The 55,310-nt window shown below is 72.6% G+C and carries 53 protein-coding genes, 1 tRNA gene and 1 pseudogene; 14 read left to right on the plus strand and 41 right to left on the minus strand.

Annotated features, from left to right (window positions below):
* Positions 1 to 112: 112 nt before the first annotated feature.
* A complete protein-coding gene (locus tag AUV08_RS07035; protein ID WP_061867832.1) occupies positions 113 to 427 on the minus strand; it encodes a hypothetical protein in 315 nt (104 codons plus the stop codon).
* 120 nt (positions 428 to 547) lie between these two features.
* On the opposite strand from AUV08_RS07035, the gene AUV08_RS07040 reads away from it, so the two are divergent.
* Positions 548 to 1,345 carry a YaaA family protein gene (locus AUV08_RS07040; RefSeq protein ID WP_061873166.1) on the plus strand — a complete coding sequence of 266 codons (798 nt, stop codon included), beginning with the start codon at positions 548 to 550 and terminating at the stop codon, positions 1,343 to 1,345.
* 34 nt (positions 1,346 to 1,379) lie between these two features.
* Here the strand turns inward: AUV08_RS07040 and AUV08_RS07045 are convergent, their stop codons facing one another.
* The 3 genes from AUV08_RS07045 to AUV08_RS07055 all read right to left on the minus strand — a co-directional run bounded on the left by AUV08_RS07045 (position 1,380) and on the right by AUV08_RS07055 (position 4,132).
* Positions 1,380 to 2,390 (minus strand): reverse transcriptase-like protein, encoded by a 1,011-nt coding sequence (locus tag AUV08_RS07045; protein ID WP_061867834.1) that lies wholly within the window; start codon positions 2,388 to 2,390, stop codon positions 1,380 to 1,382.
* 81 nt (positions 2,391 to 2,471) lie between these two features.
* The gene (locus tag AUV08_RS07050; protein ID WP_061867835.1) at positions 2,472 to 3,206 is read right to left on the minus strand and encodes a zinc ribbon domain-containing protein; all 735 of its coding nucleotides are present in this window, start codon (positions 3,204 to 3,206) and stop codon (positions 2,472 to 2,474) included.
* A complete protein-coding gene (locus AUV08_RS07055; protein WP_061867836.1) occupies positions 3,203 to 4,132 on the minus strand; it encodes a Nif3-like dinuclear metal center hexameric protein in 930 nt (309 codons plus the stop codon). The genes AUV08_RS07050 and AUV08_RS07055 overlap by 4 nt, the downstream gene beginning before the upstream one ends.
* Positions 4,133 to 4,245: 113 nt before the next feature.
* Between AUV08_RS07055 and msrA the strand changes: the two genes are divergently transcribed.
* The 3 genes from msrA (at position 4,246) to epsC (ending at position 6,483) form a co-directional block, all read left to right on the plus strand.
* Positions 4,246 to 4,827, plus strand: a complete 582-nt coding sequence (gene msrA / locus AUV08_RS07060; RefSeq protein WP_012750832.1) for a peptide-methionine (S)-S-oxide reductase MsrA — start codon at positions 4,246 to 4,248, stop codon at positions 4,825 to 4,827.
* A gap of 89 nt (positions 4,828 to 4,916) precedes the next feature.
* Positions 4,917 to 5,852: a cysteine synthase A gene (cysK, locus tag AUV08_RS07065; RefSeq protein WP_010078892.1), complete on the plus strand. Its 936-nt coding sequence runs from the start codon at positions 4,917 to 4,919 to the stop codon at positions 5,850 to 5,852.
* A 43-nt stretch (positions 5,853 to 5,895) separates the two neighbouring features.
* Positions 5,896 to 6,483: a serine O-acetyltransferase EpsC gene (gene epsC, locus AUV08_RS07070; protein ID WP_036340179.1), complete on the plus strand. Its 588-nt coding sequence runs from the start codon at positions 5,896 to 5,898 to the stop codon at positions 6,481 to 6,483.
* Positions 6,484 to 6,502: 19 nt separating this feature from the next.
* Here epsC and gndA read toward each other — a convergent pair whose 3' ends face one another.
* The 3 genes from gndA to AUV08_RS07085 all read right to left on the minus strand — a co-directional run bounded on the left by gndA (position 6,503) and on the right by AUV08_RS07085 (position 9,764).
* A complete protein-coding gene (gene gndA / locus AUV08_RS07075) occupies positions 6,503 to 8,065 on the minus strand; it encodes an NADP-dependent phosphogluconate dehydrogenase (protein WP_036340176.1) in 1,563 nt (520 codons plus the stop codon).
* A gap of 79 nt (positions 8,066 to 8,144) precedes the next feature.
* The gene (gene ppk2 / locus AUV08_RS07080) at positions 8,145 to 9,059 is read right to left on the minus strand and encodes a polyphosphate kinase 2 (protein WP_036340172.1); all 915 of its coding nucleotides are present in this window, start codon (positions 9,057 to 9,059) and stop codon (positions 8,145 to 8,147) included.
* A 204-nt stretch (positions 9,060 to 9,263) separates the two neighbouring features.
* A complete protein-coding gene (locus AUV08_RS07085; RefSeq protein WP_041103632.1) occupies positions 9,264 to 9,764 on the minus strand; it encodes a hypothetical protein in 501 nt (166 codons plus the stop codon).
* Positions 9,765 to 9,901: 137 nt separating this feature from the next.
* Between AUV08_RS07085 and AUV08_RS07090 the strand changes: the two genes are divergently transcribed.
* Complete coding sequence (locus AUV08_RS07090) at positions 9,902 to 10,486, plus strand: hypothetical protein (protein WP_061867837.1); 585 nt, start codon at positions 9,902 to 9,904, stop codon at positions 10,484 to 10,486.
* On the opposite strand, the gene AUV08_RS07095 is transcribed toward AUV08_RS07090, so the two are convergent.
* From AUV08_RS07095 to AUV08_RS07115, 5 genes are all read right to left on the minus strand, one after another.
* A complete protein-coding gene (locus AUV08_RS07095; RefSeq protein ID WP_061867838.1) occupies positions 10,473 to 10,817 on the minus strand; it encodes an AzlD domain-containing protein in 345 nt (114 codons plus the stop codon). The genes AUV08_RS07090 and AUV08_RS07095 overlap by 14 nt on opposite strands.
* Positions 10,814 to 11,653, minus strand: a complete 840-nt coding sequence (locus tag AUV08_RS07100; RefSeq protein ID WP_061867839.1) for an AzlC family ABC transporter permease — start codon at positions 11,651 to 11,653, stop codon at positions 10,814 to 10,816. The genes AUV08_RS07095 and AUV08_RS07100 overlap by 4 nt, the downstream gene beginning before the upstream one ends.
* Positions 11,654 to 11,728: 75 nt before the next feature.
* A tRNA-Val gene (locus tag AUV08_RS07105) sits at positions 11,729 to 11,802 on the minus strand.
* A 15-nt stretch (positions 11,803 to 11,817) separates the two neighbouring features.
* Positions 11,818 to 12,324 carry a redoxin domain-containing protein gene (locus AUV08_RS07110; protein WP_061873167.1) on the minus strand — a complete coding sequence of 169 codons (507 nt, stop codon included), beginning with the start codon at positions 12,322 to 12,324 and terminating at the stop codon, positions 11,818 to 11,820.
* A complete protein-coding gene (locus AUV08_RS07115) occupies positions 12,317 to 12,748 on the minus strand; it encodes a DUF3052 domain-containing protein (protein ID WP_061867841.1) in 432 nt (143 codons plus the stop codon). The genes AUV08_RS07110 and AUV08_RS07115 overlap by 8 nt, the downstream gene beginning before the upstream one ends.
* A 254-nt stretch (positions 12,749 to 13,002) precedes the next feature.
* Between AUV08_RS07115 and aceE the strand changes: the two genes are divergently transcribed.
* The 6 genes from aceE (at position 13,003) to fabF (ending at position 20,923) form a co-directional block, all read left to right on the plus strand.
* Entirely contained in the window at positions 13,003 to 15,753 is a 2,751-nt protein-coding gene (gene aceE, locus AUV08_RS07120; RefSeq protein WP_061867842.1) for a pyruvate dehydrogenase (acetyl-transferring), homodimeric type, read from the plus strand.
* Positions 15,754 to 15,877: 124 nt separating this feature from the next.
* Positions 15,878 to 17,080: a CdaR family transcriptional regulator gene (locus AUV08_RS12355; RefSeq protein ID WP_036312800.1), complete on the plus strand. Its 1,203-nt coding sequence runs from the start codon at positions 15,878 to 15,880 to the stop codon at positions 17,078 to 17,080.
* A gap of 106 nt (positions 17,081 to 17,186) precedes the next feature.
* Complete coding sequence (locus AUV08_RS07130; RefSeq protein ID WP_036312804.1) at positions 17,187 to 18,110, plus strand: ACP S-malonyltransferase; 924 nt, start codon at positions 17,187 to 17,189, stop codon at positions 18,108 to 18,110.
* A 32-nt stretch (positions 18,111 to 18,142) separates the two neighbouring features.
* Positions 18,143 to 19,195: a beta-ketoacyl-ACP synthase III gene (locus tag AUV08_RS07135; RefSeq protein WP_020624511.1), complete on the plus strand. Its 1,053-nt coding sequence runs from the start codon at positions 18,143 to 18,145 to the stop codon at positions 19,193 to 19,195.
* A 61-nt stretch (positions 19,196 to 19,256) separates the two neighbouring features.
* Entirely contained in the window at positions 19,257 to 19,502 is a 246-nt protein-coding gene (locus AUV08_RS07140; protein ID WP_010078906.1) for an acyl carrier protein, read from the plus strand.
* A gap of 176 nt (positions 19,503 to 19,678) precedes the next feature.
* Entirely contained in the window at positions 19,679 to 20,923 is a 1,245-nt protein-coding gene (gene fabF / locus AUV08_RS07145) for a beta-ketoacyl-ACP synthase II (RefSeq protein WP_036340148.1), read from the plus strand.
* 28 nt (positions 20,924 to 20,951) lie between these two features.
* Here fabF and AUV08_RS07150 read toward each other — a convergent pair whose 3' ends face one another.
* From AUV08_RS07150 to ftsY, 17 genes are all read right to left on the minus strand, one after another.
* A complete protein-coding gene (locus AUV08_RS07150) occupies positions 20,952 to 21,455 on the minus strand; it encodes a DUF3145 domain-containing protein (RefSeq protein ID WP_002858446.1) in 504 nt (167 codons plus the stop codon).
* Positions 21,456 to 21,613: 158 nt separating this feature from the next.
* The gene (locus AUV08_RS07155; protein ID WP_061867844.1) at positions 21,614 to 22,654 is read right to left on the minus strand and encodes a tyrosine recombinase XerC; all 1,041 of its coding nucleotides are present in this window, start codon (positions 22,652 to 22,654) and stop codon (positions 21,614 to 21,616) included.
* A 57-nt stretch (positions 22,655 to 22,711) separates the two neighbouring features.
* Entirely contained in the window at positions 22,712 to 23,980 is a 1,269-nt protein-coding gene (locus tag AUV08_RS07160) for a DNA-processing protein DprA (protein ID WP_036312818.1), read from the minus strand.
* Positions 23,977 to 25,581 carry a YifB family Mg chelatase-like AAA ATPase gene (locus AUV08_RS07165; protein ID WP_036312821.1) on the minus strand — a complete coding sequence of 535 codons (1,605 nt, stop codon included), beginning with the start codon at positions 25,579 to 25,581 and terminating at the stop codon, positions 23,977 to 23,979. The genes AUV08_RS07160 and AUV08_RS07165 overlap by 4 nt, the downstream gene beginning before the upstream one ends.
* The gene (locus AUV08_RS07170) at positions 25,578 to 25,997 is read right to left on the minus strand and encodes a YraN family protein (protein WP_036312824.1); all 420 of its coding nucleotides are present in this window, start codon (positions 25,995 to 25,997) and stop codon (positions 25,578 to 25,580) included. The genes AUV08_RS07165 and AUV08_RS07170 overlap by 4 nt, the downstream gene beginning before the upstream one ends.
* Before the next feature lie 134 nt (positions 25,998 to 26,131).
* Entirely contained in the window at positions 26,132 to 26,455 is a 324-nt protein-coding gene (locus AUV08_RS07175) for a DUF2469 domain-containing protein (RefSeq protein ID WP_002853817.1), read from the minus strand.
* A 116-nt stretch (positions 26,456 to 26,571) separates the two neighbouring features.
* Positions 26,572 to 27,324 (minus strand): ribonuclease HII, encoded by a 753-nt coding sequence (locus tag AUV08_RS07180; RefSeq protein ID WP_036312829.1) that lies wholly within the window; start codon positions 27,322 to 27,324, stop codon positions 26,572 to 26,574.
* Entirely contained in the window at positions 27,321 to 27,920 is a 600-nt protein-coding gene (gene lepB / locus AUV08_RS07185) for a signal peptidase I (protein WP_036312832.1), read from the minus strand. The genes AUV08_RS07180 and lepB (AUV08_RS07185) overlap by 4 nt, the downstream gene beginning before the upstream one ends.
* On the minus strand, positions 27,917 to 28,660 hold the full coding sequence (gene lepB / locus AUV08_RS07190) for a signal peptidase I (protein WP_061867846.1): 744 nt from the start codon (positions 28,658 to 28,660) through the stop codon (positions 27,917 to 27,919). Before lepB (AUV08_RS07190) ends, lepB (AUV08_RS07185) begins: the two co-directional genes overlap by 4 nt.
* A 36-nt stretch (positions 28,661 to 28,696) precedes the next feature.
* On the minus strand, positions 28,697 to 29,050 hold the full coding sequence (rplS, locus tag AUV08_RS07195) for a 50S ribosomal protein L19 (RefSeq protein ID WP_002853821.1): 354 nt from the start codon (positions 29,048 to 29,050) through the stop codon (positions 28,697 to 28,699).
* A 248-nt stretch (positions 29,051 to 29,298) separates the two neighbouring features.
* Positions 29,299 to 30,045, minus strand: coding sequence for a tRNA (guanosine(37)-N1)-methyltransferase TrmD (gene trmD, locus AUV08_RS07200; RefSeq protein WP_036312840.1), 747 nt, complete (start codon positions 30,043 to 30,045; stop codon positions 29,299 to 29,301).
* A gap of 3 nt (positions 30,046 to 30,048) precedes the next feature.
* Positions 30,049 to 30,636 (minus strand): ribosome maturation factor RimM, encoded by a 588-nt coding sequence (gene rimM, locus AUV08_RS07205; protein ID WP_036312846.1) that lies wholly within the window; start codon positions 30,634 to 30,636, stop codon positions 30,049 to 30,051.
* A gap of 104 nt (positions 30,637 to 30,740) precedes the next feature.
* Entirely contained in the window at positions 30,741 to 30,980 is a 240-nt protein-coding gene (locus AUV08_RS07210) for an RNA-binding protein (protein WP_029248213.1), read from the minus strand.
* A 2-nt stretch (positions 30,981 to 30,982) separates the two neighbouring features.
* On the minus strand, positions 30,983 to 31,429 hold the full coding sequence (gene rpsP / locus AUV08_RS07215) for a 30S ribosomal protein S16 (protein WP_020628324.1): 447 nt from the start codon (positions 31,427 to 31,429) through the stop codon (positions 30,983 to 30,985).
* Positions 31,430 to 31,629: 200 nt separating this feature from the next.
* Positions 31,630 to 33,216: a signal recognition particle protein gene (gene ffh / locus AUV08_RS07220; RefSeq protein ID WP_036381237.1), complete on the minus strand. Its 1,587-nt coding sequence runs from the start codon at positions 33,214 to 33,216 to the stop codon at positions 31,630 to 31,632.
* A gap of 123 nt (positions 33,217 to 33,339) precedes the next feature.
* Positions 33,340 to 34,602: an ammonium transporter gene (locus tag AUV08_RS07225; protein ID WP_049158763.1), complete on the minus strand. Its 1,263-nt coding sequence runs from the start codon at positions 34,600 to 34,602 to the stop codon at positions 33,340 to 33,342.
* 195 nt (positions 34,603 to 34,797) lie between these two features.
* Complete coding sequence (ftsY, locus tag AUV08_RS07230) at positions 34,798 to 36,006, minus strand: signal recognition particle-docking protein FtsY (protein WP_197459319.1); 1,209 nt, start codon at positions 36,004 to 36,006, stop codon at positions 34,798 to 34,800.
* 32 nt (positions 36,007 to 36,038) lie between these two features.
* Here ftsY and AUV08_RS12395 point away from each other — a divergent pair.
* A pseudogene (locus AUV08_RS12395) lies at positions 36,039 to 37,382 on the plus strand (MFS transporter); the annotation flags it as partial.
* A 90-nt stretch (positions 37,383 to 37,472) separates the two neighbouring features.
* Here the strand turns inward: AUV08_RS12395 and wecB are convergent.
* Positions 37,473 to 38,618, minus strand: a complete 1,146-nt coding sequence (gene wecB / locus AUV08_RS07240; protein WP_044659146.1) for a non-hydrolyzing UDP-N-acetylglucosamine 2-epimerase — start codon at positions 38,616 to 38,618, stop codon at positions 37,473 to 37,475.
* Positions 38,619 to 38,887: 269 nt separating this feature from the next.
* Between wecB and AUV08_RS07245 the strand changes: the two genes are divergently transcribed.
* Together AUV08_RS07245 and AUV08_RS07250 are read left to right on the plus strand one after the other, a co-directional pair.
* The gene (locus AUV08_RS07245) at positions 38,888 to 39,808 is read left to right on the plus strand and encodes an ABC transporter permease (protein WP_044659147.1); all 921 of its coding nucleotides are present in this window, start codon (positions 38,888 to 38,890) and stop codon (positions 39,806 to 39,808) included.
* Positions 39,792 to 40,685 (plus strand): ABC transporter ATP-binding protein, encoded by an 894-nt coding sequence (locus tag AUV08_RS07250; RefSeq protein ID WP_061867850.1) that lies wholly within the window; start codon positions 39,792 to 39,794, stop codon positions 40,683 to 40,685. The genes AUV08_RS07245 and AUV08_RS07250 overlap by 17 nt, the downstream gene beginning before the upstream one ends.
* Positions 40,686 to 40,739: 54 nt before the next feature.
* Here the strand turns inward: AUV08_RS07250 and AUV08_RS07255 are convergent, their stop codons facing one another.
* The 11 genes from AUV08_RS07255 to galU form a co-directional block, all read right to left on the minus strand.
* Positions 40,740 to 45,131, minus strand: coding sequence for a glycosyltransferase (locus tag AUV08_RS07255; protein ID WP_061873168.1), 4,392 nt, complete (start codon positions 45,129 to 45,131; stop codon positions 40,740 to 40,742).
* A gap of 61 nt (positions 45,132 to 45,192) precedes the next feature.
* Positions 45,193 to 46,173 carry a UDP-glucose 4-epimerase GalE gene (gene galE, locus AUV08_RS07260; protein WP_041103153.1) on the minus strand — a complete coding sequence of 327 codons (981 nt, stop codon included), beginning with the start codon at positions 46,171 to 46,173 and terminating at the stop codon, positions 45,193 to 45,195.
* A gap of 91 nt (positions 46,174 to 46,264) precedes the next feature.
* Positions 46,265 to 47,509: a UDP-N-acetyl-D-mannosamine dehydrogenase gene (gene wecC, locus AUV08_RS07265; protein WP_061867852.1), complete on the minus strand. Its 1,245-nt coding sequence runs from the start codon at positions 47,507 to 47,509 to the stop codon at positions 46,265 to 46,267.
* 91 nt (positions 47,510 to 47,600) lie between these two features.
* Positions 47,601 to 49,382, minus strand: a complete 1,782-nt coding sequence (locus AUV08_RS07270; protein ID WP_084776597.1) for a glycosyltransferase — start codon at positions 49,380 to 49,382, stop codon at positions 47,601 to 47,603.
* Positions 49,379 to 50,566 carry a glycosyltransferase family 4 protein gene (locus AUV08_RS07275; RefSeq protein ID WP_061867853.1) on the minus strand — a complete coding sequence of 396 codons (1,188 nt, stop codon included), beginning with the start codon at positions 50,564 to 50,566 and terminating at the stop codon, positions 49,379 to 49,381. Before AUV08_RS07275 ends, AUV08_RS07270 begins: the two co-directional genes overlap by 4 nt.
* Entirely contained in the window at positions 50,556 to 51,701 is a 1,146-nt protein-coding gene (locus tag AUV08_RS07280; RefSeq protein WP_061867854.1) for an LCP family protein, read from the minus strand. The genes AUV08_RS07275 and AUV08_RS07280 overlap by 11 nt, the downstream gene beginning before the upstream one ends.
* Before the next feature lie 50 nt (positions 51,702 to 51,751).
* On the minus strand, positions 51,752 to 52,669 hold the full coding sequence (gene mutM, locus AUV08_RS07285) for a bifunctional DNA-formamidopyrimidine glycosylase/DNA-(apurinic or apyrimidinic site) lyase (RefSeq protein ID WP_044659151.1): 918 nt from the start codon (positions 52,667 to 52,669) through the stop codon (positions 51,752 to 51,754).
* Positions 52,670 to 52,673: 4 nt separating this feature from the next.
* Positions 52,674 to 53,336, minus strand: a complete 663-nt coding sequence (gene rnc / locus AUV08_RS07290; RefSeq protein ID WP_020621711.1) for a ribonuclease III — start codon at positions 53,334 to 53,336, stop codon at positions 52,674 to 52,676.
* Between the two features lie 73 nt (positions 53,337 to 53,409).
* On the minus strand, positions 53,410 to 53,613 hold the full coding sequence (rpmF, locus tag AUV08_RS07295; protein ID WP_061867855.1) for a 50S ribosomal protein L32: 204 nt from the start codon (positions 53,611 to 53,613) through the stop codon (positions 53,410 to 53,412).
* Between the two features lie 2 nt (positions 53,614 to 53,615).
* Positions 53,616 to 54,188, minus strand: a complete 573-nt coding sequence (locus tag AUV08_RS07300) for a DUF177 domain-containing protein (protein WP_002856392.1) — start codon at positions 54,186 to 54,188, stop codon at positions 53,616 to 53,618.
* 174 nt (positions 54,189 to 54,362) lie between these two features.
* On the minus strand, positions 54,363 to 55,277 hold the full coding sequence (galU, locus tag AUV08_RS07305; protein WP_044659153.1) for a UTP--glucose-1-phosphate uridylyltransferase GalU: 915 nt from the start codon (positions 55,275 to 55,277) through the stop codon (positions 54,363 to 54,365).
* Between the last annotated feature and the right edge of the window lie 33 nt (positions 55,278 to 55,310).

Raw genomic sequence — 55,310 nt, forward strand, 5'->3', positions numbered from 1 at the left:
GCCGAACCGGCACAGGACCGGCACGACCCCCGTGGATCCCGCGTGATTGCTGGGGAGAGGCCGGTTCCCGGCTTACAGCCGGTCCGTCCCGCCTCACGGCCCCCGGCTGGGGTCAGAACCCCTCGTCGTCGAGGATCCGCTCGAACTCGAGCTCCACCACGTGCTCGCGCTCCCGCTTGTCCAGCAGCCGGTACCCGTACGACTCGCCGATCGAGACGACCTTCGCCAGGCTCGGGTGTCGCCGGTCCCGGGGCCATTCGAGCGTCACGCGGTCCTGCCCCGTGAAGGTGCGCTCCCGCAGGCGGTGCTCCAGAGCGGAGGCGTGCGTGCGCTCCCGCCCGCTGGAGCGGACCCCGAGCCACACGGCGGCCGCGATCACGAGCAGGACGAACGGGTACACCACGCCGAACACGTTCATGGCGGTCATCGGGCGACTCCTGGGATGCGGGGCGGCTGTGCGGACCCCACCACTGTGCCAGGTCCGGACGACGACGTCGGCCCGGCCCGTCCGCGCGTCGGTCCGGGGGCGCCTGGCTAGGCTGGCCCGGTGCTGATCCTGCTGCCGCCCTCCGAGGGCAAGACCGCACCCCGCTCCGGGGCCCCGCTCGACCTCGACTCCCTCGCCCTGGCCGACGACGCCGCGGTGACGGGCGCCCGCGCGGACCTGCTCACGCGGCTCGCCGCGGTCTCGGCCGCCCCGGATGCCCTGACGACCCTCGGCGTCGGAGCGTCGCTCGCCGGCGAGGTCGAGGCGAACACGCGCCTGGCCGTCGCCCCCGCCGCGCCCGGTCACCGGGTGTTCACGGGCGTGCTCTTCGACGCGCTCGACCACGCCTCGCTGTCGGCGGCGGCGAAGCGCCGCGCCCGCTTGTCCGTGCTGGTCTTCTCCGCGCTGTTCGGCGCCACCGCGCTGGCGGACCGGATCCCCGCCTTCCGGCTGCCCGTCAGCGCGAAGCTGCCCGGGCTGCCCGGGCTGGCCGCGCACTGGCGCCCCGTCCTGACCCCCGCCCTCGACGCGCTCGCCGCACGGGACGGCGGGCCCGTCGTCGACTGCCGCTCCGGAGGCTACGCGGCCCAGTGGCGGGCACCGGCGGAGCGGACCCTCGCGGTCGACGTGTTCCAGCTGCGCGACGGCGAGCGGACCGTCGTCTCGCACTTCGCCAAGCACACCCGCGGCCTCGTGGCCCGCGCGCTCCTGGAGGCGGGGGCGCGGGAGACCTCGACGCTGGACCGCGTGGCGGACGTGGTCGCGCGGGCCGGGGACGGCCCCGGCTGGGAGGTCGAGCTGGCCCGGCCGTCCGGCGGCAAGCCCGGCGCGCTGCGGGTGATCCTGCCCGAGGGGTGACCCCGGGCGAGGCGCGGTCTGCCCGGACGCGGCCTCAGTCCTCGACGGCCACCAGCTCCACCTCGAAGCCGTCCGCGGTCTCGAGGTAGGCGGCGTAGTGGTCCGCTCCCCCGGCGTGCGGGTGGCGGTCCTCGAAGAGCAGGCGGAACCCCCGGTCGCGCGCGGCGGCGGTGAGCTCGTCCACGCGGGCGCGCGATCCGGCCCGGAAGGCCAGGTGGTTCAGGCCCGGGCGGGTGCGCTCGTGGGCGCCCGCGGCGACGTCGGGCCCGGCCTCGAGCACGAGGTACTCCCCCGCCCCCTGGTACGTCCGGCCCTCGGCCCACCCCTCGCCGGGCACGTAGCCGAGCTCGCCGAACAGCCAGCCGAGGCTCGCCTCGGCCGCCGCGAGGTCGGCGACCCAGATCTCCACGTGATGCAGCCGTCCCGTGGGCGCGGGCACCGGGGTCGCATCCTCCGGCGAGGCGACGGCGTCGGGCCCGTCCGCCTCCGCGGCCCGGACGTCCGCGTCGGCCTCGAGGCCGGACCCGGCCACCGCCGACGCGGAGGTCGTGGACGCCTCCGCGGCGGTCGACCCCACGGCCGTGGGGGCCGCAACGGGCACCTCTGAGGCGCCGGCGTCCCACTGCCCGCCCCGCGCGCCGGCGTCCATGGCCTCGTTGGAGAGGCGGTCGGCGTCCTTGTTCCGGTTCCGCGGGATCCACTCGTAGCTGACGCGCTCGGGGGGCAGCACGGCCCGGGCCTCGGCCGCGAGGCGCCGCATGTCCTCGTGCTTGATCTTCCACCGCCCGGACATCTGCTCCACCACGAGCTTGGAGTCCATCAGCACGTGCACCCGGGCCTCCGGGTCGAGGTCCCGGGCCATCCGCAGCCCGGCCACGAGCCCGGAGTACTCGGCCACGTTGTTGGACGCCTTCCCCAGCGGAGCGGCGTCGGTCCGGAGGATCTCGCCTGTGGCCGGGTCGCGCACCAGGGCGCCGTAGCCGGCGACGCCGGGGTTGCCCCGCGACCCGCCGTCGGCCTCCACCTGCAGGACTCGTCCGCTCACCGTGCGCCTCCTCGTGTCCGTGGTCGCGCCGTCCGACGCGGCCCCCCACTCTACTGACCGCGCCGGGGGCGGAGCCCGGGGTCAGTCCCGGATGAGGATGGCGCCGGACTCGGGGCAGCGGGCGACGGCGGCCGGCGGGAGGGCTCGGATGCGCGCGACCTCCGCCGGTGACAGCTCCGTGCCCGCGGCCGCGGACCGGTTCCCGACGAGCCGGGCCGCGCCGATGCCGCCGTTGCGCTCCCGCGCCTGCTCGTACAGGGCCAGCAACGACGCGGGAAACACGGCGGCCAACGCCGCACGGCGCTGGGTGAGGTCCCGGCCACGCTGGGTCACGACCTGCCCCTCGCGGCGCACCTCCGCCGCGCGGGCCTCGACCTCGGCCCGTGCCTGCTCCAGAGCGGCGTGGCCCTTCGCGAGCCGGGACTCGGCGGCGTCGGCGGCCTCCATGGCCTCGAGCGCCGCGGCCTCGTGGTCATCGAGCAGTGCGGTGAGCGTGTCGTCCTCGTGCTGCATGGCCTGCAGCTCCTTGGACCCGCCCTGGCCCGCTTCGAGCCGCTCCCGGGTCCGGTCCCGACGGGCGCGGGTGGCGGCGGCCTTCTCGGTGGCCTCGGCCCCCGCCCGGTCGGCGGTGCGTGCGGCGTCCTGCAGACCGGGCAGCGCCTCCTCGAACTCCTGCGCACGGGCGCGCAGCCGGGTGTGCTCCGGGTCCGCCTTGAGCCGACGGACGGCGGCGCGGGCCTGGTCCAGGGCCGTGTCGAGCTCCTGCAGCTCCAGCAGCCGGGCCTGGACGGCCGGCGGTGCGGTGACCTCACTCATGCGTGACTCCCCTCGTCGGCCCGCTCTCCCCCGACCAGGAAGTCCCAGGGGTCGCTGCGGTGATCTGAGAACAGGGTGGTGACGCCCAGTCCCCGCTCCGCCAGGGCGGCCTCCAGGGCGCGGGCGCCGTGCTCGAGCCACAGGGACTCGCTCGCCCAGTGCGAGACGTCCACGAGCGCGGGACGTCCATCCCCCGACACCGCCGTCTCCCGGGCCTCCGAGGCCGGGTGGTGGCGCAGATCGGCGGTCACGTAGACGTCCGCTCCGGACGCGCGGACCGCGTCGAAGAGGCTGTCTCCGGCGCCGCCGCACACGGCGACGCGGCGGATGCGCTGGGCGGGGTCGCCCGCCACGCGCACGCCGCCGGCCGTGGCGGGCAGCGCCGCGTGCACGGCGCGGGCGAAGGCGGCCAGGTCGGTCTCCTCGGGCAGGTCGCCCACCCGGCCGATGCCTTCGGCCCCGGTGCCGGCGGCGGAGGTCGTCAGGGGCGAGAGCGCTCCGGTGACGCCGACGGCACGGGCCAGCACGTCCGAGACGCCGCCCACGACGGCGTCGGCGTTGGTGTGCGCGGCGAGCAGGGCGATGCGGTGCTCGATCAGGGTGTGCAGCAGGCGTCCCTTGGCGGCGGCGGCATGCCCGACGGCGGCGACGGACGAGGTCCCGCGCAGCAGGAGCGGGTGGTGGGTGACCACGAGGTCGGCCCCACGGGCGACGGCCTCGTCGGCCACGGCCTGCACGGGGTCCAGCGCCCACAGGACGGTCCGCACCGGCGCCTCCGGGCGCCCGGCCACCGGCCCGACGGCGTCCCACGGCTCCGCCAGCTCCCGCGGCCACAGCCCCTGGACGACCTCGAGGACGTGCCCGAGCGTCGGTGGGGCCAGGGCGTGCTCCGGCGAGGCGGGGACGGCGGGACGGGACACGGCCATACCGGCCATGATGGCCCACCCGGCCCGGGCACGCACGACCCGGCGGCCCTGGGTGAGGGCACGGCGCGGCGCCGTCGGGAATGAAAAGCGCGGGCCGCGTTGCTGTGCCTGCCATGACCGACTCCCCCCGTACCGAGCCCCTCGGCGCCTCCGGCGCGCCCGCCGACGTCCGCGAGCTGACGCTCGCCGGCGGCTGCTTCTGGTGCCTCGACGCCGTCTACCGTCGCGTGCGGGGCGTGCTCGCCGTCGAGTCCGGCTACACCGGAGGCGACGACCCCGCCCCGAGCTACGAGTCCGTGTGCACCGGGACCACCGGCCACGCCGAAGCGGTCCGTGTGCGCTTCGACGCCGCCGTCGTGCCGCCCGAGGTGATCATGGATCTGTTCTTCACCGGCCACGACCCCACGTCGTTGAACCGCCAGGGGGCCGACGTCGGCACCCAGTACCGCTCGGCCGTCTTCGCCCACGACGAGGCCGAGGCCCGGTTCTTCGCGGACGAGATCGCCCGGGCGCAGGCGAACTATGACAGCCCCATCGTCACACGCGTCGAGCCGGCGTCCGCGTGGCACCCGGCCGAGGACATTCACCAGGACTTCTATGCGCGGCGCCGTTCCAATGGATACTGCCGTGTGGTCATCGATCCGAAGCTCGCGAAGGTGCGCCGGAACTACTCCGCGTGGCTCGTGGACGCCTGAGCGGCGCCGCGGCTCGATAGCCTGACGCAGGAACACCCACTAGATCGCCCGCGCCCCGAGGCGCACCACCACCCCCCGGAGGTACCACCATGGCCCGCATCCTTGACGACATCACCCAGGCGGTCGGCGGCACGCCCCTGGTCCGGCTGAACCGCCTCGCGAAGGACCTGCCCGGCGACGTCGCCGTGAAGGTCGAGTTCTACAACCCGGCCAACTCGGTGAAGGACCGCATCGGCACCGCCATCGTCGACGCCGCGGAGGCGGCCGGCGAGCTGACCCCCGGCGGCACCATCGTGGAGGGCACCTCGGGCAACACCGGCATCGCCCTGGCCATGGTCGGCGCGGCGCGCGGCTACCGCGTGATCCTGACCATGCCCGAGACCATGTCCACCGAACGCCGCGTGATGCTCAAGGCGTTCGGCGCCGAGATCGTGCTGACCCCCGGTGCAGACGGCATGCGCGGGGCCCTCGAGCGCGCCCAGGAGATCGTCCGCAGCACCCCGAACTCCATCTGGGCCCAGCAGTTCGCGAACCAGGCCAACATCCAGGCCCACTACACGGGCACCGGCCCGGAGATCTGGGACGCGTCCGAGGGTGCCGTGGACGTGTTCATCGCCGGCGTCGGCACCGGCGGCACCATCACGGGCGCGGGCCGGTACCTGCGCGAGCAGAAGCCGGACGTGAAGCTCATCGCCGTCGAGCCGGCCGACTCCCCCATCCTCTCCGGCGGCCAGGCCGGCCCGCACAAGATCCAGGGCATCGGCGCGAACTTCGTGCCGGAGATCCTGGACACCGACCTCTACGACGAGGTCTACCCGGCCACCTTCGAGGAGTCCATCGAGACCGCCCGTCGGCTCGGGACCGAGGAGGGCATCCTGGGCGGCATCTCCACCGGCGCGATCATCTCGGCCGCCCTCAAGGAGGCCGCCAAGCCCGAGTCCGAGGGCAAGCTGATCGTCGCCATCGTGTGTGACTTCGGCGAGCGCTACATCTCCACCGCCCTCTTCGAGGACATCCGCGGCTGACCGCCGCCCGCTCACCGACCGCACCGACCCGAAGGGGCCGCCCGTGGGACTGTTCTCCCGCATCAAGGAAGACATCGCGACCGTCCGCAGCCATGACCCAGCGGCGCGCGGTGACCTCGAGGTGGCCCTCGTCTACTCGGGTCTGCACGCAGTGTGGGCGCACCGCGTCGCGCACCGGATGTGGCGGCATGACCGGCTGAAGATGCCCGCCCGCGTGCTCTCGCAGGTCACGCGGGCGGCCACGGGCATCGAGATCCACCCCGGCGCGTCGATCGGTCGTCGGTTCTTCATCGACCACGGCATGGGTGTCGTGATCGGCGAGACCGCGGAGATCGGCGACGACGTGATGCTGTACCACGGGGTCACCCTCGGCGGCCGCTCCCTGGCCAAGGTGAAGCGGCACCCCACGCTGCGCGACGGCGTCGTGGTGGGGGCCGGCGCCAAGATCCTCGGACCCGTCGAGATCGGGGAGGGAACGGCGGTGGGCGCCAACGCCGTCGTCGTGAAGGACACCCCCGCCGACGCGATCGCCACCGGCGTGCCGGCCACCGTCCGACCGCGCAAGGGCCCGTCCGAGGGCAAGCCGCTCGTGGACCCCGCGGAGTACGTGGACCCGGCCCTCTGGATCTGAGGGCCGGGTCCACGCCGGGTCAGTCCTGCGTGGGGTCGCCCTCGGTCGGCTGCGGCATGACCACGGGCACGCCCTCGCCGTCGACCTCGGTGCGGTCGCCGGACCACAGCGTGTGGAACGAGCCCTCGCGGTCCACGCGCAGGTAGGTGTGGGCGCCGAAGTAGTCGCGCTGGCCCTGCACGAGGGCGGCCGGCAGGCGGTCGGCCCGCAGGCCGTCGTAGTACGCCAGGGCCGAGGAGAACACCGGGACCGGCACGCCCGCGGCGACGGCGGTGCCGACGACGCGGCGCCAGGCCGGCAGGGCCTCGGCGATCGCCTGGGCGAACTCGGGGGCGAAGAGCAGGTTGAGCGGCTGGCCGGGGGCGCGGGTGCCCGGCGCCGGATGGCGGGAGGTGTCGCGGCCGCCGAAGGCCTGCATGATCACGTCGAGCAGGTCGGCGCGGATGATGCAGCCGTCCCGCCACAGCGAGGCGATGGTGCCCAGGTCCAGCGACCAGCCGTACTCCTCGGCGGCGGCCGCGAGCATGTCCATGCCCTGCGCGTAGGCCACGAGCTTGGAGGCGAACAGCGCCTGGCGCACGTCCTCCACGAACGCGTCCGTGTCCTGCGGGGCGCGCTGCGCCTCCTCGTCGACGCCGGCCGCGAGGGTCTCACGGGCGACCTCGCGCACCGCGCGCTGAGAGGACAGCGAGCGGGCGAAGACGGACTCGGCGATCGCGGCCACCGGGGAGCCGACGTCGAGACCCGAGATCGCGGTCCAGCGGCCGGTGCCCTTCTGCCCGGCCTCGTCCACGATCACGTCCACGAGCGGGCGGCCCGTGGCCGCGTCCACCTGCGCGAGCACCTCGGCCGTGATCTCGATGAGGTAGGAGGCCAGGTCGGTCTGGTTCCACGCCGTGAACACCTCGGCCTGCTCGGCGGGCTCGAGGCCGCCCACACGGCGCAGCAGGTCGTAGGCCTCGCCGATGACCTGCATGTCCGCGTACTCGATGCCGTTGTGGACCATCTTCACGTAGTGGCCGGCGCCGTCCGTGCCGACCCAGGCGCAGCACGGCTCCCCCTCGAACTGCGCGGCGATCTTCTCGAGCATCGGGCCGAGGGCCTCGTAGGACTTCTCCGGACCGCCGGGCATGATCGCCGGACCGTGCAGGGCACCCTCCTCGCCGCCGGAGACACCGACGCCCACGAAGTGCAGGCCCTTCTCGGCGAGGGCCGCCTCGCGGCGGCGGGTGTCCTCGAAATGGGAGTTGCCGGCGTCGATGACGATGTCGCCCTCGTCCAGCAGGGGGACGAGTTGGTCGATGACGGCGTCCACGGGGGCGCCCGCCTTGACCATGATGAGCACCCGGCGCGGCACGGCGAGGGACTGCACGAGCTCGGCGAGCGTCTCCGTCGCCACGAACGCGCCCTCGTCACCGTGCTCGGCCACGAGCTGGTCCGTGCGGGCCCGGCTGCGGTTGTGCAGGGCCACCGTGTAGCCGTGGCGGGCGAAGTTGCGCGCGAGGTTCGCGCCCATCACCGCCAGGCCCGTGACGCCGATGTCGGCGGCGCCGACGGGGACGGTGGTGGTCTGCTCGGTCATCGCGGGGGCCTCCTGTGGCTCGGACGGTGGGACGGGCCGTGCCGGACACGGACCCGCCCCCAGCCTACGTCGACCGCGGTCAGTCCCCCACGGCGTCGCGGCCGCGGCGCACGATCAGCGGGTCCGGGGTGCCGACGACCTCGTGGTCCTTGCCCTCGTACTCGAACTGGGACAGGAAGTAGCGCATCGCGTTGAGGCGGGCCCGCTTCTTGTCGTTGGAGCGGATGGAGATCCACGGGGCGTGGTCCGTGTCCGTGTGGAGGAACATGGCCTCCTTGGCCTCCGTGTACGCCTCCCAGCGGTCCAGGGACTCGAGGTCCATGGGCGAGAGCTTCCACTGGCGGACCGGGTCGATCTGGCGGATCGCGAAGCGCGTGCGCTGCTCGGTCTGTGTCACGGAGAACCAGAACTTGGTGAGGTGGATGCCGTCGTCCACGAGCATCTTCTCGAACAGCGGCACCTGGTTCATGAAGCGGCGGTACTGCTCGTCCGTGGCGAAGCCCATCACGCGCTCGACGCCGGCGCGGTTGTACCACGAGCGGTCGAACAGCACGATCTCGCCCGCCGTGGGGAAGTGCTGGATGTAGCGCTGGAAGTACCACTGGCCGAGCTCGCGGTCCGAGGGCTTGTTGAGGGCCACGACGCGGGCGGTGCGGGGGTTCATGTGCTCGGTGAAGCGCTTGATGGTGCCGCCCTTGCCGGCGGCGTCGCGGCCCTCGAAGACGATGATGTGGCGCTGGCCGGTGTCCTCGCCCCAGTACTGCAGCTTGAGCAGTTCGATCTGCAGGCGGTACTTCTCCAGCTCGTACTCCTCGCGCGTCATGCGCGTCTCGTACGGGTAGTCCTCTTTCCACGTCTCCACGGCACGGCCCTGCGGATCGATCAGGTCGGGATCGTTGGTGTGGCCGTCCGAGACGGTGTAGCCGCCGTCGCGCAGCTTGTCGATGAACTCGCGCAGGTTCTCGCGGGGGGCGTCGGGCTGCAGCAGCTCCATGGACCGTCTCCTTCACTGGGTGCGTCACCGTGCCCGCCCGTCCCCTCCTCGGTACGACGGAGGCGGGCCGCGGCCTGTGCTCTTCACACCATTATGGGTGGGCGGCGGACGAGGAAGCCGGGCCCGGCAGCGCAGCCGCGTGAACAGCAGGTGAACCCTGGGAGGCGAACGGTCGCGGCCCCGGGCCGACGAGTGTCGGCCTGCTCAGCCGCGCGGGCCGACGCCCAGGAGCTCGTCGATCGCCGCGACGGCGGCACGCGCCGCGTCGACGTCGGCGAACTGCGCGACGGCGTCGTCGTACCGGCGGTGCCCGGGAAGCTTCAGGCCGACGGAGGCGCCGTCCGTGGCCGGGAGGATCCAGATCCGGCCGCGCGGCTCGACGTCGCGCTGCTCGGCCACGTCGGCCTCCTCGAACTCGCGGTCGTAGCCGGCCCACTCGACACCGGGCCTCGGGGTGTCGGCGCCGTCGAGGACGTCGCGGCCGCCCATGCGCAGACAGGTGACGGACTGCAGGAGCGCGTCCAGGGTGCGGGCGGCGGCCTTGCCGGCCAGCTCGTCCTGGAAGAGGGCGAGGATGGACCACTGCCCGTCCTGGAGGAAGAGCATGGTCTGCTGCGCCTCGCCCCCGGTGATGACGGCGAGGTGACGGGCGGCGCCGTCGGGACGGGCGGGCAGCTTCCAGAAGCCGAGGGGGGTCGCGGACATGCGCTCCACCCTAGTGCGCCCGGATGCTGACGACGCGCCGCCGCCCGGCCCCTGCCCCGCATCCCGGGTTGAGTTGTCGCGGGTGCGCGGGCCCGTCACCCGCGACAACTCAACCCGGGATGCGGGAGGGTGGGCCGATGGGCCTGCTCCGCGACCTCCTCACCCGCCGCTCCGCCCGCGACCGCCCGTCCGACCCGACGGCGACGCTCGGCCGGCACCTCGACAACGCCGCGACGATCGTGGCCGCCGCACGCCGGGCGGACGTGCCCCTCCCGGTGGCGGCGGCCCTGGCCGAGCTCGAGTCCGGTGGCCGGAACGTCTTCGGGCACGACGCCGGCGGCGTGCACAGTGCCCCGCGCGGGACGGACGTCCCCGTGACCCGGGAGCGCTACGAGGAGCTCGTGGCCCGGGTGGCGCAGGGTGAGACGTCGAACGGGGTGGGGCCCGCGCAGATCACGTGGCCGCCGTACTTCGCACAGGCGGCGGAGCGCGGGTTTCGTCTGTGGGAGCCGGAGGACAACCTGGCCTTCGGATTGGAGGTCCTGCGCGGGCACCTGGGCGGCGACCTCTCCGCGGAGGGGATCGCCCGGGCGGGGACGCTCTACAACGCCGGCACGCTCGACGCCGGCGTCACCGCCTACGGCCGGCGCCTCGCCGCGGCGAGCCGCGCATGGGCCGAACGCCTGGGCGAACCCGCCCCGCCGCCGCTCAGGCCAGGTTGACCAACAGCACGTAGGCCAGCGTGCCGGAGGCGATCGAGACCAGGGTCCGCCGCCCGGCCAGCAGATGCACGACGACCGTCACCGCCGCCGCGATCAGCGCGTGGGCCACCCGCGTCCCGTCCACGGGCTCTCCGGGGGCCAGCGCCGCGGCGTCGAGCAGCATCACCAGGGCCAGGATGGTCAGCACGCCGGCGGGCATCCACACCGCCAGCCGCGCGGCGAGCACGGACTCCCGCAGCGGCTGCAGCAGGGCGAACGGCAGCGCCCGCAGGCAGAAGGTCACGAGGCCCGCGACGACGGCCGCGGCCACCAGGTAGGCGGCGCCGGTCATCGGGGATCCTCCTCGGCGTCGGGCTCGGCATCCATGCCGGCCCGCTCCCCCGTCGCGGCGACGACGGGAACCGGTCCGGTGACGGGCACGGGCTCAGGCAGCGGCAGGGCGGTCCCGCGTGCGGCGAGCACGTGGAACGCGATCAGCACCGCGGCGTAGAGGGCGAAGGCGACGACGAGCACCTGCGCCGGCGCCAGCAGCAGGGCCACCCCGACGGCGACCGCGGCCGCCAGCACGAGGGGCAGCTGGGCCCGCGTGCGGGCGGCGTCCATGGCGAGCACGATGAAGAGGGCGACGAGCGCGAACTCCAGGCCCTCCACCGGCCCGGGCAGCAGCCACGCGACGGCCACCCCGGCGAGGCCCCCGAGCACCCAATACGCATGCAGCGCGATCTGCATGGCCAGCAGCCGGGGCGCCGTCCAACCGCGGGGCTGGGCGGCGGCGATGGCGTAGGCCTCGTCGATCAGGGCGCCCATCGAGTAGATCCGCGCGAGGCGCCCCCGGACCACGCGCAGCGGGAAGCTGAACGCATAGAACACGTGGCGGAAGTTCACGAGGAACACCGTCACGGCGATCGTGAGCAGCGGCGTGCCCGCCACCACCAGCGAGACGAGCAGCAGCTCGACGGACCCGGCGAACACGACCACGGAGAACAGGGGTGCGACCCACGCGGGCAGCCCGGCCTGGACCACGAGCATCCCGAAGGCCACGCCCAGGGGGAACAGGCCGAGGCCGGCGCCCAGCGTCACGGCGACGCCGGAGCGCACCTCGGCCCACCGCGAGGACGGAGCGGAGGCGCGCGAGGACGCTGACGAGGAGCCCATGATGGTGAGCATGCTCTCATAGGCGCCTGACGGGCGGTCGGCATGACGGAGCCGCGGCGTCACGCCGTGTCATGGCCCCGCGATCGGTGCACCCGGAGGGACTCGAACCCCCGACCCTCTCGGTGTAAACGAGATGCTCTGACCAACTGAGCTACGGGTGCCGGTGTCCGTCCAGGCTACCGGTGAACGAGCAGGTCGCGCGTCGCCGCCTCGTGCTCGCTCCGGGTGCGTGCCTGTCCCGGGGCGGCGACCACGCGCGCGGCCTCGACCCCGTCCGCGTCGAGCAGCACGGAGACGCGGCGGGGCCGCCCGGTCTCCGCGTCGAAGACGTCGAGGGCACGGCAGGCCGCGCCGTGGGGCCAGAAATCGGAGAGCAGGGTGAGCGGCTCCGGCAGTGCCAGCTCCTCGCGGACGCGGCGCAGCACGGGGGCGGCGTCACACGAGACCACGCGGACGGCCACCTCGTCGACCGCCACGTCCTCGGCGAGCGCCCCGAGCCAGCCGAGCTCGCCCGTGCACACCGGCGTGAACGCCCCGGGCAGGAAGACGAGCCACGTGCCCCGCGGCGCGGCGGCGTCCTCGGGCCCGCGCGTCGGCGGCCACGGCCACCTCTGGCCGTGGTCGTCGCGCAGCGCGGGGACGACGTCGGCGCCCCGCGTCCCGCCGGACGGGGGCTCAGCCACCGCGCTTCTGGACGAGCTTCTGAGCGGCCCAGTCCTCGGAGGCACCGGCCCCGGTGGTGGCGTGCAGGCCCGCGGTGGAGGCGGCCTCGGCGACGTCCGCCGGGCTGACGTGGCCGGGGCGCCCCTTGCGGGGGGTCATGATCCAGACGGGGCCGGCATCGAGGGAGCGCTGGGCGTCCACGAGGGCGTCCGCGAGATCCATGACGTCGCCGTCGTCCGCGCGCCACCAGAAGAGGACCGCGTCCGCCGGCTCCTGATCCTCCTCGGTCAGCAGCTCCTCGCCGAGCGCGTCCTCGAGCGCGTCACGGAAGGTGACGTCGGCGTCGTCGTCGTACCCCCACTCCTGCACCAGGTCGCCCCTCGAGAGGGCGAGCTCCGCCAGCAGGGCGCTGTCCGTCGAGGTCGGCGTCGACCCAGCCTGCATAGTGTCCGGTCCTCCTTGATGGTGGCGGGCACTGCGGCCCGCGCCGTCGAGCGGGTGATGATGACCACCATACGCCGTGGACGCCGCCGTTCCGGGGCCTCCGGCCGGGCGGACGCGGCGGCTCCGGTCTACTCTGGGGAGGAACAGACGCACTCTCCGGGCGACGCGCCCGGCTCGGCGTCGCGGGCCCGGACCGGATCGTCTGCCCGCAGCCCACCGCGGAGCACCCCTCCGCACGAGAACCAGGAGGCACCGTGAGCGCAGCCGAAGAGAGCTCGCAGATCCGCAGCGGTCTGACCGACCAGCTCCCGGACAAGGATCCCCAGGAGACGTCGGAGTGGATCGAGTCCCTCGACGGACTCATCGAGGAGCGCGGCACGGAGCGGGCGCAGTACATCATGCGCTCCCTCATGCAGCGCGCGAGCGCCCAGTCCGTCGCCCTGCCCTACGTGACCACCACGGACTACGTGAACACGATCCCGGCGGACCAGGAGCCGGAGTACCCGGGCGACGAGGAGCTCGAGCGCCGCTACCGCAACTACCTGCGGTGGAACGCCATGGCCCTCGTGCAGCGCGCCCAGCGCGACGGCGTCGGCGTCGGCGGTCACATCTCCTCCTACGCGGGCCAGGCGACCCTCTACGAGGTGGGCCTGAACCACTTCTTCCGCGGTCAGGACCACCCGGGCGGCGGCGACCACATCTTCTTCCAGGGACACTCCTCGCCCGGCAACTACGCCCGCGCGTTCCTCGAGGGCCGCCTGACCGAGGAGGACCTCGACGGCTTCCGCCAGGAGAAGTCCCGCCAGGGCCACGCCCTGCCCTCCTACCCGCACCCGCGGATGATGCCGCACTTCTGGCAGTACCCCACCGTGTCCATGGGTCTGGGGCCGATGAACGCCATCTTCCAGGCGCAGACCAACCGGTACCTGCACAACAACGGCATCAAGGACACCTCCGACCAGCACGTGTGGGCCTTCCTCGGCGACGGCGAGATGGACGAGCCCGAGTCGCGCGGCCAGCTGCACATCGCGGCCAACGACAAGCTCGACAACCTCACCTTCGTCATCAACTGCAACCTGCAGCGTCTCGACGGGCCGGTGCGCGGCAACGGCAAGATCGTCCAGGAGTTGGAGTCCTACTTCCGGGGCGCCGGCTGGAACGTCATCAAGGTCCTGTGGGGCCGCGAGTGGGATCCGCTGCTCGAGGTCGACGACGAGGGCGAGCTCGTGCGCATCATGAACGAGACGCTCGACGGCGACTACCAGACCTACAAGGCCGAGTCCGGCGGCTTCGTGCGCGACCACTTCTTCGGCCGGTCCTCCGTCACCAAGGAGATGGTGGCGGACATGACCGACGACGAGATCTGGGGCCTCAAGCGCGGCGGCCACGACTACAAGAAGGTCTACGCCGCCTACAAGGCCGCCATGGAGCACAAGGGCCAGCCCACCGTCATCCTGGCCCACACCATCAAGGGCTACGGCCTGGGCAAGTCCTTCGAGGGCCGCAACGCCACGCACCAGATGAAGAAGCTGACGGTGGACGACCTCAAGGTGTTCCGGGACCGCCACCGCATCCCGATCTCGGACGAGCAGATCGAGAAGGACCCGTACAACATCCCGTACTACCACCCGGGTGCCGACGCCCCGGAGATCAGGTACATGATGGAGCGGCGCAAGGAGCTGGGCGGCTTCGTGCCGGAGCGGCGCAGCGACTACCACGCGATCCCGCTGCCCCCGGAGTCCGCGTACAAGCAGGCCCGCAAGGGATCGGGCAAGCAGCAGGCCGCCACGACCATGGCGTTCGTGCGCCTGCTCAAGGACCTGATGCGGGACAAGAACATGGGACCGCGCTTCGTGCCGATCATCCCGGACGAGGCCCGCACCTTCGGCATGGACTCGTTCTTCCCGACCGCGAAGATCTACAACCCCAAGGGGCAGAACTACCTGTCCGTGGACCGGGACCTGTTCCTGTCCTACAAGGAGTCCCCGCAGGGGAAGATCTACCACGTCGGCATCAACGAGGACGGCGCCACCGCGGCGTTCAACGCGATCGGCACGGCGTACTCCACGCACGGCGAGCCGATGATCCCGGTGTACATCTTCTACTCGATGTTCGGCTTCCAGCGGACCGCGGACAACATCTGGGCCGCAGGCGACCAGCTCGCGCGCGGCTTCATGATCGGCGCCACCGCCGGGCGCACCACCCTCGCCGGCGAGGGCACCCAGCACATGGACGGTCACTCCCCCGTCCTGGCGTCCACGAACCCGGCCGTGAAGCACTACGACCCGGCGTACTCGTACGAGATCGCCCACATCGTGCGCCAGGGCCTGGAGGACATGTACGGCGACCACGACCGCGGGGACGACGTCCGCAACGTCATCTACTACCTCACGGTGTACAACGAGCCGATCACCCACATCGAGGAGCCCGAGGGCCTCGACGTGGAGGGCCTGCTCAAGGGCATCTACCGTCTCTCCGAGGGCCAGGGCGACGGCCCGAAGGTCCAGCTCCTGGGCTCCGGCGTCTCCGTGCCGTGGGCGCTCGACGCCCAGCGGATCCTCTCCGAGGAGTGGGGCGTGAACGCCTCCGTGTGGTCGGTGACCTCCTACAACGAGCTGTACCGCGACGCCGTCGCGGCGGAGAAGGACGCCCTGAAGGACCCGTCCGCCACCCCGCGCGTGCCCTACGTGACGCAGGCGCTGCAGGGGGCCGAGGGCCCGATCGTGGCCACCTCGGACTACTCCACCTCGTGGACGAACCAGATCCGCCCGTTCGTGCCGAACCGCTTCTCGGCGCTCGGCGCCGACGAGTTCGGCTTCGCGGACACCCGCGCCGCCGCCCGTCGGTACTTCCTCATCGACACCCACTCGATGGTGGTCCGCGCGCTGCAGCTCCTCGAGGAGGAGGGCGAGGTCGAGCGGGGCACGGCCGCGAAGGCGCACGAGAAGTACCGCCTGGACGACGTCAACGCCGGCACCACCGGCATCGCAGGCGGCGACGCCTGACCCGCACGCCGCGGGGAGGCCGACGTCCTCCCGACCCGACGCCGGCCGCCCGCCTCCGCCACGGAGGCGGGCGGCCGGCGTCGTCGCTGTAGGAACCCCACAACACGCGCCTAGGATGGAGCGCATGCCCGAGCCCCGCCCCGCCGCCCCTCGCCCCGTGAGCACCGACGGGCTGGCCCGCCTCCGGAGCCACCTGGGGGCACTGAACACGGCGGTGCTGCAGCGGCTGGACGCCACCCTGCCCTGGTACCGCCGACTCACCCCGGACGAGCGCAGCGCCCTCGGGCTCGTGGCCCAGCGCGCCCTGCAGGGCTTCCTCACGTGGTTCGAGCGGCCCACCTCCACGGGCCACGTCCTGCAGGACGTCTTCGGGCCCGCGCCCACCGATCTCACCCGGGCGATCTCGCTGCAGCGGGCCCTCCAGCTCATCCGGACGATGGTGGACGTCGTCGAGACGCGGGTGCCGGAGCTGCTGGCCGAGCGCGACCAGGCGCCCGTCCGCGAACACATCCTCCACTACTCGCGCGAGGTCGCGTTCGCGCTCGCAGACGTGTACGCCCGGGCCGCGGAGATGCGCGGCGCGATGGACTCGCGGCTCGAGTCGGTCCTGCTGGACGCGGTGCTGCGCGGGCAGGACCCGGACGAGATCCGGCATCGGGCCACGGCGCTGGGCTGGCGTGGGGACCACGACGTGATGGTCATGGCCGGTCTCGCCCCGGGGCAGGACAAGCCCGCGTTCATCCCGGACCTGCGGCGGGCCGCGGCGAGGCTCGACTGCGACCTGCTCGTGGGCGTGCAGTCCGAACGGCTCGTCCTCGTGGTCGGCTCGGTGCGGGACGCGCGGGCGGTGGGCGAGGCGCTCGCGCCCTGGTTCGCGCCGGGACCGGTGATCGTGGGACCCGTCGTGGACTCGCTGGTCTCGGTGCACGTCTCGGCGCGGCACACCCTCGCCGGGCTCAGCGCGGCGGCCGCCCACCCCCGGGCGAGCCGGCCCACCCCGGCGGAGGACCTGCTGCCCGAGCGGGCGCTGCTGGGCGACCCCACGGCCCGGGAAGCCCTCGTGGACGGGGTGTTCACGCCCCTGGCCGACGCCGGCACCTCCCTGCTGGAGACCGTGGACGCGTACGGCGCGCTGGGCCACTCGCTCGAGGGCACGGCCCGCGAGCTGTTCGTCCACGCGAACACGGTGCGGTACCGCCTCAAGCGGGTGGCCGAGGTGACCGGCTGGGACCCGCTGGTCCCCCGCGACGCGTACGTCCTGCAGACCGCGATCACCCTGGGCCGGCTCGCGGGGGCGCGGCCGACGACCGGGACAGGCTCGGACTGAGCCGGGGCGGCGCCCCCCCCCACTTGTAGAAACCCTCCAAACCGACTCGCCGTGCTTCGTGGCGCGATCTGTCCGGGATGGCGGCCGATCCTGACACGATGGAGGAATGCTTGCCATCGTGTGCCCCGGACAGGGGTCCCAGACGCCCGGCTTCCTCGCCCCCTGGCTCGAGCTGGACGGGACCCGCGACCTGCTCGCGTCCCTCTCCGACGCCGCGGGCGTGGACCTGATCCGCCACGGCACCGAGTCGGACGAGGAGACCATCAAGGACACCGCCGTCGCCCAGCCGCTGATCGTGGCGGCCGGCCTGGTGGCCGCCGCGGCCCTCGAGGCGGACGCCGCCGCACCGAAGTCGACCGTCGTGGCCGGCCACTCCGTGGGCGAGGTCACCGCGGCCGCCGTCACCGGCGTGCTGTCCCCCGCCGAGGCCCTCTCCCTGGTGCGCGTGCGCGCCACCGGCATGGCCCGGGCCGCCGCGGCCACGCCCACGGGCATGGCCGCCGTCGTGGGCGGGGACCAGGACGAGGTCCTCGCGGCCATCGACGCGGCGGGCCTGGCGCCCGCCAATGTCAACGGCGCCGGCCAGATCGTCGCCGCCGGCACCGCGGAGGCCCTCGGCGCGCTCGCCGAGTCCGCCCCCGCCCGCGCTCGCGTGATCCCGCTCAAGGTGGCCGGCGCGTTCCACACGGAGCACATGCGCCCCGCCGTGGACGACCTCGCGGCCCACGTCGCCGGCCTCTCCCCCTCGGACCCGCGCCTGCCCCTGCTGTCCAACCGGGACGGCGAGGCCGTCGAGTCCGGCACGGACGTGCTCGCCCGGATCGTGGACCAGGTCACCCGCCCGGTCCGCTGGGACCTGTGCATGGCGACCATGGCCACGCGGCAGGTCACGGGCGTCCTGGAGCTGCTGCCCGGTGGCACACTGACCGGACTGGCCAAGCGCGGTCTCAAGGGCACCGCGCAGCTCGCCGTGAAGACCCCCGAGGACCTGGACGCCGCGCGGGCGTTCCTGGCCGAGCACTCGGCCTGAACCCCGCGCACCGCCCGGCAGAGAGAAGCACCATGACCGTCACCCTGAAGCAGCACGAGCGCCCCGCGGCCAGCCGCATCGTGGCCGTGGGCGCCTACCGCCCGGCGAACCTGGTCCCCAACGAGGACCTCATCGGCCCTATCGACTCGTCGGACGAGTGGATCCGCCAGCGCACCGGCATCGTCACGCGCCAGCGCGCCACGGCGGAGGAGACCGTGCCCGTCATGGCCGTGGGCGCCGCCCGGGAGGCCCTCGAGCGGGCCGGCCTGCAGGGCTCGGACCTGGACGCCGTGATCGTCTCGACCGTCACCTTCCCGCACGCCACCCCCTCGGCCGCGGCCCTCGTGGCGCACGAGATCGGGGCCACCCCGGCGCCCGCCTACGACGTCTCCGCCGCGTGCGCCGGCTACTGCTACGGCGTGGCCCAGGCCGACGCGCTCGTGCGTTCCGGCACCGCGCGGCACGTGCTCGTGGTCGGCGTCGAGCGCCTCTCCGACGTCGTGGATCCCACGGACCGCTCCATCTCCTTCCTCCTGGGCGACGGCGCGGGCGCCGTGATCGTGTCGGCCTCGGACGAGCCGGGCATCTCCCCCTCGGTGTGGGGCTCGGACGGGGAGCGCTGGTCCACGATCTCCATGACGCACTCGCAGCTGGAGCTCCGCGATGCCGTGGAGCACGCCCGCACCACGGGCGACGCCTCGGCGATCACCGGCGCGGAGGGGATGCTCTGGCCCACGCTGCGCCAGGACGGGCCCTCCGTCTTCCGCTGGGCCGTGTGGTCGATGGCGAAGGTGGCCCGCGAGGCCCTCGACGCCGCGGGCGTGGAGCCCGAAGACCTCGCCGCGTTCATCCCGCACCAGGCCAACATGCGGATCATCGACGAGTTCGCCAAGCAGCTGAAGCTGCCGGAGTCCGTCGTCGTGGCCCGGGACATCGCGGACGCCGGCAACACGTCGGCCGCGTCCATCCCGCTGGCCATGCACCGTCTGCTGGAGGAGAACCCCGAGCTCACCGGCGGCCTGGCCCTGCAGATCGGCTTCGGCGCCGGGCTGGTCTACGGCGCCCAGGTGGTCCGCCTCCCCTGAGGCGGCGCCGTCTGATTCACTGTCCACGTACACCCCACACCCCTACCGAAGGAGACGCCCCATGGCTTCCAAGGAAGAGATCCTCGCCGGCCTCGCCGAGATCGTGAACGAGGAGACCGGCCTCGACACCGCCGAGGTGCAGCCGGAGAAGTCCTTCACGGACGATCTGGACATCGACTCGATCTCGATGATGACCATCGTGGTCAACGCCGAGGACAAGTTCGGCGTGAAGATCCCGGACGAGGAGGTCAAGAACCTCAAGACCGTCCAGGACGCCGTCGACTTCATCGACGGCGCCCAGGCCTGATCGGCCCACGACGGCGGCGGGCCCGGCCCGTCCCGTCCCCTCGGTGAGCGCCGGGGGCGCGTGAGCGCCCCCGGCCCCGCCACCCTCGACTTCCGGCACCCCGGCGAGCGCCGCGCGTCGTGCCGACGACTCCCCCTCCGCCCGATCCCCACTCGAGACCCAGAGGCAGCAGACCCATGACCCGCACCGCAGTGATCACCGGCCTCGGCGCCACCACGCCCATCGGCGGCGACGTGCCCACCTTCTGGTCCCACGCCCTGCAGGGCGTCTCCGGTGCGCGCACCATGGAGCACGACTGGGTGGAGAAGTACGAGCTGCCGGTCACCTTCGCGGCCGAGCTGGCCGTGCCCACCTCCGAGGTCCTCTCCAAGGTGGAGCAGAAGCGCCAGGACCCGGCCACCCAGATGGCGACCGTCGCCGCGCGCGAGGCCTGGAAGGACGCCGGCCTCGAGGGCGCGGAGGTCGACGGCGACCGGCTCGCCGTGGCCTTCGGCACCGGCATCGGCGGCGTGTGGACCCTCCTGGACGGCTGGGACACCCTGCGCGAGCGCGGCCCGCGCCGCGTGCTGCCCATGACCGTCCCGATGCTCATGCCCAACGGCGCCGCCGGCGCGCTCTCCCTCGAGTTCGGCGCCCGCGCCGGCGCCCGCACGGTGGTGTCCGCGTGCGCCGCCGGCACCGAGGCGCTCGAGACCGCGCTGCTGCTCATCCGCTCCGGCCAGGCCGACGTCGTGATCTGCGGCGCCGCCGAGGCCGCCGTGCACCCGCTGCCGATGGCCGCGTTCGCCGCGATGCAGGCGCTGTCCAAGCGCAACGACGACCCGCAGGCCGCGTCCCGCCCCTACGACGTGGACCGCGACGGCTTCGTCCTCGGCGAGGGCGCCGGCGTCATGGTGATCGAGTCGGAGGAGCACGCGAAGGCCCGCGGCGCCCGCGTGTACGCCGAGCTGGCCGGCGCGGGCGTCAGCTCCGACTCCCACCACATCACCGCGCCCGAGCCCGAGGGCCTGGGCGCGACCCGTGCGATGCGCGCCGCACTGAGGTCGGCCGACATCACCCCCGAGGACGTGTGCCACGTGAACGCCCACGCGACGTCCACCCCGAAGGGCGACGCCCCGGAGTACCTGGCCATGCGGGCCGTGTTCGGCGACCACCTGGATCAGGTGCAGGTCTCGGCCACGAAGTCCCAGACCGGCCACCTGCTGGGCGCCTCGGGTGCGATCGAGTCGATCCTGTCCGTGCTCGCCGTCCACCACGGCCAGGCGCCCGTGACCATCAACCTGGACCACCAGGACCCGGAGATCCCGCTGAACGTGGTCACCGGCTCCCCCGCCCGCCTGCCCGAGGGGCCGCGGGTGGCCGTGAAGAACTCGTTCGGCTTCGGCGGCCACAACGCGGTGGCCGTGTTCCGCAGCGTCTGAGCCGGAGCGTCGCCGGCCGGGCGAGGGGTCAGACGGCGCGGTGCAGCCAGCGCACGTTGGCGTGGGCGGCGGCCAGCCGGAACGGCTCGAGCTCATCGTCCCAGGCCTCGCCGAGCGCGAGGGAGAGTTCGTGCATCAGCACGCTGGGGTCGCCCGCGCCGGCCTCATAGGCGTACCGGATGCGGTCCTCGGAGACCATGATGTTGCCGGAGACGTCCGTGGTGGCGTGGAAGATGCCGAGGTCCGGGGTGTGGGACCAGCGCGAGCCGTCGACACCGGCGGACGGCTCCTCGGTGATCTCGAAGCGCAGGTGCGGCCAGCCGCGCAGGGCCGAAGCCAGGCGCGCACCGGTGCCGGCGGGCGCCGTCCAGCGCACCTCGGCGCGGTGCTGGCCGGGCGCGACCGGCTGACCCTCCCACTCCACCGAGGTCGCGGGGCCGAGCACGGAGCTCAGCGCCCACTCCACATGGGGGCAGAGGGCGGTGGGGGCGGAGAGGATGTGGACCACGCCGCGGGTCTGGGTGCTGGTCATGGATGCCTCCGAGGGTGCGATGCGGTGCGTCTTCCCCTACGACCACGTCGCGGCTCCGGTGGATCCTGGGGCCATTGTGCACCAGGGATGCTGGGCCGGCAACGGGGTGGTGGGGCGCCCTGCGTGTCGCGGCGGCGCCGTGGAGGGGCTGGGCGGCGTCAGGCGCGAGGGTGGGCCTGCCGGTAGCCCTCGCGGAGGCGGTCGATCGAGACGTGCGTGTAGACCTGTGTGGTGCGCAGGGACGCATGTCCCAGCAGTTCCTGCACGCTGCGCAGGTCGGCGCCGCCGTCGAGGAGGTGGGTCGCGGCCGTGTGGCGCAGTGCGTGCGGCCCGCGGGCCGCGGTGTCCCCCAGGCCCTCGAGCGCCCGGTCGACGACGGTGCGCGCCTGGCGCACCCCCAGCCGGCCACCGCGCGCGCCGAGGAAGAGGGCGGGGCCGGAGTCCGGCCGGGCCAGGCGGGGGCGACCGAGCCGCTGCCACACCTGGAGGGCGCGGCCCGCGGGTGCGCCGTAGGGGACGGTGCGCTGCCGGTCGCCCTTGCCGGTCAGTCGGACGACGCCGCGGCCGGCCTCGAGGTCATCCACGTCCAGGGCGGAGAGTTCGGCCACCCGGGCGCCGGTGGCGTAGAGCAGCTCGAGCAGGGCGGCGTCCCGCAGGGCCAGCGCGTGGGCGACGGGATCGTCACCCGCCGCGGCGGCGTCCACACGCTCCTGGGCGGCCGCGAGGAGCCGCCTCGCCTGCTGCTCCTGGAGCACGTGGGGCAGCGTCCCCTCGGGTCGGGGCGAGCGCAGCCGCAGGGCGGGGTCGTCCGCGCGCAGGCCCTCCCGGCGCAGCCAGGCCGTGAAGGTGCGGACGGCGGCCACGCGGCGGGCCAGGGTCGCGCGGGCGAGGCCGGCCCCGCTCATGGCCGCCAACCAGCCACGCAGGTCCTCGATGTCCAGCTCGGCGAGGACGTCCGGTGCGCTGGGCACGTGGCGAGCGGGGGCGTCGTCATCCACGGCGGGCGCCGCCGCGGTGCCGGCTGTGCCGGCGACGTGGTCGATGAGGGCGCGCAGATCGGCGAGGTACGCGCGCACGGTCTGGGGGCTGCGGTTCCGCTCGTGGCGCAGGTGCTCCTCGAACGCCTCGAGCCAGGCCGTGTCCCGGGGCGAGGGGGCGCGCGGGACCGGGACGGGACGGACGGAGGACGACGGGGTCATCCCCCCACTCTGCCATCCGCCCCAGGGCGGCGCCGCCCGGGAGCACGCGGCCGGAGGTCATCCCCGCCGCCACCGGTCCTCGACCCGTTCGGCCAGGCCCGCCCGCTGCAGCCGGGACAGGCACGCCAGGACGGTGGGCAGCGCGAGCCCGGCGCTGACGGTGATCCGGTCGACGGGCACCGCCTGGCGCAGGGGCAGCGCCTCGTGGACGAGGGCCTCCTCCATCGTGAGCCCGTCGGTGGGCCGCGCGGCGGACTCGGGAGCTGCCCGGGTGGAGGTGCTCCCGCCCGCGCCGCCGCTCCGGGCGGGCCCCTGGCCGAGCAGGGCGAGGGCCTCCTGCTCGGTGGTCACGAGACGGGCGGGGCTCTCCTGCAGCAGACGGTGGCAACCGGCGGAGCTGGGCGAGGTCACGGGGCCGGGGACCACGCCCACCTCGCGGCCGAGGCCGAACGCGTGGCCCGCCGTGTTCTGCGCTCCCGACCGCCAGCGCGCCTCGACCACCAGCACGGCCCCCGCGAGCGCGGCGATGACCCGGTTGCGCTGCAGGAACCGGTACCGCGTGGGACTCGCACCGGGCGGCATCTCGGACACGAGCAGCCCGGCGGCCATCACCGCGCGAAGCAGGTCCTCGTGGCCGGCCGGGTAGAACCGGTCGAGGCCGCCGGCCAGCACCGCCACCGTGGGCGGGACGCCGTCGCGATCCGCCGCGTCTTCCGGTGCGGCGGGCGCCTGCAGCGCGGCCCGGTGGGCGGCGCCGTCGATGCCGTACGCACCGCCGGAGATCACGCACGCGCCCTGCTGGACGGCGTGGGCGGCGCAGCGGGCGGTCACGGTCCGTCCGTACGCGGTCGCCTCCCGGCTGCCGACGACGGCGAGCATCCGGTCCGCGGGAGGCAGCGTTCCGGAGCCGCGGAACCACAGGCCCAGGGGCGCCTCCTCGCCCAGGTCCGCCAGGGCGGCGGGCCAGGCGTCGTCCTCGGGGATCAGCAGGCCTCCCCCGAGCCGGTGCAGAGTCACGAGGTCACGCTCCGGCTCCAGCCGGGCGGCCCGGGGCGCCCAGCGGGCCAGCCCCGCGGCCCAGCGCCGGGGCAGCGTGTCGGGCGCGCCGGCGCGATCGGCGAGCAGATCGCGCTCGGCGGGCTGGATCGTCTCCCGGCCCGTGAGCAGGGCGAGCGCCCGCTCCGGCCCCAGCGCCGTGACGGTCTGCACCGCGAGCGCGTCCCCGGGCTCGACCAGCCGGGTCAGGGCGGCGCGGGCGAGCCGGGCGGCGTCCGGCCGGCGCGGCCCGGCGACGTGGTCTGCCGCCGGGGTGACGTAGGTGGTCATGCGTCCTCCTCGTTCTGGTGGCGCAGCGTGAGTGCCACGTCGGTGTCCTCGGGTGCGGGCCGTTCGGCGCCGCGCAGGTCTGCCAGGGTCCAGGCGAGGCGCAGGACGCGGGCGTGGCCGCGCGCGCTCAGCAGGCCCTGGTCGACGGCGTCGTCCGCGGGCCGGCGGGCCGCCCGGGGCACGGCGTACGGGCCGTGCCGCAGCACCCCGGCGGGGACGTGCGCGTTGCGGCGCAGCCCGGACGGGACGAGCCCGCGCTCGGCGGCGGCGGCCCAGCGCCGAGCCTGCCGGTCGGCGGCCGCGGCGACCCGGGCGGCCACCTGCGACGTGGTCTCGGAGGCGGGCGCCCCCGTGAGCTGCCGCGCGTCGACGGGCCGTACGGTGACCTGCAGGTCGACGCGATCCAGCAGCGGCCCGGAGAGCCGCTGGGCGTAGCGCCGGCGTTCGGGCACGCTGCACCGGCATTCGACGCCCGTGCCGCCGCCCTTGCCGCACGGGCAGGGGTTGGCGGCCAGCACCAGCTGGAACCGGGCCGGGTAGACGACGGCGCCGAGGGCCCGGTGCAGCAGCACCTCCCCGGACTCGAGGGGCTGGCGCAGCGCCTCGAGGGTGCGCCGTTCGAACTCGGGGGCCTCGTCCAGGAACAGCACGCCGCCGTGGGCGAGGGAGGCCGCTCCCGGCCGGGCGAGGCCGCTGCCGCCGCCCACGAGGGCCGAGCGGGACGCCGAGTGGTGGGGTGCCTCGAACGGCGGGGTCCGGTCGATGTCACCGTCGAACCCCTGGGCCGTCCCGCCCCTGCGCCGGACACGGGCGTCGCCGCCGCGGAGGGAGCGCAGGGCGGCGCACTCGAGCGCGGTGCGCCGGTCCAGGGGAGGCAGGATTCCGGGCAGGCGCTCGGCGAGCATGGTCTTGCCCGCCCCCGGGGCGCCCATGAGCAGCAGGTGGTGGGCGCCGGCGGCTGCGACCTCGAGCGCGAACCGGGCCTCGGCCTGTCCGGCGACCTCGGCGAGGTCGGGCACCGCACGGGCCGGCTCCGGTTCCGGGGCTGTCACCTGCCGTCGGGCCGGGCGGTGGGGCGGCTCTCCGTCCGGTTCCCCGCCGAAGGCGCGGATGACGTCGTGCAGATGGGCGAAGCCGCGGACCTCGGCGCCGGGGACCAGTCGGGCCTCGGCCTCCGCATCCTCGGCGACGACCACCTCGGAGCACCCCGCGTCGACGGCGGCCATCACCATCGCCACGGTCTCCGGCGAGCGGTGCAGGGCGCCGTCGAGGCCGAGCTCGGCCAGGAACACGGGCCCCTCGACGTTCCGCACCCGCCCGTCCGCGGCGTAGGCCGCCAGGACGATCGCCAGGTCGTGGCACGCACCCCGCTTGTGCACCCCCGCCGGCAGCAGGTTCACGGTCAGGTGCCGCCGGGTCAGGGGCAGTCCGGCGTTGCGCGCGGCGGAGCGGATGCGGTCCCGGCTCTCCTGCAGCGCCTGGTCCGGCAGGCCGAGGAGGGTGAACCCGGGCAGGGACTGGGCGATGTCCGCCTCGACGTGCACGACCTCCCCGCGCAGACCCGCCAGCGTGATGGAGCGGGTGCGTCCGATGCCGCTCACGGCCGCACGTCCTGCAGCAGGTCGAAGCGGATCCCTCCCGTGCGCGGCACCAGCACGGCGACGGCGTCGACGCGCCAGGGCGTGCCCCGGCGGTCCGCGGCGTGGGCCCGCACCCACGCCGCGGTGAGGCGGTGCAGCCGGGTGAGCTTGCGCCGGTCGATCGACTCGAACGGGTCGCCGAAGGCCAGGCCCGAGCGGGTCTTCACCTCGACGCCCACCCACCAGCCGGCGTGGTGGGCCACGATGTCCAGCTCTCCGGCCTCGCCCCGCCAGTTGCGGTCGGCGATCACGTAGCCGCGCTCGGCGAGCCAGCGCGCGGCGGCGTCCTCACCGAACCGGCCCAGCGCCGTGTGCGCGCGGCTGGCGCGCCTCTCTCCGGGCGGCTGCGCCCCGATCTGTTCCGCGGTCCCCGTCATCCCGACCACCTCCTGGGCACCAGGGTGGTCCCGGGCGAGGCCGCGGGGTGGGCGGCGGCGGGGATTGTGCGGGGCCGGACGCCTGTGCAGGAGTGGACGTCTGCGTCCCGTCCTCTGGACCGCTCAGGGGTGGGTCAGCTCGGCAGCTGGCCGTCCGGCGGGACCGTCAGGTCCTCGGTGGGCAGCTCCTCGATGTTCACGTCCTTGAAGGTCAGCACCTTCACGCGCTTGATGAACCGCTGCGTGCGGTACACGTCCCACACCCAGGCGTCCTCGAGCAGGATCTCGAAGAACACGTCCCCGTCCGCCTGGCGGGGCGTCAGCCGCACGTCGTTGGCGAGGTAGAAGCGCCGCTCGGTCTCCACGACGTAGCGGAACAGGCCCACCACGTCCCGGTATTCGCGGTAGAGCAGCAGCTCGGCCTCGGCCTCGAAGTCCTCGACGTCGTCTGCGCTCATGACATGCCTCCTCAGTGTTCGCCGCGCACCCGCGACAGTCCGGGCACGCACGGCCTCCATCCTCCCCCGTCCGGGGGTCGCACGTCGAACGGGCGGCCTCGCCCGGCCCCGGGGGCTCAGTCGAACAGCGTGGGCGGCGCCTGCGCGGGCGCGCCCGGCAGCCCGAGGTTCCAGCTGCGCCGGTGCTGCTCGCTCGCCCCGCGCTCGGCCAGGGCGGCCCGGTGCGCGGCTGAGCCGTACCCCTTGTTCCCGGCCCATCCGTACCCCGGGTGCGCCGCGTCGAGGGCGATCATGACGTCGTCGCGGGCCACCTTCGCGGCGATCGACGCGGCCGCCACCGTCGCGCACCGGTCCTCGGCCCGCACCAGCATCGTGGGCTCGGGCGGCAGCGGGCGCGGCGCGGGCGCGGGGCCGGCGTCGGGATCGGAGCGGCTCAGCCAGTCGTCCCGGCCGTCGAGCACGAGGGCGACCGGCTCCTGCCCCACCGCGGCGCACAGCGCCGCCCACGCCCGTCGCCCGGCGAGGCCGAGGGCCGCCGAGATCCCCAGCGCGTCGATCTCCGCGGGGCCGGCCTCGCCCAGCGCCACCCCGGCCGCCCAGTCCTCGATCTGCGGGACCAGGGCGCGCCGGCGTCGGTCCGTGAGCGCCTTGGAGTCGCGCACCGGAGGGATCTGCCCCGCGGCGGGCAGCCACGCGGCGCACACCCCGACGACGACGGGCCCGGCCAGCGCGCCCCGGCCCACCTCGTCCATGCCCGCCACCAGCACCCGGTCCGCTCCCCGCGCGGCGAGGGCCGGCGCGGCCAGCCCCGCCTCGACGTCCAGGCCGGCGCGCACCGTCGGCCGGCCACCGCCCCGGCGGGCGGTCACGTGCGAGCCTCCGGCGCGGGCGCGTCCGGCACGGTGGCGAACGCGTCGGGGTCGGTGCCGGCGCCGCCGATCCGGTCCAGCGGCCAGACCACGAACCGGGCGCGGCCCACCACGTCGTCGAGGGCCACGAACCCGCCCCCGGGCCCGGCGCGGTGCGCGCGGGAGTCCGCCGACGCCGAGCGATGGTCACCGAGCACCCACAGTCGCCCCGCAGGCACGGTCACCTCGAACGCCTCCTGCGCGGGCGTCTCCCCCGGCGCGAGGTACGGCTCCTCCACGGGCACCCCGTTCACGCGCAGCGTCTCCTCGCCGGGTGTCCAGGAGACGATGTCCCCCGGCAGCCCGACGGCCCGCTTGATCACGTGGCCGCCCCCGGGCAGCCAGCCCTTCGTGTCTTCGAACACCACCACGTCACCGCGGCGCACCGGGAACGGATCCGGGGTGAGCAGCGTGGCGACCACGCGGTCGCCGGCCCGCAGCCCGGGCTCCATGGACGAGGACGGGATGGCGTACATGCGCGCCAGGAAGGCCCACGCCAGCACGCAGGCGAGTACGGTCACGGCGGCCGCGATCAGCGCGGTGCGGCGCCCCGTCACGGCGTGTCCCCGGAGGGGGCGTCCATGGTCCCGCGGCGGGACAGGGGCCACACGATCTCCGCGGCCCGGCCCTCGACCCGCTCGAGCGGGATCAGCCCGCCGCCGGGGGCGCCCAGCAGTGCGCGGGAGTCCCGGGAGGCGGCGCGGTGGTCGCCCAGGACGACCATGCGCCCGTCGGGCACCTCGAAGGACCAGGTCCCCGCCGCGGCCGGCTCGTCTGCGGTCACGGGCCTGCCGAGATACGGCTCGTCCAGCGGCTCGCCGTTGCGCAGCAGCCGGCCGTCCGGGGCGCAGCACTCGAGGCGGTCCCCCGGCAGGGCCAGCACGCGCTTGACGAAGACGTCCTCGGCCGCGCCGACGCCCCACCACCGGGCGACGTCCTCGAGGCCGCGCTCGAGCGATCCGGCCGAACGGTACGGCGCCAGGCTGCCGGCGCCGTCGAACACCACCACGTCGCCGTGGTGCAGGCCCTGCCCGCCGGCCGCGGCGGCGTCCACCCGCACGCGGTCGCCGGGCTGCAGGGTCGGCTCCATCGACCCGGAGGGGATGAGGTAGACGGGGCCGATGAGGGCTCGCAGCACCGCGGCCACCACGACGGCGGCCACCACGGTCAGGCCGAGCCACGCCCACCAGCGGCTCGTGCCGGAGGCGGGGGCCGCCGTCGGGCCCGAGGAGGAGCCGGCCCCGGACGCGACGGAGCCCCGTGACCGGCGGGGGTCACGGGGCTCCGAGGTGCGCATGGGTCGATCACCGGTCGGCGGGGCCGACCGGGATGATCACTTGGCGTCGGCGCGCTTCTCGCGGATGCGGGCGGCCTTGCCGTGGCGGTCGCGCATGTAGTACAGCTTCGCGCGGCGCACGTCGCCCTTGGTGACGACCTCGATCTTGTCGATGACCGGGGAGTGCACCGGGAACACGCGCTCCACGCCGATGCCGAAGGACACCTTGCGGACGCGGAAGGTCTCGCGCACGCCGTAGCCCTGACGGCCCATGACGTAGCCCTGGAACACCTGGACGCGGGCAGTCTTGCCCTCGATGATGTTCACGTGCACCTTGACGGTGTCGCCGGGGGCGAACTCCGGGATGTCGTCGCGCAGCGTCTTCTTGTCGAACGAGTCGAGAATGTGCATGTCGTCTCTCCTGGCGGATGCCACAGGTCAACCGCGTGGTATGCGGGCGCACGGCCCGTCCACGTCCGCATGACGAGGGGGCCGGGTCCCGAGCCGAGGGCCGGGCTCCGCACGTGGGGTGCGGTCCCGGGGTCCGATCCGTTGACGCGCGCCCCCTGTGGCAGGTCGGGCGTCCGGCGGACACGAGGATCCATTATGCCACAGCCGATGACGCCGCGACGCCCCTCCGGCCCGTCGGGCGCGGCGGGTCAGTCCTCGGAGTCGTACGCCGCCCACAGGTCCGGTCGCCGCTCGCGCGTGCGCTCCTCCTGCTGGGCCCGACGCCAGGCCGCGACCTTGCCGTGGTCGCCCGAGAGCAGCACGGGCGGCACCGCACGGCCCCGCCAGTCCGCGGGCTTGGTGTAGACCGGGTACTCCAGCAGGCCGTCCTCGTGGGACTCCTCGACGAGCGAGGCCGGGTTGCCCACGACGCCCGGCACGAGGCGGCCGACGGCCTCGATCATCGCCAGCGCCGCGACCTCGCCGCCGTTGAGCACGTAGTCGCCCAGCGAGACCAGCCGCACCTCGAAGAGCTCCTCGGCCCAGCCGAAGACGCGCTCGTCGATCCCCTCGTAGCGGCCGCACGCGATCGCCACGTGCTCCCGGCCCGCCAGTTCCCGGGCGAACCGCTGGGTGAAGCGCTCCCCCGAGGGCGTCGGCACGAGCAGCACGGGGCGGTCCCCCGGCTCCGCCGACGACGACTCGGCGGGGGCCGGTGACACGGGCCCCTGGGCCGCCACGTGCTCGAGCGCGAGCGCCCACGGCTCCGGTTTCATCACCATGCCGGCGCCGCCGCCGTAGGGCGTGTCGTCCACGGTGCGGTGCCGGTCGACGGTGAAGTCGCGCAGGTCGTGGACGTGCACGTCCACGAGGCCCTCGCGGCGGGCACGGCCCAGCAGCGAGACGTCGAGCACCGCGAGGTACTCGGGGAAGATCGTGACGACGTCGAAGCGCACCGCTCAGTCCTCCGCATCCGCATCGGCGGGCCCGTCTACGGCGCCCTCGTCCTCGCCGGTGGCGAGCTCGAGCAGCCCCGGCGGCGGGGTCAGCACGAGCACGCCGGCCTCGGAGTCGATCTCCGGGACGATCTCCTCGACGAAGGGCACCAGGGCCTCCTCCTCGACGCCGTCCAACGCGACGTGCAGCAGATCCTGGACCGCCCCGGTGGTCAGGGCCGTGACGACGCCGACGCGCTCGCCCTCGACCCGCACCTCGAGGTCCACGAGGTCCTCCTCGTACCACTCGTCGGACTCCTCGGGCACGGCCGGAACGGCGAACAGCTGGGCGCCGCGCAGGGTCTCGGCGACGTTGCGGTCCGGCGACTCGGCGAAGCCGACCACGAGGATCTGCTTGTTCCACCGGGCCCGGGTGACGGTGAGCTCCGCCGGCAGGCCCGGGGCGCCGTCGCGCACCACGAGGCGCTCCCCGGGGGCGAAGCGGGCGTCCGGGTCGTCGGTGAAGACCTGCACGGTCACCTCGCCGCGGATGCCGTGCGGCTTGCCGATGCGGGCGACGCGGACGAGGTCGTCCTGGGCTGCGGGACTCATGGGCTCTCCTGGGTGGGGCGATCGGTGGCGGGAAGGGGCGGGGCCGCAGACGACGACGGCCCGCCGACCCGGTGAGGGGCGGGCGGGCCGTGCGTCACGGGCCGTCAGGAGCGGCGGTCGGTCTCCACCACGTCCACGCGGACGGGGTGGCCGGCCAGGCCGTCCAGCACGGTGCGCAGCGCGGTGGCGGTGCGACCCTGTCGGCCGATCACGCGACCCAGGTCCTCGGGGGCCACGCGGACCTCCAGCATGTCGCCGCGCCGCTGGGAGCGGGCGTCCACGCGGACCGCCTCGGGCGTGTCCACGATGCCGCGCACCAGGTGCTCGAGGGCCTCGGTCAGCATGGTCACTCGGACTTCTCGGCGTCCTCGGCCGGAGCCTCAGCGGCCTCCTCGGCCGGGGCCTCGGCGGCCTGCTCGGACTCGGCCGGGGCCTCCTCCTGCTTCGGCTCCTCCGGCAGGATGACCGAGCCCTTCTCGGGGGCCACGAAGGCCTCCTTCTCGGACTTGGACTTCAGGGTGCCCTCGGCGCCCGACTCGCCCTTGAACTTCTGCCAGTCACCGGTGACCTTCAGCAGCGCGGCGACCTGCTCGGTCGGCTGGGCGCCGACGGAGAGCCAGTACTGGGCGCGCTCCGAGTCGATCTCGATGAACGAGGGCTCCTCGGTGGGGTGGTACTTGCCGATCTCCTCGATGGCACGGCCATCGCGGCGGGTGCGCGAGTCCATGACGACGACGCGGTAGAACGGGGCGCGGATCTTGCCGAACCGCTTCAGACGAATCTTGACAGCCACGAGTGTGGTTCTCCTTCAGTGGATCTGGGGGGCCGGGGCACGACGCCGCGTGGGGGCAGCGGGCGTCGACGACCTGGCACACGGAACGGAGCGCAGCGGAGGATAGAGGGTCGTCCGGGCTCACGCTCAGTACCGTGCCATTCTGCCAGATCGGGCGGGCCGGTGCACACCCGGCACGCCGAGACCGGGCAGCGGGCGACTCAGCGGTCCTTGAGGTACTTCTCGAAGCCCGCCGGCAGGTTGAGGGTGGACGGGTCGAAGCCGTCCATCCCCGCGCCGTCGCGGCCGAACACGGCCCCGGCCTGCGCCTGGGCGGCGCGGGCGCGCCGCTCCTCGATCGCCTTGCGCTCGGCCGCGGCCTTGGCCGGGTTGCCGGACTTCACGCGATCGCGTTTGGCGTTCTTGCCCTTGCCCTTCGCCTTGCGGGAGGCGCCGCCCGGCATCCCGGGCATGCCCGGGATGCCACCGCCGGCGGCCATGCGCTTCATCATCTTCTGCGCCTCCGCGAAGCGCTCGAGCAGGCCGTTGACCTCGGACACGCTCACGCCCGAACCCCGGGCGATGCGGGCACGGCGCGAGCCGTTGATGATCTTGGGGGCCACGCGCTCGTGCGGGGTCATCGAGTGGATGATCGCCTCGACGCGGCCGATCGACGACTCGTCGAACTGCTCGAGCTGCTGCCGCATGCCCTGGGCGCCCGGCATCATCATGAGCATCTTCTTCAGCGAGCCCATCTTCTTGAGCTGCTGCATCTGGGCGAGGAAGTCGTCGAGGGTGAAGTCCTCCTGGTCCGCGAACTTGCGGGCCATCTTCTCGGCCTCGGTGCGGTCCCAGTTCTGCTCGGCCTGCTCGATCAGGGAGAGCACGTCGCCCATGTCGAGGATGCGCGAGGCCATGCGGTCCGGGTGGAAGACCTCGAAGTCCTTCAGGCCCTCGCCCGTGGAGGCGAACATGATCGGCTTGCCGGTCACGTGGCGGACGGACAGCGCGGCGCCGCCGCGCGCGTCGCCGTCGAGCTTGGTGAGCACGACGCCGGTGAAGCCGACGCCCTCGTTGAACGCCTGGGCCGTGGCCACGGCGTCCTGGCCGATCATCGCGTCGATGACGAAGAGCACCTCGTCCGGGTCCACGGCGGCGCGGATGTCCGCGGCCTGCTGCATGAGCTCGGCGTCCACGCCGAGGCGGCCGGCGGTGTCGATGATGACCACGTCGTGGTACTTCGTGTTGGCCTCGGCGACGCCGTCGCGGGCCACCTGCACCGGGTCGCCGGTGGCGGCCTCGAACTCGGAGGAGACGCCGGGGTGCGGCGCGTAGACCGGGACGCCGGCGCGCTCGCCGCCGACCTGCAGCTGCTTCACGGCGTTCGGACGCTGGAGGTCGCAGGCCACGAGCAGCGGGGTGTGGCCCTGGGACTTGAGCAGGTGGGCGAGCTTGCCGGCGAGGGTCGTCTTGCCGGCGCCCTGCAGGCCCACGAGCATGATGACGGTGGTGCCCGTCTTGGCGTGCTGGATGCGCCGGGTCTCGCCGCCGAGGATGCCCACGAGCTCCTCGTTGACGATCTTCACGACCTGCTGGCCCGGGTTCAGTGCCTGGGCCACCTCGGCGCCGAGGGCGCGCTCCTTGATCTGCGCGATGAACTGGCGGACCACGGGCACGGCGACATCGGCGTCCAGGAGGGCGCGGCGGATCTCGCGTGCGGTGGCGTCGATGTCCGCCTCGCTCAGCCGCCCCTTGCCCTTGAGGCTGCGGAAGGTGGCTGTGAGGCGGTCGGACAGGGAGTTGAACACGGCGGGTGTGATCCTTCGAAGCGGGGTCGACTGAGCCGGACGCGGTCGGTCGCGGGCGCCGCGGCATCCACCGCGGCGCCCGCCAAGCCTAGCAACCGACCGGCCTCACCCGTCCGCGGCGGCTCACCGCGCCTCGGCGGGGACGGGCACCCCGCCGAAGCCGACGTCGTAGGCCGACTCGTCGTGCAGGGTCAGATCGACGCCCCGCTCCTCGTCCTCCTTGCTCACCCGCAGGCCCATGGTCCCGCGCAGGACCAGGGCGATGGCCGTGGTCACCACGGCGGTGAAGACCACGGCGACGAGCACGGCCACCGTCTGGGCCACCAGAAGACCGGCGTCTCCGCCGTAGAACAGGCCCGCCCGGCCCTCGTCCGGCAGGGCGAAGAAGCCGATCAGCACGGTGCCCAGGATGCCGGAGGTGAGGTGCACGCCGACGACGTCGAGCGAATCGTCGAAGCCGAGGCGGTACTTGAGGTTGACCGCGAGCGCGCTGGCCGCACCGGAGACGAGGCCGATCGCCACGGCCCCCAGGGGGCTCACGAAGGCGCACGCGGGCGTGATGGCGACCAGGCCCGAGACGATCCCGGACGCGGTGCCGATCGAGGTCGGCCGGCCGCGGCGCAGCCACTCCACGAACACCCAGCCGAGCATGCCGGCGGCGCCGGCGGCGAGGGTGTCCACCCAGATCAGTCCGAGCTCGTCGACACTGCCCGCCGCGCCCCCGTTGAACCCGAACCAGCCGAACCAGAGCAGGGCCGCGCCGAGCATGGTGAACGGGACGTTGTGCGGCCGGTGGCCGGGGTCCACGCCGAAGCCGTGGCGCTTGCCCAGCATCAGCGCGAGCACGAGGGCGGCCACGCCGGCGCTGATGTGCACCACGAGGCCACCGGCGAAGTCGAGGGCCTCCCCCAGGCGGGCGCCGATGGCGCCGTCCGCGGAGAGGAGACCGCCGCCCCACACCATGTAGGCCAGCGGGGCGTAGACGACGGTGGTCCAGACGGGCACGAAGACGCACCACGTGACGAACTTGAAGCGGTCGGCCACCGCGCCGGAGATGAGGGCGACTGCGATGATCGCAAAGGTGGCGCCGTAGGCCGCCGCGACGAGTCCGCCCTCGGCCATCGTGCCGGTCAGCCCGAGGTCACCGGCGGGGTTCCCCACCACCCCGGCCCACCCGTCGCCACCGGTCATCCCGTGGACCCACAGGACCCAGACGACGCCGACGAGGCCCATCGAGACGAAGGACATCATGATCATGTTGAGCGAGGACTTCGCGCGGGTCATGCCGCCGTAGAAGATGGCCAGTCCGGGTGTCATGAGCAGGACCATCGCCGCGCTCGTCACCATCCACACTGTCCCTGCGTCCAGGACGTTCGACTCCTCCATGGGGGTCTCCTTCGGTCCGGGCCGCGAGCCGGGGGCGAACGCCCGTCCCGCGGCGTCGCTGCCCGGCCCCGATCGGGGCCGATGGAGGGACAATACCGGAGGAGTGGGCCACGCCACATGTCGATGACGTCTCCGTGACAGAACAGGGCCCCTCCCGACGACGTCGGGAGGGGCCCTGGACCGGGGTGCGGGACGTCAGTCGGCCAGCAGCGCGTCCACGAAGCCCTCCGCGGTGAACGGTGCGAGGTCGTCGGGTCCCTCGCCGAGGCCGATCAGCTTGACGGGCACGCCGAGCTGGCGCTGGATGGCGATCACGATGCCGCCCTTGGCGGTGCCGTCCAGCTTGGTCAGCACGATGCCGGTGACGTCCACGACCTCGGCGAACACCTTCGCCTGGGTCAGGCCGTTCTGGCCGGTGGTGGCGTCGAGGACGAGCAGGACCTCGTCCACCTCGGCCTGCTTCTCGATGACGCGCTTGATCTTGCCGAGCTCGTCCATGAGGTTGGCCTTGTTCTGCAGGCGGCCCGCGGTGTCCACGAGCACGACGTCGACGCCCTCGGCGATGCCGTGCTCCACGGCCTCGAAGGCGACGGACGCCGGGTCGGCGCCCTCCTTCTCGGAGCGGACGGTCTCGACGCCCACGCGGGCACCCCACGTGGCGAGCTGCTCGGCGGCGGCGGCGCGGAAGGTGTCCGCGGCGCCGAGCGTGACGGTGCGGTCCTCCGCCACGAGCACACGGGCGAGCTTGCCCACGGTGGTGGTCTTGCCGACGCCGTTGACGCCCACGACCATGGTCACGGCGGGGCGGTCGCCCCTGCGGGTCGCGGCGAGACGGCGATCCATCGAGGGGTCCACCATCGCCACGAGCTCCTCGCGCAGCAGGGTGCGCACCTGCTCGGGGTCACGCGTGCCCTCGACCGTGACGCGGGCCTTGAGACGGTCGACGAGCTCCAGGGTGGGCTCGGTGCCGAGGTCCGCCATCAGCAGCGTCTCCTCGATCTCGTCCCACACGTCGTCGTCGATGCGGTCCTGGGACAGCAGCGCCAGCAGGCCCTTGCCGAAGACGTTGTTGGACTTGAGCAGGCGAGCCCGCAGGCGGGCCAGGCGCGAGCCGGCGGCCTCGGGCCGCTCGTACTCGGGCTTCGCCGGGGCGGTCTCCGCCTCCTCGACGACGGCGGGCTCCGGCTCGGCGACGGCGGGCGGCGCCTCGTCGACCTTGGGGCGTTCCAGGACGGCGGTGGAGCCCGACGGGGCCGCGTGCCGCGGGCTCGGGCGCGGGTCGTCCGCGTCCCGCACTTCCTGGTACGAGCCCTTCGGCGGGGCGGGGCGCCGGTCCAGCAGGCCGACGAGCACGCCGCCCAGCAGCAGGGCGGCCACGACTGAGAGTATGAGCACGATTTCCACGGGCCCAGTCTGTCACACGGGCCGTCGCCCGCCTCGGGCCGCACACCCGGCGCCGTGCGAAGATGGCGGTCATGCCGTCGTCGTCCGCCCGCTCCTCGCGGGTCCCCCTGCCCCGTGAGATCAAGGTCCTCGTCGCCGCCGCGTTCATCATCGCGATCGGCTTCGGCATCATCGCCCCGCTGCTGCCGCAGTACGCGGCGACGTTCGACGCGTCCGCCGTCGGGGTGGCCGCCGTCGTGTCCGTGTTCGGGCTGACCCGCCTCCTGTTCGCCCCGGTCTCCGGCAGGCTGACGAACCGGCTCGGCGAGACGCCCGTGTACATGACGGGCGTGCTGATCGTGGCCGCGTCCATGTTCCTGGTGGCCTTCGCCCAGACCTTCCCGCAGCTGCTCCTCTTCCGGGCGCTCGGCGGCGTCGGCTCCACCCTCTTCACCGTGTCCGCCATGGCGTTCCTGGCCCGCAAGTCCCCGCCCACGATGCGCGGCAGGATCTCGGGCGCCTACGCGTCCGCGTTCCTGATCGGCAACATCGTGGGGCCGATCGTGGGCTCCGCCCTGTCCGTGTTCGGGTACCGCGCCCCGTTCCTCATCTACGGCAGCTCCCTGGTGGTGGCGGCGGCCCTCGTGTTCTTCCTGCTCAAGGACACCCGGCTCGCAGACCGCGCCGTCCGCGACGCCCGCCCCGCCATGCCGGTCCGGGAGGCCCTGTCCAACCCGTCCTACCGGGCCGCGCTGGTCTCCTTCTTCGCCAACGGCTGGGCGACGTTCGGTGTGCGCAACTCGGTGATGCCCCTCTTCGCGGCCACCGCGTTCGCCGGCACGGGGCTGCTGGGCTGGCAGGTGGACGGCGCGCTCATGGCGGGCCTGGCCCTGTCCGTGTTCGCGCTCGGCAACGTCACCGCTGTGACGTTCAGCTCGCGGCTGTCCGACCGGCATGGACGCCGTCCGCTGATCCTGGCGGGCCTGCTCGTCATGGCCGTCACCACCGGGGTGATCGGCTGGATGACCTCGCCGCTGTCCTTCCTGCTCGCGTGCCTGCTGGCCGGCGCCGGCACGGGCACCCTCAACGCCCCGCAGCAGGCGGCCATCGCCGACGTCGTGGGCCAGGGGCGGCGCTCCGGCGCTGTGATGTCCACCGCCCAGATGTCCGCGGACCTGGGCGCCATCTCCGGCCCATTGCTGGCCGGCCTCGTGGTGGACACGGCCGGCTACGGATGGGCGTTCGCGCTCACCGGCGGCGTCATCCTGCTCGGCGCGCTCGCGTGGTGGCGTGCCCCGGAGACCAATCTGCCGATCGTGCCCGGCGGTCCCCGCACCGGGTCCCTGCCGCTGGTCCGCCCGGAGGACGCCCGGGTGACCCCGCGCGAGGACGGGTGAAGTCGGGGCACACACGAGGCCGCCGTCCCCGCGGGGACGGCGGCCTCGTGGCCACGACGGGGTGTCCCCGTCCAAGGGGTGCTCTGCGGCTCAGGCGCCGTCGAAGGCCGGCAGCCGCTCGCCCACGCCGAGCAGCTCGGCGATCGCCGAGACCGTGCGCTCGGCCGCGCGGCCGTCGCCGTAGGGGTTCACCGCCTGGGACATCGCGGTGTACGCGGCCTCATCCGTCAGCAGGCGGGTGACCTCGGTGACCACGACCTCCTCGTCCGTGCCGATCAGACGCACGGTGCCGGCGGTCACGGCCTCGGGACGCTCGGTGTTCTCGCGCATCACGAGGACGGGCTTGCCCAGGGACGGGGCCTCCTCCTGGACGCCGCCGGAGTCCGTCAGCACGACGGTGGCCACGGACAGCAGGTGGGTGAACTCGCCGTAGGCCAGAGGCTCGGTCACGAGCACGTTCTCGCGGCCCTCGATCTCCGGCAGGATCGCCTCGCGCACCACCGGGTTGCGGTGCGCCGGCAGGACGAAGGTGACCTCCGGGTGGTCCGCGGCCAGGCGGGCCAGGGCGCGCCCGACGCCGCGCATCGCGTCGCCCTGGTTCTCGCGCCGGTGGGTCGTCACCAGGACGACGCGACGGCCGGACGCCTCCAGCTCGGCCAGACGCTCGTCCTCGAACGGCACCTGGTGGCTGACGGCCTCCAGCAGCGCGTCGATCACGGTGTTGCCCGTGACGTAGATATCCTCCGCGGCCACGGCCTCACGCAGCAGGTTGTCCCGGCTCACGGTGGTCGGGGGCAGGTGCAGCGCCGAGATCTGGCTGGTGATCTTGCGGTTGGCCTCCTCCGGGAACGGGGAGAGGATGTCGAAGCTGCGCAGGCCCGCCTCGGCGTGGACCACGGGGATGCCGCGGTTGAAGGCGGCGACGGCGCCCGCCGTCGAGGTCGTGGTGTCGCCCTGGACCACGACGGCGTCCGGCCGCTCCTGCTCCAGGACGGCGTCGAGCCCGTCCAGGGTGCGGGCAAACACGCCGTTGAGGGTCTGCCGGGGCTGGATGATGTTGAGGTCGTGGTCCGGGACGATGCCGAACAGCTCGTTGACCTGGTCCAGCATCTCGCGGTGCTGCCCCGTGACGGTCACCACGCACTCGAACCGCTCGTCGGCCTGCAGCGCCTTGACGATGGGGGCCACCTTGATCGCCTCCGGGCGGGTTCCGTAGATGGGCATGATTTTCTTCACGGTGTTCCTCGCTGCATCGACGACGGCTCAAAGGGGAGGAGATCAAGTCCAAGCGGCGGGACCTCCAGACGGCTTCACCATAGTCGAAGCCAACAATCCGACCCCCTCAGCAGCTGCGTTCCCGCGCCGCCGTCTCCTACACTAAGGAGGCGGTCGACGCGCCTCCCGCGCGCGGCATCGCCGTCGTGGGGCACCGTCAAGAGAAGTCCCGCATCGACGGCCGGTCCCCCACTCGGGTGGCCCACGCTCAGAAAGGCAGGCGCGAACCGATGACCACACGGCGACCAAGACGACCCTCCGAACCCGTCGCCAGCGCGTTCCGCGCCGCGGCCGTCCAGGCTTATGGTGACGCTTCGCACCTCTCACCTGTCACAGGTCGCCCTGCCCCTCGCCGCTATCTGGTGGAGCTCTGGCAACGCCGACACTTCATCTGGTGGCAGTCCCGAGGACGGCTCGTCACAGGAAACGACGACAGTCGTCTCGGGTCGGTATGGCTCATCCTTCGCCCAATGCTCGACGCGATCTTCTACTGGCTGATCTTCGGTTTGCTTTTGCGTTTCGACCACGGAATGGACAATTTCGTCGCCTTCGTCATCGTGGGTGTGTTCATGTTCCAGATGACCAGCGCCGCATTGACATCTGGCACGCGGACCATCGCGTCGAACCTGTCCTTGACCCGCGCCTTCCGGTTCCCACGCATGGCGCTGCCCTTGGCCGATCTCGTGTACGACGTGCTCCAGCGACTACCGGCGATCGCAGTGATGTTCATCCTCGTCATAGCGATCCCCCCGCATGAGACACCTGAGTGGTCCTGGCTGGTCTTCCCGGGTGTCCTGGGGCTGCACGTGATCCTAAACTTCGGCATCATGCTCCTGCTGGCGCGGCTCAGCACCCTCCTTCCGGATGTGAGCCGCATGGTGCCGTTCGTGTCCCGTCTCCTGATGTACGGCTCCGGAGTCATCTTCCCGATAACGCGTTTCACGGACAACCACCCCGCCCTCCATGCGATCATCCAACTCAACCCGTTGTATGTACTGATCACGATGTACCGTCAGGTCATCATCGAGGGGGTGACGCCGCCGGCGTCGAGCTGGGCGATGCTCGCCGCGTATGCAGTGTGCCTGACGATTGTCGGCGGCATTGTCTTCTGGCTCGGAGAGGAGTCGTACGGCCGTGACCAGTACCGCTAACCAGGACCATGCGCAGCCGCCGGAAGCGTTCGAGGGGGGGCACCTAGCTTCGACTGGCGGCCTCAACCTGCTCGCTACGGACATCATCCTCGATTACCCCGTGAGGATCGCTCGGGACGAGAAATCTCGCGGGCTCTTTTCTCGGGGCGGTGAACTGGACGTCGTCCATGCTGTGAGGGGGGTGTCCTTGGCCGCACGGAAGGGCGAATTCATCGGACTCGTCGGACGCAATGGGTCCGGCAAGAGTGCCCTGCTCCGCGTCCTGGCAGGCGTTGAGGCGCCAACATCTGGGGAGGTCTTTGCCGCTTCTGCGCCCCAATTGATGGGTGTGGGGGCAGCGCTCATGCCCAACCTCACCGGTCTAGACAACATTCGTATCGGTCTACTCGCGATGGGCTTGACCCCAGCCGAGGTCCACGACCGAATCCCACAAGTCGCTGAGTTGGCCGACATCGGAAAATCCATTCGCATGCCCATGCGTACATACTCCTCCGGCATGCGGGCCCGCCTGCGCTTCGCGATCTCAGTAGCGTCGCAACCCGACATCATCATGATTGACGAAGCACTTGCGACCGGCGACGACGCTTTCCGGGAGCGGTCCAATCAAGCAATGCGAGACCTGATCGCCCGGTCTGGCACAGGCTTCCTCGTCAACCATTCCGCCGGAGTGATCCGAGAGATGTGCACCCGCGTCGTCTGGATGGATGAGGGCGCAATCATCGAAGACGGAGACACCCTCGATGTCATGCAGCATTACAGCTATTTCATGAGCGCCCTACGCAAGCACGGGGAAGAGAAAGCGCTCGAAGCCCGGGCACGGTACGAGACGACCGAGGCAGAACGCATCGTTGCTCTCAAGGGCACCACGGGTCATTAAAAGAAGGGGACCGTCTCACACGAGAGACGGTCCCCTTCTTTCTCCGGCGCTACGTCACCGCCGACCCTCTACCACGGCCAGGATCTGGGCACCGATCTCCTCGGGCGAGAAACGCTCCCGCATGAATGCTTGGGCCCGCTCAGACTCCTCGAGGAAGAGGGCCGGGTCTGAAGAGTACCTGCGGATCCGGTCGGCCGCGTCGCGGACGCCCTCGACGACCCATCGATCGTCGTAAACGGCCTCAGCCCCCGCCCACGGAAAGATCACCGGCACACAGCCCGCTGCACCACCCTCCGCGATCGCCTGATGCGTTCCTTCGTGGTCGCTCGTGGACAAGATGATGCCTGGCTTGGCGCGGTACCACTCCGCGATGTCATAGGAGTGTCCGCCGAACCGGACGGCTTCGCGGAGCACCGCAGACGATTCAATCCGCAAATACTGCGCCTCAAAATAACTCCGCTCAGCAGTTCGCTTCATGAGCCACGCGTACTCGTGGTACTCCTTACCCATGACGTCGAGACGGTAAGTCGGGTCGTGCGACGCCAGCAGTTCGGTCACGTCGAGCGCGAGGTCCAGACGCTTCGAATGTGGCACGGAGCCAACAAGACCGAGGGCATGCGGATCCGGTGCGTTCCGAGGCGCCGCAAATCGCTCGAAGTCGAAGGTGTTGCCGATGACCACGGACCGATCCACCGGCACTCCGAAGAGCAACTGCGCCCGCCGCATGCCGACGGGTGACACGAACACGAAGGTGTCCACGGCGGACAGGTCGGCGTCCTTGAGGTAGCGAGTGCGAAGTTCCTGGGCGTGGAGGCGCACCACAAGCCGCTGGTCGTCCTGCTTGTGGTGGCTGTACCACTTCACGTTCCCGAGCGCCCACTCACAGAAGATGACATCCGCTTCGGCGAGGAGTCGGAGGCTGCGTTCCTCGTCGTGGATATCGTGCCCGTCCCACTGGTCGACGATGACACGGTGACCCGCGGCTTCGAGCTGCGCCATGATCTGCGGCAGGAACTTCAGGTCATGGCCAGCGACGAGGACGTTGAGAGGCACCGTCTGAGTCTCCCCTACGGGTGGCCCCGCCTCTCCAGACGCAACGGGCGGAAGGGGGTCTGCCTCCTCGTGGACGACCGCGGTGTCGATCGGGACAGCCGTCGAGTCCGTGTAGGTCACCTTGCCGACGTGTTCGACGACGTGCTGCCAGGCAAAGACCTCGTCATCGGCTAGGGCAGGTCGCTCCCCGAGAACAGAGCCGGCGTAGACGTCGGCGTCCACCAGTACAGTGCCCTCATCGATGTCCGCCGTCAGGGCAGCGATTCGCACGTGTGCGTCGCCCGGCGACCATTCGACGGTGCGAGTGCCCACGGCCTTCCAATGCCCGAAATGCAGAGCGAGCGAGAAGTCCTCCACGAGGTGCTCGTCCAGAGCAGGGGCGCCCTCACGGTGGATGACGACGTTCCGGATGCCGGCCTCTTGCAGCTTTGCCGCCCTCTCCGGAGGAGCGGCGAGGACGACGGGACTGGCGGCATCAACGCCCTCGGTTGTGTCGGTCACCAGGTACAAGGCAGGACGCATGGTCTGGGCCTCGAACAACGGTACGTCTGCGGCGGCGCACTCGACTGCGATCGGCGCGGCCTGCGGACTGCGGACTCGGAACCCAGCGACGCGCATCATGTACACCAAACGGTGAGCACACGTGTGCGTCTCGTAGACGTGGCGGAACGCCTCCCAAAGGCCGGCGTGCCGACGCTGCTCAGACGACTTCCAGCCCTCCAGATAGGCCGCAGCCTCATCGGGGGTGGTCACGGTCGGGACGGTGCCCGCCAACGTCTCGTCTACGCCACGGCCCGCAGAGCTGAGTACCGTCGACCCAGACGCGGTGATCTCCACGACCCGGCGAGAGAACATGCTCGGCGAGTCCACCACCGAATTGCCGTTCAGGTGGATCGGGTGGGCCTTATAGGCCTGGCACATCTCGGGATAGCTCAGGCTTCCTCGGGCGTACCGGCGGAAACGGTCCGGCAGGCGGTACGGCGAGTTGGGATCGTTGTGCACCCGCTCGTAGATCGCCAAGCCGTGTGGGGCAGACTCATAGAACAGGAAATCCAGCCCCTGTTTACGGGTCGCATACTTGTCCCCGTAGTAGGTCCCGCCATACGCGATAGCTTCGTCTTGTGCCCGGGTGCTGGGTAGCGGGTTGTGCAACAGAGGCTGCGCCGCGAACGGGGCCGAGGCGACGGTCGTGATCTGGTTGTCCGGAAGCGCGTTGTAATCAACAATGGTGCGCGCGTCCGTCGTGAACACGTAGTCGCACAGGGCTGCGGTGCGCTTGAACCGATTGAAATGGACCGGATCCTCCTTGTTCCAGAACATCACGGGGATTTCGTGAAGCCTGCAATGCGCGATCAGCTCGACCACCGGCGCGTGAGTCTCGTCATCGTAATACCCAATGATCCCGGTCCAGGCGCTGTCGTTGCCTCGCCAAGCGGACTCAATGAACAGCGCATCCACGCGGTGGTCTTCGAAGGTCTCGCGCCAGTCCTCAGGCCGCACACGCAAGGCGGTCAACTCGGGGACGAAGGTGTCCGTCGTGAATTCGTCGCCGATGAAGGCGACTGTGTAATCGGTGAGCGGGCGTTCTGCGTCGTCCAGTGAGGCCCGGAACTCCTCGGCCAAGGCCATTAGTGAAGCGGCGATGCGCTCGCCCGTGACTGGCCAGCGCCGATTCTCCTTGACCCAGCGTCGAGCACGAACCCCCATGGCGCGAGCAGCATCTGGGGCGGCGAGAGTTTCGCGCAGACGCTCGACGAGGCTCGCCAGGTCGTCCTTCTGGAAACTGACCGCAGTGTCTCCATCAGGCCCGCAGAACACCTTGTGCGGCGAGACATCGGAGAGGACCACCGCCCCGCCGACCGCCATCGCCTCCAGCGGCTTCAATGGCGAAACGAGCTCGGTCACCGGCAAGGACTTCCGGGCCAGGGGGAACACATCGATGCTCGAGAGGTACGCTGGCATGTCTGCGTTCGGAACGTTCATGACGAACCGCGTCTCAGGATCAAGACCGCGTGTGGCGATCCTCGCCTTCAACGTATCGAGATATGCGCCCCCGCCGATGATGAGGAAGTTGAACCGGACTCCCTCTGCCTTGAGTGTCGCGAGCGCGTCGGTGACGAGATCGAGGCCTTCGTAATCGGTGACGCTGCCCGCGAAACCCACGACTGGAGCCTCCGTATCGGTGAATCCCAGGCCGCGCAAGAGCGCGTGATCCTTGCCAAGAGGGGCGAACACCTCTGGGTCAACGCAGTTGGGCGCGACGGTGACCTTGTCCGCATCGATGCCGCGGGCAGCAAGGTCTTCACGCATCTCATCCGTGATGACGACCACTCGGTCGGCTTCGCGGGCGACGAGGTCTTCATAGCGGCGGTCAAGCCGATACTGGTCCGACTGCTCCCAGCCCGGCCGGACGGATGCCGCAGACACTTCCCAGAATCCGCGCATCTCATACACGAACGGCACCCCGAGCCGACGGGCTGCGATCAGGGCGGGCAGAGCGGACAGATAGTTCGAGGCGGCCAGGATGAACTCGGGCTTCTCGATCATGGCTTCGCGGACGTACGCATCGGCAGCCACCTGGAAGAAGACGTCGAGATCGCCCTCCCATGCAGGGAGACCAGGGTTGTGCACGTGGCGTACGCCGTCGATCTCCGACACATCACGACGCTGCTTGACAGGCACTCGCCGCCCGGGGACGACCGACTTCTTGTCCCAAGGCTTGCCTGGCAGGGGCGCTACGACCACGTCCAGCCCTTGGGCCACGAGCCCTGCGGCGACGCCCTTGGTCCGGGACGTGTAGCCATTGGTCACAGACACGGGTGACATGCCCACGGCGTAGAGCACCCGGCCTCGCACGGGGAGGTAATTGCAGGTGCGGTGACGTGCGGGAAGCGGGTAGTCCGCTTCAAGAAGGCGGTTGAGAGAGTCGACGCGACGAACGAAGTTCTCTTCAGAGTCGGTCAGGCCCGACTTTCCACGAAGCTGATCCAGCACCTCCCGCGCGCCACTGAGGTCCCCGCGTTCCTGGATGAGTTTGCGCGCCAGCGGCAGGCCCGCGGCGACGGTCCTCCGGCGGGCGAAAGCGGCCTGGAGCGAGTCGAGCGACTCTTGCGTCGATATTCGACGCCCCGTGGCGGGCCGCGTACCCCCGCGGCCCGCCACAGCGGAAGACCCCATGCGTGCAGCACGGGCGGTGCGGTTGATCTTTGCGTTGAGACGGCGGTGATACATGATCATTACGAACACCGCAGCGCACAACATCCAGAACAGCGCGACGATGAGGATCGCGTGGTCCACCAGGAAGGCGAGTACCGAACCCACGACAGCGAGCAGAATAAAAAGCCCCATGACGAGTTGCTGGCGTCGTGAGAAGCGAAGAAAGAGTTGGATCATGGGTGCGATTCCTCGGGTGCTGTAATCGGCGGGGCAGGTCTGGCGTCTCTGCGACGAGCAGTCAGGTGACGAGCCGGGGCGGGAAGTCGATGACGGACGTGACAATGTCATCGCGCGTATAACGTGCTACCCATCCGAGTTCCTTCTCAATGAGCGAGACGTTGGCTGTCAAGGCCCCCGGGTCACCCGGGCGGCGGGGCTGGATGTCGTAATCAAGATCCACGCCGGGGCGGCGGCGGAAGGCATCTACGACTTCGAGAACGCTGCTTCCGCTTCCGGTGCCCACGTTGTAGATCCGGGTCGCTGGGTCGGTGCTGCCCTGGACCGCCGGCAGGGCCGCCAGGTGCGCCTCGGCCAGGTCGACGACGTGGACGTAATCGCGTACACATGTGCCGTCGACGGTGGGGTAATCGTCGCCGAAGACCGAGAGACGCTGGCCGCGAGTGATGACATCACGGATCGCCGGCATGAGGTTCGTCGTCGTGGTATCGGCCAGAATGGCGTCTTCCGCGCCGGCGACATTGAAGTAGCGCAATGCCACCGCCCGGAGACCCCAGGCGCGGGAAGCGTTCGCGAGAGCTAGCTCACTCACGAGCTTGGACTGGCCGTACGGATTGATCGGCACCGTCGGGGTGTCCTCGAACACGATCGACGAGTCCGGCTCACCATAGACCGCTGCCGACGAGGAGAAGATCATCGACGCGGCTCCCGCAGCTCTCATGGCAGCCAGCACGTTTACAGTTGCACCGACGTTCGACCGAAAATAATCCTCCGGCTGCACGACGGAGTCCGCGACGACCTTCTTCGCGGCGAAGTGAACGACGACGTCAATCGACTCTTCTTTAAGGAGAGTGGTCAGCGCAGCTACGGCCGCGTCGCTCGCGAGGTCGATCGTGTACACGGGGACATCGGCCGGAACGCGCTGTCTGAGGCCTGTCGAGAAGTCGTCAACGACGACGATGTCGGCCCGGCCCTGTTGCCGTGCTACGGAGACGAAGTGAGACCCGATGTATCCGGCGCCGCCGGTCACGAGCAGGCGCATGTTGTCCTCCTTGGTCGTGGTACTGCCCGTCTGGGACATACGGGGCGGGGCAGCCGTCACCGACCGCCCCGCCACAGGTGCCGAGTTCGTGTCAGCGCCACTGGCCGCGCGTGTCGATGACCTTCTTGCCCTCGGTGGTGGCACCGAGGCTGGCGAACGCATCGTGGTCCACCAGCAGCAGAACGACGTCCGCCTCCCGAATGCCGTCCTCGGCCGGGACCAACTCCACGTTGTCACGGCCGGCCAGCGCAGCGGGCAGCTCCTCCACGTGCGGCTCCACGACGAGGATGCGCGAACCGGTGAACTGCTGCGCCACCTCGATCGCGATGTTCAGGGCAGGCGATTCACGCAGATCGTCGATGTTCGGCTTGAATGCCAGACCGAGGACGGCCACCACGGGGGCACGGCCGGTGGCCTGCTGCACGTCGAACGCGGCGGCCTTGGCCTGGTCCACGACCCACTTCGGCTTGCCGTCGTTGATCTCGCGGGCCGCACGGATGATGCGGGCCGTCTGCGGTGCGGCGTCGACGATGAACCACGGGTCCACAGCGATGCAGTGGCCGCCCACGCCGGGGCCCGGCTGGAGGATGTTGACACGGGGGTGGTGGTTGGCAAGCTCGATGAGCTCCCACACGTCGATCCCCAGGTCGGAGCAGATCAGGGACAGCTCGTTCGCGAAGGCGATGTTCACATCACGGAACGAATTCTCGACCAGCTTGGCCATCTCCGCGGTGACGCAGTCCGTCACGAGGATCTCCCCCTGACAGAACGCCTCATACAGCTGCTTGGCGCGCTGCGCGGCCTCCGGCGTGGACCCGCCCACGATGCGGTCGTTCGTGACGAGCTCGATCATGACCCGGCCGGGCAGCACCCGCTCCGGGCAGTGGGCGAAGTCCAGGGTGACGCCGTCCAGGTCCGGCCGTGCCTCGCGGATGACGGCGGCCATGTGCTCGGTGGCGCCGGGGGGCGAGGTGGACTCCAGGATCACGAGCTCGCCGCCGCGCAGCTGCGGGGCGAGACCGCGGGCCGCAGCCTCGATGTAGCCGAGGTCCGGCGAATGGCCGTCCTTGAAGGGCGTCGGGACCGCGACGATGTACGCGTCGGCCTGCGGCGTCTTCAGGGACGCGGACAGTCGACCGGCCTTGACGTTGCGCTCCACGAAGTCCGCCAGGTCCGGCTCCACGAAGGGCACGGTGCCTGCGTTGACCGCGTCCACGGTGCGCTGGCTGACGTCCACGCCGTGCACACGCACGCCGTTCTCGGCCAGGATGGCAGCTGTCGGCAGCCCGATGTAGCCCAGGCCGATCACGGCCACGTCCTTGATCTGCGTCGTCATCTAGAGGTCCTCGTTCGTCTAAGCGGTGGCAAGGGCAGAATCCGGCGCGGGCCGGACTCCCCGTGATGCTCTGTCGAGTATAAGGATTAGTTCAGGCAGACGGCGCCGTCACGCCCAGGCGCCGGTAGAGGGCGTCATAGCGCCGGGCGTTCGCCGCCCAGGTCCGATGCCCGAGCACCCACTCCCGCGCCCTGGCTCCGAGGCCGCGGGCCGCGGCGGGGTCGTCGAGTAGCGCCGCCAGGGCGGCGGCCCACGCCTCCGGTTCCTCGGCCGGCAGCACCCGTCCGGTCACGCCGTCCTCGACGATCTCGCTCAGCGCGGGCAGGTCCGAGACGAGGACGGGCCGGGACGTGGCCATGGCCTCCAGCGGCTTCATGGGCGTCACCGCCCGGGTCACGCCCGTGTCCTTGCGAGGCACGCAGAAGACGTCGAGGGCCTGGTGCCACACGGGAGCCAGGGAACGGTCCACCCGTCCCGGCGCGAGCAGCCGATCCTCGATCCCCAGGTCGGCCGCAAGCCGGCGCAGGGCCGGCAGGGCAACGCCGTCCCCCACCACGGCCAGCCGCAGGCGCGGCCTCTCGTCGACGAGCGCGGCGACGGCACGCACAAGGTCGTCGAGTCCCTCGTACGGCACCACGGAGGAGACGGTGCCGACGATCTCGTCGTCCATGGACAGCCCGAGACGGCGGCGAGCATCCTCGCGTGGGGCGGGCTCCTCCAGGAAGGCGCCCCCCACCCCGTTAGGGCTGAGCACGACGGCGTCCCGGTCCATGCCGGCCGCGGCGATGCGGCGGGCCATCTGCTCACCGAGCGTCACGACGCCGTCGGCAGAACGCACGGCGTCGTCCTCGCGGGCCGTGAACAGGGCGTAGCGGTCGGAGCGCAGCGCCTCGGGTCCGCGCGTCGAGGCCCAGGTGTCCGCCAGCTGCCCGCGCACCTCGTACACCCACGGGACGCCCACGGCCTCCGCGACCGCGCGGGTCACCACGGCGTTGACCCAGTGGGTGGTGGTGTGCAGGACCGCCGGGCGGCGCTCGAGGACCAGATCGAGGAGCATCCGCGCGTGCTGAGCCAGCCGTCCGTCGAATCCCCGGGCCAGGCTCGAGGGCAGGAGGCGGTGGTACACGATGCCGTCCACCATGTCGCGTCGGGCGGCGGTGAGCACGCCGGTCTGGACCGGCCAACCGAGCCGGGTGACGGCCTCTACGTGCCAGCCCTCGTCCCGCAGCGCGCACGCGAGGCTGTGGCTGCGTTGCGCGTATCCGGAACCGGTGTGGGGCAGGGAGTTGGTCAGGACGAACAGTGCCGAGCCCGGGCGGGGCCGATATCCAACGGCCCGGTCCCGGTCTGCCCGCGGCAACGGCAGGGCGCCCCCGCGCAGAGCACGCACCTCGGAGGCGAACCGGGCTCGCACGACACCGTCCCGGCCGGTGCCGCCGAGCAGGGAGATGGCCGCCTCGACGTCACCGCGGTGCCAGGCCACGCGGGCCCTTGCGGCGGCCAAGCCCGGCGTGTCGACGGGCACGGCGTCGAGGACGGCTTGGGCCCGGTCAGGCTCCTGCGCGGCCGTGAGCACGTCCGCCAGTCGCACCCGATCTGGCGCGCCGGCGGACGGCAGGACCGCCTCGACGTGCTCGAGGAGGTCCACGTGCCGGCCGGCGGCCGCGAGACCCATGGCGCCTAAGACCACGCCGGGGCGTGCGGGCAGGGACTCTGCCAGGCGCCCCAGGCCCACGCGTGCCGCGAGCGGCAGGCGACGGCTGATCTGCAGGCCCAGGACCGCCGGGTCGTCCCGCAGGTGGTCGACCACCGTCCGCAGGACGAGTGGCGCGTGGCCGAGTGCGCGGACGGAATCGAGGAGGATGGAGGTCATGCGTGTCTCCTGTAGTCGGGGACGAGCTGCCCCAGCAGCCGGACGTAACGCCGGGCGACGCTCGGCAGGTCCGCGTGCCGTCGGACCCACGGGCGGCCGCCCTCCCCCACATCAGTGCGAGCCGGATCGTCGGCGAGCGCGGTCAGATGCGCGACGAGGTCAGCTACCCGTGGGCCGATGACGTCGGCTCCCCCGGCGTCCTCGAGGGTGCGGGCCGCCTCGCCGGTGACCATCCCGGTGACGTGCCGGCCGACGGCGAGCACCTCGTAGGTCTTCGACGGCACCGTGTGGCGGAAGCTGGGCCAGTCAGGCCGCAGCGCCACGACGAGTGTGTCCGCCCAGGCGTACTGGGCCGCCGCATCCTCGCCGTAGCAGGCAGGAAGGATCTCGGCCGGGGAGCCGAGCTCCGCGTTACGCGCCTCGAGCTCGCCGCGCCGAGTGCCGGCGCCGACGAGCCGGACCCGCACCCCTGGCCGGCTCTGGCGGAGTTCGGCCGCCGCCTCCATGAGCCGTTCGAGCCCCTGGCTCTCACCCATGTTGCCGAGGTAGAGGACGTGCAGGTCCCCGGGCTCGCGCCTCCGAGCAGGTGCCCACGCCAGGCCTGCGAGTTCGACGCCGTTGCACAAGGTCTCGGCACGCTCGACCCCGCGCCCGCGCAGCGTCTCCGCGAAGCCGTCCGTGACGGTCACCACGAGTCGGGCCGCGCGCTGGCCGCCGGTCACGACGCGTTCCATTGCGGCGCCCAGCAGGCCCTGGTGGACCCCGGCCTCGTGGGCGAGATCCGGCCAGGCGTCGCGCATCTCCAGCACGAGGGGACGGCGCCAGAGACGGGAGAGCACGACGCCGGGCACCACCACGGGCAGGGCGGGCACGGTGGCCACCACCACGTCCGGGCGTCGGGTGGCCATCCCGCGCGGGATGGCGAGCAGCGCGTGCACCACCGCCTCGGCGAAACGACCGTTGCGGCCGGCCTCCCCCAGGGGCAGGCGAGGCGTGGGCAGGACACGTTCGCCGTCGGGCCCGGCGAAGGGGCGCACCCCCCCGGGCGCGACGACGTCGACGTCCCAGCCCGCCGACCGCAGCGCCGCCACGACCGCGCCCCAGCGACGCGCGGGCGGGGTGCGCTCGGGCCGGTAGGAGTGGGAGACCAGCAGGAGGCGGGGGCGGCGCGGCTCAGTCGTCACAGGGGTCCTCCCCGAGGGCGGGTGCGGGCGTGGTGCCGGTCAGCAGGGTCAGCACGGGGGCGGGACCGCCGGCGGCCTGGGCCTTCTTCTCCTTCGTGGGCTCGTGCTCGTCGACGTAGCGCTGGACGTCGTCGTCGGCGAGGGCGGAGCGCAGGTCCGCCAGCTTGTCCTCGTCGAGCTCGACGATGGCGTCGCCGTTCGGGCCCTCCGCGAAGCCCTTGCGCGGCACCGTGAACATCTCGACGTCCTCGCCGCGGACGTCGCGCAGCTGCCACGCGAGCGAGGCGATCACGCCGGACGTGAGCCCCTCGTCCACACCGAGGTGGTCGGAGAACGTGGCGACGACCTCGGTGGTGCGGGCGGGATTGCCCAGGATCTCCGGGCTGAGGAAGCGGTCCATCGCCCCGGCCAGGTAGCGCTGCTGGTTCTTCACGCGGGTGACGTCGCCGTCGTCGAAGGCGTGCCGTTCGCGCACGTAGCGCAGGGCGGCGGTGTCCTGCAGCAGGATGTGTCCGCGCGGGTAGTACGAGGGGTTGGCCTGACCGGAGGAGAAGGCCTGCGGGTTGCAGACCTCGACGCCGCCCAGCGCATTCGTCACGCCCCGGAAGCCCTGGAAGTCGACCTCGAGGACGTGGTGGATCGGCACTCCCAGCAGCAGCTCCACCGTGTCCACGGCGAGCGCGTAGCCGCCCGTGTCGAAGGCCGAGTTGATCTTCGCCTCACCGTGGCCGGGCACGGTGACCCACGAATCCCGCAGCACGGACATGACGTAGACCTGGCGTCGGTCCGCGGGGATGTGCACGAGCATCATGGTGTCCGAGCGCTGGCCCATGTCCTGCTCGCCCTCGCCCTCGCGGGAGTCGGAGCCCAGGACGAGCACGTTCAGCGGGCCGTTGCCGGCCGCCTGCTCGAGCGCCCCCACGTCCACCGTCTGCCGGTGGTCGTCGAAGGTGCGCCCGAGCGAGCCCGCGTACCAGGCGCCCAGACCGAGCAGCGCCGCGAGCAGGACGGCGAGCACGCCGACGACCCACGGCCAGCGCCGGCGGCGCCGCGCGACCGACGAGGCGTCGTCGCGCGGGGACTCGGGACGCGGCAGGGGCTCGGGCGTCCAGGACGCGGCCGGGGGATGGCTCACTCGTGTCTCCTGCTCGAGGTCGGGGGTCAGCCCAGTCTACGGACGCCCCGTCAGGCGTCGGCCACCGCGGCCCGGCGACGGCGCGGCCTGGGCTGGCAGCGCGGGCACAGGTGGCTCGCACGGTTCATGAACGGCTCGCGCACGATGCGGGAGTCGACCCCCTCGGCGGCGCAGCGGCGACACGGCTGCCCGGTGCGCCCGTAGGCCGCCAGGGAGCGGGCGAAGTAGCCCGATCGCCCGTCCACGTTGACGTAGAGCGCGTCGAAGCTCGTGCCCCCCACCTCCAGGGCCCGGCGCATCACGTCCTGGACGGCCGCCAGGAGGCGCAGCGTGTCAGCCCGGCGCATGCGCTCGGTCGGCCGCTCGGGGTGCAGGCGGGCGCCCCACAGGGCCTCGTCCGCGTAGATGTTGCCGATCCCGGAGACCAGCGACTGGTCCAGCAGCGCGCGCTTGAGGGTGGAGCGGCGCCGTGCCAGGCGCGCGTGCACGGCCACGGGGTCGAACAGCGGGTGCAGCGGGTCCAGGGCGATGTGGGCGGCCGTGGTGGGGATCCGCTCGCCGCCGGCGGCGTCGTCGGGCCGCAGCGCGTCGAGCCACCAGCCGCCGAAGATCCGCTGGTCCACGAACCGCAGCTCGCGGGCGGACCCGTCCGCGGCGGTGACGGGCAGGCGCAGGCGCAGGTGTCGCTGGTCGGCGGCCCCCGGTCCGTCCACGAGGATCTGCCCGCTCATCCCCAGGTGCACGACGACGGCGTCGTCGCCCTCGGCCAGGGGCAGCCAGAGGAACTTGCCGCGGCGAGCCGGCTCGGCCAGTCGGGCGCCTCGCAGCCGCTCCCGGAGGGCGTCCGCACCACCGGGGCTGCGACGCAGCGAGCGGGGGTCGAGGACCTCGAGCTCCGCGGCGACGGCGTCCGTGGCCCACCGGGCCAGGCCGCGCCGGACGACCTCGGCCTCGGGCAGCTCCGGCACGGGCTCAGCGCCCCGCGGCCGGCAGGCCCGCTTCGAGGGCGGGCCAGGAGGCGGCCGCGGCGTCCCGCTCGGCCTGCTTCTTGGAGCTGGCGACGGCGGAGCCGTACTCGCGCTCGCCGACGACGAGGGTGGCCCGGTAGCGGGGGTCGTGCGCGGGGCCCTGACCCTCGATCGCGTAGCGGACGGCGCCGAGACCGTGGCGGCTGGCGGCCTCGGCCACGACCGTCTTCCAGTCGGTGCTCTCGCGCAGCAGGTCCGGCTCGTCCAGCAGCGGCACCACGTGGCGGTGCACGAGGGCGGCCGCGGCCACGGCCCCGTGGTCCACGTAGACGGCGCCGATGAGCGCCTCGAGGGTGTCGGCGAGGATCGAGTCCTTGTCCGCCCCGCCGGTGCGGCGCTCCCCCGTGCCCAGGCGCACGAACGGGCCGATGCCGATCCGGCGCGCCACCTTCGCCAGGGCACGCGTGGACACGACGGCGGCCCGGCGGCGGGCGAGGTCGCCCTCGGCCAGGTCCGGGTACACCGTGAAGATGTGGTCGGTGACCACGTAGCCCAGCACCGAGTCCCCGAGGAACTCGAGGCGCTCGTTGGTGGGCAGCCCGCCCTGCTCGTAGGCGAACGAGCGGTGCGTCAGAGCGCGTTCGAGCGTCCCGGCGGTGATGTGCACGCCGAGACGCTCGAACAGCTCTTCTGGCTCGGGCGCGGGCTCAGGCCCGCGACGAGCCGACGGGGACGCCATCTCAGGCGTCGGCGACCTTGCGGCCCTTGTACTCGAAGAACAGGGGGGTGCCGGCGGCGTCGGTCTTCAGCTTGGCCTGGTGGGGCAGGCGGTAGGAGACGCGACCGTTCTCGACGGACTTCACCAGGGCGGGCGCGGTGGCCTTCCACTGCGACCGGCGGGCACGGGTGTTGGCACGGGACATCTTCCGCTTCGGGACTGCCACGACTATCTCTCTTCTGTCTCGGTGATGGAGGTCTCTGAGGTGCCCGCGAGGTGGGCCAGGGCGGCCCAGCGCGGGTCCACGCGCTCGTGGGCGTGCCCCTCGGGCGCGTCCTCGAGGCGGATGCCGCAGTCGGCGCACAGGCCCTCGCAGTCCGGCCGGCACAGCGGCTGGAACGGGAGGGCGATGACCACGGCGTCCCGGAACACGGGTTCCAGGTCCACGGTCTCGCGCACCACGAGCGGCTGCTCGCCGGCGTCGTCCTCGGACGTGCCGGTGAGGTACAGCTCCTGCAGGTCCACGGTGATCCCCTCGTGCAGCGGGCGCAGGCAACGGCCGCACTCGCCCTTCAGGGTCGCGTCCGCGGTGCCGGTGACGAGGACGCCCTCGTGCACCGACTCCAGACGCAGGTCCAGTTCGACGGGGTCCCCCTCGGGGATCCCCAACAGCGGCGTGGAGACGCCCGCAGGGGCGGGCCACTCGGCCGTCAGCTCGCGCTGGACTCCGGCCCCGCGCGTCAGATCGCGCACGGGGATCACCCACGGCGAGTCGGCGCCGTGGTGCTGGATGCTGTCCATGGTCGCTCCTCTCGGCGGGTGGGACGGCGGGGGTACACGGCCCGTCCGCACGCCCTCTGCGGGGGTGCGATGCGGCCTGGACACGGGTCCAGCCACGACGGACCGACAGCCCATCCTACCGGGTGGGTCCGCCTCGGCCAAAGCCGGCCGCGGCCCGCGCGTCGCCGGCCCGGCTCAGAGCCCGGCGGTGAACTCCCGGAGCCAGGCCCGCAGGTCGGCCCCGAGGTCCTCATGCCGCGTCCCGAACTCGATGACCGCCTGCAGGTAGCCGAGCTTGTCCCCCGTGTCGTAGCGGCGGCCGTCGAAGACGACGGCGTGCACGCCGCGGCCTTCGCCGTCCTCCGTGGCCAGCCTCTGCAGCGCGTCGGTGAGCTGGATCTCCCCGCCGCGGCCGGGCGGGGTCTCGTCCAGCACGTCGAACACCTGCGGGACCAGCACGTAGCGGCCGATGATCGCGAGGGTGGAGGGGGCGTCCTCGCGGGCCGGCTTCTCCACGAGGTCGGTGACGCGGACGACGTCGTCGCCCTCCCCCGGCACGGCCTCCACCGCGGCCACACCGTAGGCCGAGACGGCCTCCTCCGGGACCTCCATGAGGGCGATCACGGAGCCGCCGAGGCGCTGCTGCACGTCGATCATGCGCTCGAGCAGCGCCTCGCCGTCGCCGATGATGTCATCGCCCAGCAGGACCGCGAACGGCTCCTCGCCGACGTGGCGGCGTGCGCAGTTCACCGCGTGGCCGAGCCCGAGGGCCTCGCCCTGACGGACGTAGTGGATGTCCCCCACCAGGTCCGACTCGTGGATCTGCGCGAGCCGCGTGGTGTCGCCCTTGTGCTCCAACGCGGCCTCCAGCGCGGGATGGCGGTCGAAGTGGTCCTCGAGGGCCCGCTTGTTCCGGCCCGTGATCATCAGCACGTCGGCGAGGCCCGCACGCCGGGCCTCCGTCACCACATACTCGATGGCCGGCCGGTCCACCACCGGCAGCATCTCCTTCGGCATGGCCTTGGTGGCCGGCAGGAAGCGGGTGCCCAGGCCGGCGGCCGGGATGACGGCCTTGCGGGTGCGGGGGCGGGAGGGGGGCGGGACGGTCATCGGCGGTTCTCCTGCGGTGGATGCGGTGGGACG

This window comes from Micrococcus sp. CH7 (assembly GCF_001595485.1).
Lineage (GTDB): Bacteria > Actinomycetota > Actinomycetes > Actinomycetales > Micrococcaceae > Micrococcus > Micrococcus luteus.

Bases quoted from the DNA above. Each gene is read 5' to 3' on its own strand.
- AUV08_RS07035 (WP_061867832.1), bottom strand. From the start codon at position 427: ATGACCGCCATGAACGTGTTCGGCGTGGTGTACCCGTTCGTCCTGCTC.
- AUV08_RS07050 (WP_061867835.1), bottom strand. From the start codon at position 3,206: ATGAGTGAGGTCACCGCACCGCCGGCCGTCCAGGCCCGGCTGCTGGAG.
- AUV08_RS07055 (WP_061867836.1), bottom strand. From the start codon at position 4,132: ATGGCCGTGTCCCGTCCCGCCGTCCCCGCCTCGCCGGAGCACGCCCTG.
- msrA (WP_012750832.1), top strand. From the start codon at position 4,246: ATGACCGACTCCCCCCGTACCGAGCCCCTCGGCGCCTCCGGCGCGCCC.
- cysK (WP_010078892.1), top strand. From the start codon at position 4,917: ATGGCCCGCATCCTTGACGACATCACCCAGGCGGTCGGCGGCACGCCC.
- gndA (WP_036340176.1), bottom strand. From the start codon at position 8,065: ATGACCGAGCAGACCACCACCGTCCCCGTCGGCGCCGCCGACATCGGC.
- ppk2 (WP_036340172.1), bottom strand. From the start codon at position 9,059: ATGGAGCTGCTGCAGCCCGACGCCCCCCGCGAGAACCTGCGCGAGTTC.
- AUV08_RS07085 (WP_041103632.1), bottom strand. From the start codon at position 9,764: ATGTCCGCGACCCCCCTCGGCTTCTGGAAGCTGCCCGCCCGTCCCGAC.
- AUV08_RS07090 (WP_061867837.1), top strand. From the start codon at position 9,902: ATGGGCCTGCTCCGCGACCTCCTCACCCGCCGCTCCGCCCGCGACCGC.
- AUV08_RS07095 (WP_061867838.1), bottom strand. From the start codon at position 10,817: ATGACCGGCGCCGCCTACCTGGTGGCCGCGGCCGTCGTCGCGGGCCTC.
- AUV08_RS07100 (WP_061867839.1), bottom strand. From the start codon at position 11,653: ATGCTCACCATCATGGGCTCCTCGTCAGCGTCCTCGCGCGCCTCCGCT.
- AUV08_RS07115 (WP_061867841.1), bottom strand. From the start codon at position 12,748: ATGCAGGCTGGGTCGACGCCGACCTCGACGGACAGCGCCCTGCTGGCG.
- AUV08_RS12355 (WP_036312800.1), top strand. From the start codon at position 15,878: ATGCCCGAGCCCCGCCCCGCCGCCCCTCGCCCCGTGAGCACCGACGGG.
- AUV08_RS07130 (WP_036312804.1), top strand. From the start codon at position 17,187: ATGCTTGCCATCGTGTGCCCCGGACAGGGGTCCCAGACGCCCGGCTTC.
- AUV08_RS07135 (WP_020624511.1), top strand. From the start codon at position 18,143: ATGACCGTCACCCTGAAGCAGCACGAGCGCCCCGCGGCCAGCCGCATC.
- AUV08_RS07140 (WP_010078906.1), top strand. From the start codon at position 19,257: ATGGCTTCCAAGGAAGAGATCCTCGCCGGCCTCGCCGAGATCGTGAAC.
- fabF (WP_036340148.1), top strand. From the start codon at position 19,679: ATGACCCGCACCGCAGTGATCACCGGCCTCGGCGCCACCACGCCCATC.
- AUV08_RS07150 (WP_002858446.1), bottom strand. From the start codon at position 21,455: ATGACCAGCACCCAGACCCGCGGCGTGGTCCACATCCTCTCCGCCCCC.
- AUV08_RS07155 (WP_061867844.1), bottom strand. From the start codon at position 22,654: ATGACCCCGTCGTCCTCCGTCCGTCCCGTCCCGGTCCCGCGCGCCCCC.
- AUV08_RS07160 (WP_036312818.1), bottom strand. From the start codon at position 23,980: ATGACCACCTACGTCACCCCGGCGGCAGACCACGTCGCCGGGCCGCGC.
- AUV08_RS07170 (WP_036312824.1), bottom strand. From the start codon at position 25,997: ATGACGGGGACCGCGGAACAGATCGGGGCGCAGCCGCCCGGAGAGAGG.
- AUV08_RS07175 (WP_002853817.1), bottom strand. From the start codon at position 26,455: ATGAGCGCAGACGACGTCGAGGACTTCGAGGCCGAGGCCGAGCTGCTG.
- lepB (WP_061867846.1), bottom strand. From the start codon at position 28,660: ATGCGCACCTCGGAGCCCCGTGACCCCCGCCGGTCACGGGGCTCCGTC.
- rplS (WP_002853821.1), bottom strand. From the start codon at position 29,050: ATGCACATTCTCGACTCGTTCGACAAGAAGACGCTGCGCGACGACATC.
- rimM (WP_036312846.1), bottom strand. From the start codon at position 30,636: ATGAGTCCCGCAGCCCAGGACGACCTCGTCCGCGTCGCCCGCATCGGC.
- AUV08_RS07210 (WP_029248213.1), bottom strand. From the start codon at position 30,980: ATGCTGACCGAGGCCCTCGAGCACCTGGTGCGCGGCATCGTGGACACG.
- AUV08_RS07225 (WP_049158763.1), bottom strand. From the start codon at position 34,602: ATGGAGGAGTCGAACGTCCTGGACGCAGGGACAGTGTGGATGGTGACG.
- AUV08_RS07245 (WP_044659147.1), top strand. From the start codon at position 38,888: ATGACCACACGGCGACCAAGACGACCCTCCGAACCCGTCGCCAGCGCG.
- AUV08_RS07255 (WP_061873168.1), bottom strand. From the start codon at position 45,131: ATGATCCAACTCTTTCTTCGCTTCTCACGACGCCAGCAACTCGTCATG.
- galE (WP_041103153.1), bottom strand. From the start codon at position 46,173: ATGCGCCTGCTCGTGACCGGCGGCGCCGGATACATCGGGTCTCACTTC.
- wecC (WP_061867852.1), bottom strand. From the start codon at position 47,509: ATGACGACGCAGATCAAGGACGTGGCCGTGATCGGCCTGGGCTACATC.
- AUV08_RS07270 (WP_084776597.1), bottom strand. From the start codon at position 49,382: ATGACCTCCATCCTCCTCGATTCCGTCCGCGCACTCGGCCACGCGCCA.
- AUV08_RS07300 (WP_002856392.1), bottom strand. From the start codon at position 54,188: ATGGACAGCATCCAGCACCACGGCGCCGACTCGCCGTGGGTGATCCCC.
- galU (WP_044659153.1), bottom strand. From the start codon at position 55,277: ATGACCGTCCCGCCCCCCTCCCGCCCCCGCACCCGCAAGGCCGTCATC.